The 56545-nt window shown below is 69.8% G+C and carries 54 protein-coding genes (1 of these 54 cut by a window edge); 37 read left to right on the top strand and 17 right to left on the bottom strand.

Translation table 11 applies throughout. The features are described from left to right. The first annotated feature begins 38 nt into the window (after positions 1–38). From WFJ97_RS08700 to WFJ97_RS08680, 5 genes are read left to right on the top strand one after another with little or no spacing between them, the layout of a single operon-like run. Positions 39–1067, top strand: a complete 1029-nt coding sequence (locus WFJ97_RS08700) for an iron-siderophore ABC transporter substrate-binding protein (protein ID WP_247623731.1) — start codon at positions 39–41, stop codon at positions 1065–1067. Between the two features lie 33 nt (positions 1068–1100). Next, a complete protein-coding gene (locus WFJ97_RS08695) occupies positions 1101–2144 on the top strand; it encodes a FecCD family ABC transporter permease (RefSeq protein ID WP_336641181.1) in 1044 nt (347 codons plus the stop codon). Further along, the gene (locus WFJ97_RS08690; protein ID WP_336641180.1) at positions 2141–3259 is read left to right on the top strand and encodes a FecCD family ABC transporter permease; all 1119 of its coding nucleotides are present in this window, start codon (positions 2141–2143) and stop codon (positions 3257–3259) included. The genes WFJ97_RS08695 and WFJ97_RS08690 overlap by 4 nt, the downstream gene beginning before the upstream one ends. Beyond that, positions 3256–4056 (top strand): ABC transporter ATP-binding protein, encoded by an 801-nt coding sequence (locus tag WFJ97_RS08685; RefSeq protein WP_247623728.1) that lies wholly within the window; start codon positions 3256–3258, stop codon positions 4054–4056. The genes WFJ97_RS08690 and WFJ97_RS08685 overlap by 4 nt, the downstream gene beginning before the upstream one ends. Then, positions 4046–5005, top strand: a complete 960-nt coding sequence (locus WFJ97_RS08680) for a siderophore-interacting protein (protein ID WP_336641179.1) — start codon at positions 4046–4048, stop codon at positions 5003–5005. Before WFJ97_RS08685 ends, WFJ97_RS08680 begins: the two co-directional genes overlap by 11 nt. 153 nt (positions 5006–5158) lie before the next feature. On the opposite strand, the gene WFJ97_RS08675 is transcribed toward WFJ97_RS08680, so the two are convergent. Continuing rightward, positions 5159–6001, bottom strand: a complete 843-nt coding sequence (locus tag WFJ97_RS08675) for an alpha/beta fold hydrolase (RefSeq protein WP_336641178.1) — start codon at positions 5999–6001, stop codon at positions 5159–5161. Between the two features lie 94 nt (positions 6002–6095). Between WFJ97_RS08675 and WFJ97_RS08670 the strand changes: the two genes are divergently transcribed. The 3 genes from WFJ97_RS08670 to WFJ97_RS08660 all read left to right on the top strand — a co-directional run bounded on the left by WFJ97_RS08670 (position 6096) and on the right by WFJ97_RS08660 (position 7861). Further along, positions 6096–6659, top strand: a complete 564-nt coding sequence (locus WFJ97_RS08670) for a TetR/AcrR family transcriptional regulator (protein WP_247623725.1) — start codon at positions 6096–6098, stop codon at positions 6657–6659. 118 nt (positions 6660–6777) lie between these two features. Next, on the top strand, positions 6778–7563 hold the full coding sequence (locus WFJ97_RS08665; RefSeq protein WP_336641177.1) for a tryptophan-rich sensory protein: 786 nt from the start codon (positions 6778–6780) through the stop codon (positions 7561–7563). Between the two features lie 25 nt (positions 7564–7588). Next, a complete protein-coding gene (locus WFJ97_RS08660; RefSeq protein ID WP_336641176.1) occupies positions 7589–7861 on the top strand; it encodes a DUF1905 domain-containing protein in 273 nt (90 codons plus the stop codon). 6 nt (positions 7862–7867) lie between these two features. Here WFJ97_RS08660 and WFJ97_RS08655 read toward each other — a convergent pair whose 3' ends face one another. The 7 genes from WFJ97_RS08655 to WFJ97_RS08625 form a co-directional block, all read right to left on the bottom strand. Then, entirely contained in the window at positions 7868–8539 is a 672-nt protein-coding gene (locus tag WFJ97_RS08655; RefSeq protein ID WP_282185384.1) for a response regulator, read from the bottom strand. Then, complete coding sequence (locus WFJ97_RS08650) at positions 8536–11046, bottom strand: ATP-binding protein (RefSeq protein ID WP_336641175.1); 2511 nt, start codon at positions 11044–11046, stop codon at positions 8536–8538. The genes WFJ97_RS08655 and WFJ97_RS08650 overlap by 4 nt, the downstream gene beginning before the upstream one ends. Continuing rightward, complete coding sequence (kdpC, locus tag WFJ97_RS08645; RefSeq protein WP_336641174.1) at positions 11043–11645, bottom strand: potassium-transporting ATPase subunit KdpC; 603 nt, start codon at positions 11643–11645, stop codon at positions 11043–11045. Before kdpC ends, WFJ97_RS08650 begins: the two co-directional genes overlap by 4 nt. A 12-nt stretch (positions 11646–11657) precedes the next feature. Further along, entirely contained in the window at positions 11658–13838 is a 2181-nt protein-coding gene (gene kdpB / locus WFJ97_RS08640; RefSeq protein ID WP_336641173.1) for a potassium-transporting ATPase subunit KdpB, read from the bottom strand. Between the two features lie 2 nt (positions 13839–13840). Beyond that, on the bottom strand, positions 13841–15520 hold the full coding sequence (kdpA, locus tag WFJ97_RS08635; protein WP_336641172.1) for a potassium-transporting ATPase subunit KdpA: 1680 nt from the start codon (positions 15518–15520) through the stop codon (positions 13841–13843). Next, positions 15520–15609 (bottom strand): potassium-transporting ATPase subunit F, encoded by a 90-nt coding sequence (locus WFJ97_RS08630; protein WP_247623718.1) that lies wholly within the window; start codon positions 15607–15609, stop codon positions 15520–15522. Before WFJ97_RS08630 ends, kdpA begins: the two co-directional genes overlap by 1 nt. Before the next feature lie 187 nt (positions 15610–15796). Beyond that, positions 15797–17254 carry an amidase gene (locus WFJ97_RS08625; RefSeq protein WP_336641171.1) on the bottom strand — a complete coding sequence of 486 codons (1458 nt, stop codon included), beginning with the start codon at positions 17252–17254 and terminating at the stop codon, positions 15797–15799. Positions 17255–17371: 117 nt separating this feature from the next. On the opposite strand from WFJ97_RS08625, the gene WFJ97_RS08620 reads away from it, so the two are divergent. The 9 genes from WFJ97_RS08620 (at position 17372) to WFJ97_RS08580 (ending at position 28319) form a co-directional block, all read left to right on the top strand. Then, positions 17372–18967: a peptide ABC transporter substrate-binding protein gene (locus WFJ97_RS08620; RefSeq protein ID WP_336641170.1), complete on the top strand. Its 1596-nt coding sequence runs from the start codon at positions 17372–17374 to the stop codon at positions 18965–18967. Positions 18968–18984: 17 nt separating this feature from the next. Further along, the gene (locus tag WFJ97_RS08615; protein WP_336641169.1) at positions 18985–19911 is read left to right on the top strand and encodes an ABC transporter permease; all 927 of its coding nucleotides are present in this window, start codon (positions 18985–18987) and stop codon (positions 19909–19911) included. Continuing rightward, positions 19904–20800, top strand: coding sequence for an ABC transporter permease (locus WFJ97_RS08610; protein ID WP_336641168.1), 897 nt, complete (start codon positions 19904–19906; stop codon positions 20798–20800). The genes WFJ97_RS08615 and WFJ97_RS08610 overlap by 8 nt, the downstream gene beginning before the upstream one ends. A gap of 112 nt (positions 20801–20912) precedes the next feature. Further along, positions 20913–21470: a GbsR/MarR family transcriptional regulator gene (locus WFJ97_RS08605; RefSeq protein ID WP_336641167.1), complete on the top strand. Its 558-nt coding sequence runs from the start codon at positions 20913–20915 to the stop codon at positions 21468–21470. Next, positions 21463–23091, top strand: coding sequence for an ABC transporter ATP-binding protein (locus WFJ97_RS08600; protein ID WP_336641166.1), 1629 nt, complete (start codon positions 21463–21465; stop codon positions 23089–23091). The genes WFJ97_RS08605 and WFJ97_RS08600 overlap by 8 nt, the downstream gene beginning before the upstream one ends. After that, complete coding sequence (locus tag WFJ97_RS08595) at positions 23088–24521, top strand: M14 family zinc carboxypeptidase (RefSeq protein ID WP_336641165.1); 1434 nt, start codon at positions 23088–23090, stop codon at positions 24519–24521. The genes WFJ97_RS08600 and WFJ97_RS08595 overlap by 4 nt, the downstream gene beginning before the upstream one ends. Next, on the top strand, positions 24518–26047 hold the full coding sequence (locus WFJ97_RS08590; protein ID WP_336641164.1) for a leucyl aminopeptidase: 1530 nt from the start codon (positions 24518–24520) through the stop codon (positions 26045–26047). The genes WFJ97_RS08595 and WFJ97_RS08590 overlap by 4 nt, the downstream gene beginning before the upstream one ends. After that, positions 26044–27072: an ornithine cyclodeaminase gene (locus WFJ97_RS08585; RefSeq protein WP_336641163.1), complete on the top strand. Its 1029-nt coding sequence runs from the start codon at positions 26044–26046 to the stop codon at positions 27070–27072. Before WFJ97_RS08590 ends, WFJ97_RS08585 begins: the two co-directional genes overlap by 4 nt. An 86-nt stretch (positions 27073–27158) precedes the next feature. Then, positions 27159–28319 carry an SLC13 family permease gene (locus tag WFJ97_RS08580; protein ID WP_442928428.1) on the top strand — a complete coding sequence of 387 codons (1161 nt, stop codon included), beginning with the start codon at positions 27159–27161 and terminating at the stop codon, positions 28317–28319. A 114-nt stretch (positions 28320–28433) separates the two neighbouring features. On the opposite strand, the gene WFJ97_RS08575 is transcribed toward WFJ97_RS08580, so the two are convergent. Then, complete coding sequence (locus tag WFJ97_RS08575; RefSeq protein WP_442928427.1) at positions 28434–30545, bottom strand: APC family permease; 2112 nt, start codon at positions 30543–30545, stop codon at positions 28434–28436. Between the two features lie 106 nt (positions 30546–30651). Here WFJ97_RS08575 and WFJ97_RS08570 point away from each other — a divergent pair, with 106 nt between their 5' ends. The 5 genes from WFJ97_RS08570 (at position 30652) to WFJ97_RS08550 (ending at position 34506) form a co-directional block, all read left to right on the top strand. Further along, positions 30652–31350, top strand: a complete 699-nt coding sequence (locus WFJ97_RS08570) for a GTP pyrophosphokinase (RefSeq protein ID WP_247623715.1) — start codon at positions 30652–30654, stop codon at positions 31348–31350. A gap of 74 nt (positions 31351–31424) precedes the next feature. Then, complete coding sequence (locus WFJ97_RS08565) at positions 31425–33056, top strand: molybdopterin-dependent oxidoreductase (RefSeq protein WP_247633145.1); 1632 nt, start codon at positions 31425–31427, stop codon at positions 33054–33056. A gap of 38 nt (positions 33057–33094) precedes the next feature. Further along, entirely contained in the window at positions 33095–33583 is a 489-nt protein-coding gene (locus tag WFJ97_RS08560; RefSeq protein ID WP_247623713.1) for a MogA/MoaB family molybdenum cofactor biosynthesis protein, read from the top strand. After that, entirely contained in the window at positions 33580–34008 is a 429-nt protein-coding gene (locus WFJ97_RS08555; protein WP_247957490.1) for a molybdenum cofactor biosynthesis protein MoaE, read from the top strand. The genes WFJ97_RS08560 and WFJ97_RS08555 overlap by 4 nt, the downstream gene beginning before the upstream one ends. A gap of 30 nt (positions 34009–34038) precedes the next feature. Further along, entirely contained in the window at positions 34039–34506 is a 468-nt protein-coding gene (locus tag WFJ97_RS08550) for a hypothetical protein (RefSeq protein ID WP_336641160.1), read from the top strand. A 90-nt stretch (positions 34507–34596) separates the two neighbouring features. Here WFJ97_RS08550 and WFJ97_RS08545 read toward each other — a convergent pair whose 3' ends face one another. The 5 genes from WFJ97_RS08545 to WFJ97_RS08525 form a co-directional block, all read right to left on the bottom strand. After that, positions 34597–35019, bottom strand: a complete 423-nt coding sequence (locus WFJ97_RS08545; protein ID WP_336641159.1) for a hypothetical protein — start codon at positions 35017–35019, stop codon at positions 34597–34599. 198 nt (positions 35020–35217) lie between these two features. Continuing rightward, on the bottom strand, positions 35218–35451 hold the full coding sequence (locus tag WFJ97_RS08540) for a MoaD/ThiS family protein (protein ID WP_336641158.1): 234 nt from the start codon (positions 35449–35451) through the stop codon (positions 35218–35220). Then, a complete protein-coding gene (moaC, locus tag WFJ97_RS08535) occupies positions 35448–35945 on the bottom strand; it encodes a cyclic pyranopterin monophosphate synthase MoaC (RefSeq protein WP_247623708.1) in 498 nt (165 codons plus the stop codon). The genes WFJ97_RS08540 and moaC overlap by 4 nt, the downstream gene beginning before the upstream one ends. Then, positions 35942–37189 carry a molybdopterin molybdotransferase MoeA gene (locus tag WFJ97_RS08530; RefSeq protein WP_336641157.1) on the bottom strand — a complete coding sequence of 416 codons (1248 nt, stop codon included), beginning with the start codon at positions 37187–37189 and terminating at the stop codon, positions 35942–35944. The genes moaC and WFJ97_RS08530 overlap by 4 nt, the downstream gene beginning before the upstream one ends. Further along, positions 37186–37977, bottom strand: a complete 792-nt coding sequence (locus tag WFJ97_RS08525; protein ID WP_336641156.1) for a HesA/MoeB/ThiF family protein — start codon at positions 37975–37977, stop codon at positions 37186–37188. The genes WFJ97_RS08530 and WFJ97_RS08525 overlap by 4 nt, the downstream gene beginning before the upstream one ends. Positions 37978–38166: 189 nt before the next feature. On the opposite strand from WFJ97_RS08525, the gene WFJ97_RS08520 reads away from it, so the two are divergent. The 5 genes from WFJ97_RS08520 (at position 38167) to moaA (ending at position 42401) form a co-directional block, all read left to right on the top strand. After that, positions 38167–38559 carry a TOBE domain-containing protein gene (locus tag WFJ97_RS08520; protein ID WP_336641155.1) on the top strand — a complete coding sequence of 131 codons (393 nt, stop codon included), beginning with the start codon at positions 38167–38169 and terminating at the stop codon, positions 38557–38559. A gap of 2 nt (positions 38560–38561) precedes the next feature. Further along, positions 38562–39347, top strand: a complete 786-nt coding sequence (gene modA, locus WFJ97_RS08515) for a molybdate ABC transporter substrate-binding protein (protein WP_336641154.1) — start codon at positions 38562–38564, stop codon at positions 39345–39347. Then, on the top strand, positions 39344–40132 hold the full coding sequence (gene modB / locus WFJ97_RS08510) for a molybdate ABC transporter permease subunit (protein ID WP_247633135.1): 789 nt from the start codon (positions 39344–39346) through the stop codon (positions 40130–40132). The genes modA and modB overlap by 4 nt, the downstream gene beginning before the upstream one ends. Next, the gene (locus WFJ97_RS08505) at positions 40129–41187 is read left to right on the top strand and encodes an ABC transporter ATP-binding protein (protein ID WP_336641153.1); all 1059 of its coding nucleotides are present in this window, start codon (positions 40129–40131) and stop codon (positions 41185–41187) included. The genes modB and WFJ97_RS08505 overlap by 4 nt, the downstream gene beginning before the upstream one ends. 131 nt (positions 41188–41318) lie before the next feature. Beyond that, positions 41319–42401, top strand: coding sequence for a GTP 3',8-cyclase MoaA (gene moaA / locus WFJ97_RS08500; protein ID WP_247957498.1), 1083 nt, complete (start codon positions 41319–41321; stop codon positions 42399–42401). Between the two features lie 137 nt (positions 42402–42538). Here the strand turns inward: moaA and WFJ97_RS08495 are convergent, their stop codons facing one another. Beyond that, positions 42539–43753 carry an amidohydrolase gene (locus WFJ97_RS08495; protein ID WP_336641152.1) on the bottom strand — a complete coding sequence of 405 codons (1215 nt, stop codon included), beginning with the start codon at positions 43751–43753 and terminating at the stop codon, positions 42539–42541. 118 nt (positions 43754–43871) lie between these two features. Then, entirely contained in the window at positions 43872–44552 is a 681-nt protein-coding gene (locus tag WFJ97_RS08490; protein WP_247957573.1) for a TetR/AcrR family transcriptional regulator, read from the bottom strand. A gap of 126 nt (positions 44553–44678) precedes the next feature. Here WFJ97_RS08490 and WFJ97_RS08485 point away from each other — a divergent pair, with 126 nt between their 5' ends. The 8 genes from WFJ97_RS08485 to WFJ97_RS08450 all read left to right on the top strand — a co-directional run bounded on the left by WFJ97_RS08485 (position 44679) and on the right by WFJ97_RS08450 (position 55645). Continuing rightward, positions 44679–46346, top strand: coding sequence for an ABC transporter substrate-binding protein (locus WFJ97_RS08485; RefSeq protein WP_247957500.1), 1668 nt, complete (start codon positions 44679–44681; stop codon positions 46344–46346). A 163-nt stretch (positions 46347–46509) separates the two neighbouring features. Next, positions 46510–47334 (top strand): ABC transporter ATP-binding protein, encoded by an 825-nt coding sequence (locus tag WFJ97_RS08480; protein ID WP_247633129.1) that lies wholly within the window; start codon positions 46510–46512, stop codon positions 47332–47334. Then, entirely contained in the window at positions 47331–48137 is an 807-nt protein-coding gene (locus WFJ97_RS08475) for an ABC transporter ATP-binding protein (protein WP_336641151.1), read from the top strand. Before WFJ97_RS08480 ends, WFJ97_RS08475 begins: the two co-directional genes overlap by 4 nt. Further along, positions 48134–49222 (top strand): ABC transporter permease, encoded by a 1089-nt coding sequence (locus WFJ97_RS08470; protein ID WP_247633127.1) that lies wholly within the window; start codon positions 48134–48136, stop codon positions 49220–49222. Before WFJ97_RS08475 ends, WFJ97_RS08470 begins: the two co-directional genes overlap by 4 nt. A gap of 1 nt (position 49223) precedes the next feature. After that, positions 49224–50255 (top strand): ABC transporter permease, encoded by a 1032-nt coding sequence (locus WFJ97_RS08465; RefSeq protein WP_247623695.1) that lies wholly within the window; start codon positions 49224–49226, stop codon positions 50253–50255. Then, positions 50255–52501, top strand: a complete 2247-nt coding sequence (locus WFJ97_RS08460; RefSeq protein ID WP_336641150.1) for a glycoside hydrolase family 3 N-terminal domain-containing protein — start codon at positions 50255–50257, stop codon at positions 52499–52501. Before WFJ97_RS08465 ends, WFJ97_RS08460 begins: the two co-directional genes overlap by 1 nt. A 41-nt stretch (positions 52502–52542) precedes the next feature. Beyond that, positions 52543–53277 (top strand): GntR family transcriptional regulator, encoded by a 735-nt coding sequence (locus WFJ97_RS08455; RefSeq protein ID WP_336641149.1) that lies wholly within the window; start codon positions 52543–52545, stop codon positions 53275–53277. A 223-nt stretch (positions 53278–53500) separates the two neighbouring features. Continuing rightward, the gene (locus tag WFJ97_RS08450) at positions 53501–55645 is read left to right on the top strand and encodes an endonuclease/exonuclease/phosphatase family protein (protein WP_336641148.1); all 2145 of its coding nucleotides are present in this window, start codon (positions 53501–53503) and stop codon (positions 55643–55645) included. Between the two features lie 104 nt (positions 55646–55749). Here the strand turns inward: WFJ97_RS08450 and WFJ97_RS08445 are convergent, their stop codons facing one another. Next, positions 55750–56049 carry a DUF7882 family protein gene (locus WFJ97_RS08445; protein WP_336641147.1) on the bottom strand — a complete coding sequence of 100 codons (300 nt, stop codon included), beginning with the start codon at positions 56047–56049 and terminating at the stop codon, positions 55750–55752. 97 nt (positions 56050–56146) lie between these two features. Between WFJ97_RS08445 and WFJ97_RS08440 the strand changes: the two genes are divergently transcribed. Together WFJ97_RS08440 and WFJ97_RS08435 are read left to right on the top strand one after the other, a co-directional pair. Beyond that, positions 56147–56443: a hypothetical protein gene (locus WFJ97_RS08440; RefSeq protein ID WP_336641146.1), complete on the top strand. Its 297-nt coding sequence runs from the start codon at positions 56147–56149 to the stop codon at positions 56441–56443. 66 nt (positions 56444–56509) lie between these two features. Continuing rightward, positions 56510–56545, top strand: partial view of a MerR family transcriptional regulator gene (locus WFJ97_RS08435; protein ID WP_336641145.1) — the beginning only. 444 nt of this gene lie beyond the right edge of the window; only the first 36 of its 480 coding nucleotides appear in the window; it begins with the start codon at positions 56510–56512; its stop codon lies beyond the right edge, outside the window.

Raw genomic sequence — 56545 nt, 5'->3', positions numbered from 1 at the left:
TCTGCGCCTCACCCCTCCTCAACCCGAAGGGATCTGCTGTGCGCACTTCTCGTCTCCTCGCCGTCGGTGCCGCCGCGGCACTCGCGCTGAGCCTCACGGCCTGCGCGACGTCCGCCTCCGAGAGCGGTTCGGATGCCGGCGCCAACCCGGCCTCCGACGACGCCTTCCCCGTGACGATCGAGCACGTCTACGGCGAGACCACGATCGAGTCCAAGCCCGAGCGCGTGGCGACGGTCGCCTGGGCGAACCACGAGGTGCCGCTGGCGCTCGGCATCGTGCCGGTCGGTTTCAGCAAGGCCAGCTGGGGCGACGACGACGACAACGGCATCCTGCCCTGGGTCGAGGAGAAGCTCGACGAGCTCGGCGGCGAAGAGCCGGTGCTCTTCGACGAGGCCGACGGCATCGACTACGAGGCCGTCGCCGACACGAACCCCGACGTCATCCTCGCCTCGTACTCCGGCCTGACGCAGGAGGAGTACGACACCCTCTCCAAGATCGCTCCGGTCGTCGCCTACCCCGAGATCGCCTGGGGCACCCCGGTCGACGAGATGATCGAGATGAACTCGAAGGCCCTCGGCCTCGAGGAGGAGGGTCAGGCCCTCATCGACGACCTCCACGCCGACGCCGATGCAGCGCTCGAGGAGAACAGCGTCCTCAAGGACAAGAAGGTGCTCTTCGCCTTCTTCGACCCGACCGACCTGAGCCAGATCGGCTACTACACGGCCGTCGACACGCGCCCCGGCTACCTGCACGACGACCTCGGTCTGCCGTTCCCCTCGATCGTCGAGGAGTCCGCCGACAGCAAGGAGTTCTACCTGTCGGTGAGCGCCGAGGACGCCGCGAAGTTCGACGATGTCGACGTGATCGCCACCTACGGCGACGAGTCGCTCATCGCGACCCTGCAGGCCGACCCGCTGCTGTCGAAGATCCCGGCCATCGCCGAGGGACGCATCGCGATCCTCCCCGACGCCACCCCGATCGCGGCATCCGCCAACCCGTCGCCGCTGTCGATCCCGTGGGGTCTCAGCGACTACCTCGCCCTGCTGGCCGCGCCGCTCGCTCAGTAATCGATCAGTCCGCTCGCGCGGAGTGACACCTCAGTGACCGCCACCACCACCATCGCACCGGGCGCCGCAGACCTGCGGCGCCCGGTGCTGGTGCGCACGCTCTGGCTTCTCGCCGGAGTCGTCCTCCTGCTGGTCCTCAGCATCCTCTCGGTGTCGTTCGGCGTGCGCGCCGTGTCGTTCGACGACATCGTCGCCGCGTTCAGCGGCCACAGCGACACGATCGAGCAGGCCGCGATCGTCAAGCGCATCCCGCGCACGGTGCTCGCTCTGCTCGTCGGCGCCGCGCTCGCTCTCTCGGGTGCCACGATGCAGGCCGTCACCCGCAATCCGATCGCCGACCCCGGCATCCTGGGCGTCTCGAACGGCGCATCGCTCGCCGTCGTCATCGGCATCGCCTTCTTCGGACTGGCCAACCCCTACGGGCAGATGGCCTTCGCGATCGTCGGTGCCGCCGCCGCGGCGACCTTCGTCTACACGATCGGGTCGCTCGGCCGCGGCGGCGCGACCCCCCTCAAACTCGCCCTGGCGGGCGCCGCCACCTCGGCCGCGTTCGCCTCGCTCATCAGCGCCATCATGCTGCCGCGGGTCGATCTGCTCCAGACGTTCCAGTCGTGGCAGGTCGGTGGTGTCGGTGGCGCCGAGTGGCCGCGCATCGCCCTCACCGCCCCGGTGCTCCTCGTCGGCGCCCTCACCTGCTTCGCCAGCTCGCGGGGCATGAACTCGCTCGCGCTGGGCGACGACATGGCCAAGGGCCTGGGCGAGCACGTCTTCCGCACCCGGATGCTGTCGGCCCTGGGTGCCGTGATCCTCGCCGGCGCCGCCACCGCCATCGCCGGTCCGATCGGGTTCGTCGGCCTCGTCATCCCCCACGTCTGCCGCATGCTGATCGGCACCGACCATCGCTGGCTGCTGCCGTTCTCGGCGGTCGCCGGTGCCGCGCTGCTGACCGCGAGCGACATCGTCGGCCGCGTGATCTCGCCGTCGTCCGAAGAGATCCAGGTCGGCATCATCACCGCGATCATCGGCGCCCCGTTCTTCATCTGGATCGTCCGCCGTCAGAAGGTGCGTGAGCTGTGACCACGACCGACCGCACGAACTCCTCGGGAAGCACCGGCCCCGCCGCCACTCCCGATCACACGCTCGACCGCCCGGTGCAGACGGCATCCGCCCGCGTCGCCGCCATCGTCGCCGGGCGCCGTGCGCGCCACCGCCGCCACGCCAGCGCGACGATCGTGCTCGGCATCCTCGTGTTCGCGCTGTTCGCCGTCGCGCTCATGGTCGGCAACACCTTCTACACGCCCGACGAGGTCATCCGCGTGATCCTCGGCGAGACCGTGCCCGGGGCCTCGTTCACGGTCGGCGACCTGCGTCTGCCGCGCGCGGTGCTCGCGATCCTCACCGGTTTCGGATTCGGCATCGCAGGCGTGAGCTTCCAGACCCTGCTGCGCAACCCGCTCGCCTCGCCCGACATCATCGGCATCTCGGCGGGGGCGGGCGCGGCGGCCGTGTTCGGCATCATCGTGCTGTCGCTCAACGGCCCGGTCGTCTCCGTCTTCGCGCTGGCGGGAGCCGTGCTCACCGCGCTCGTGATCTACCTGCTCTCGATCAAGGGCGGCTTCGCGGGCACCCGGCTCATCCTGATCGGCATCGGCGTCGCCGCCATGCTGCAGAGCCTCATCTCGTACATGCTCTCGCGCGCCGCGAACTGGGACATCCAGACGGCGATGCAGTGGCTCACCGGTAGCCTCAACAACGCCTCGTGGGAGCGGGTGCTGCCGATGGCGATCGCCGCAGCCGTGATCGTTCCGCTGATGCTGTCGCAGGGGCGGGCGCTGGGTGCCCTGCAGCTCGGCGACGACTCGGCATCCGGCCTCGGCATCCGCGTGAACGTCACCCGCCTGCTGTTCATCCTCGGAGCCGTCACCCTGCTCGCCTTCGCGACCGCCGCGACGGGGCCGATCGCCTTCGTCGCGTTCATGGCCGGTCCGATCGCTGCACGCATCACCGGCCCCGGCGCGAACCTGCTGCTGCCCAGCGCCTTCGTCGGCGCCGTGCTCGTGCTCGGCAGCGACCTGATCGCCCAGTTCCTGCTCGGCACCCGCTACCCGGTCGGCGTCGTCACCGGCGTGCTCGGCGCTCCGTATCTGATCTACCTGCTCATCCGCACCAACCGCTCGGGAGGATCGCTGTGACCGTCTCGCACAGCCTGTCGGCCGAAGGGGTCACCCTCTCCTACGGCGACCGCACCATCATCGACGGCCTCGACCTCACGGTCGCGCCCGGCAAGATCACGACGATCGTCGGGGCGAACGGATGCGGCAAGTCGACGCTCCTGCGCTCGCTGGCGCGCCTGCTCTCGCCGGCCGCCGGCCAGATCGTGCTCGACGGAAAGTCCGTGCATGCGCGACCCACCAAGGAGGTCGCGCGCATCCTCGGACTGCTGCCGCAGTCGCCGGTCGCCCCCGAGGGGATCGCCGTCGCCGACCTCGTCGGGCGCGGGCGGCATCCGCATCAGAAGACGCTCGCCCGCTGGAGCGCCCACGACTACGAGGTCGTCGCCGATGCGCTCGACGCCACCGGGGTGACCGAGCTCGCCGACCGCAGCGTCGACGAACTGTCGGGCGGACAGCGCCAGCGCGTGTGGATCGCGATGGCACTCGCGCAGGAGACCGACATCCTGCTGCTCGATGAGCCCACCACGTTCCTCGACGTCGCCCACCAGGTCGAGGTGCTCGACCTGCTCACCGATCTCAGCGTCGCCCGCGGCACCACGATCGTGATGGTGCTGCACGACCTGAACCTCGCCGCGCGCTACGCCGACGAGCTCGTGGCGATGAAGGAGGGGCGCGTGCACGCGATCGGCGCCCCGGCCGAGGTTGTCACCGCCGAACTCGTCGAAGAGGTCTTCGGCCTCGCCAATCAGATCACCATCGACCCGGTCTCCGGCAAGCCGATGGTCACACCCATCGGGAGGCACCATGTCCGCTGAGACCACCACCACCGAGAAGCCGGCGTACATCCTCGCCCGTGCCGAGGTGCGCCGGGTCGAGCGCGTCTCGCCCAACTTCGTGCGGGTGACCTTCGGCGGCGCGGACCTCGACGAGTTCGGCACGCCGGGCGGGGTGTTCGACGCCCGCATCAAGCTGATCTTCCCGCCGGCATCCGGCATCCTGCCCCCGCTGGAGCGCGACACCCCCGACTGGTGGGCGTCGTTCCTGGCCGTGCCCGAAGACGAGCGCGGAACCATGCGCACGTATTCGATCCGCGACCTGCGGGTCGATCCGGCCTCGGGCGACACCGAGGTCGACATCGACTTCGTGCTGCACCTCGCGCCCGGCCTCACCGGTCCCGCGTCGCGCTGGGCGAGCGCGGCCGAAGCTGGCCAGGAGCTCATCATCATCGGACCGCGTCGCGGCGTGGTCGCGGGCGGCGGTACCGAGTACCGACCCGGCGATGCGCCCTCGGTCGTGCTGGTGGGCGACGAGACCGCGGCCCCCGCGATCGCGCGCATCCTCGAAGACGCCCCGCGCGACCTGCGCGGCACGGCGTTCATCGAGGTGCCGTCGGCGGCCGACGAGCTCGCGATCGACGCTCCCGCCGGGGTCGAGGTGCACTGGTTGGCGCGCGACGCCGACCAGGCCCACGGGCTCCGGGTCATTCCAGCGGTGCTCGCGCACCTCGGAGACGCGGATGCCTCGGACGAGATCGCGGTGAAGGACATCGAGAGCGACGATCTGCTGTGGGAGACGCCGGCGTACTCGGGGCTCGGCGAGGAGATCGCGGCGTCCGACGCCCCCGGCGATCGGTACTTCTGGATCGCCGGCGAGAGCGGTGTGGTCACGACCCTCCGCCGTCACCTCGTGAAGGACCTCGGCATCGACCGCGGCCAGGTGGCGTTCATGGGCTACTGGCGCCGCGGCGTCGCCATGCGCGGCTGAGTTTGCGAGGCCGCCCCACAAGCGCACTGACCGGTGCGAAATGTCGGATATGGCGGTCCAGAACCGACGTTTCGCACCGATCGATGCAGAAGTCCCGCCACCCGGATGGGCGGCGGGACTTTCGCTGGGCCGGACGGATGCCGTGCGGCGGCGTTACTTCGCGAGGAAGTCCTTCAGCGCCGCGTTGACCTCGTCGGCGTGGGTCCAGAGGAGGCCGTGCGGGGCGCCCTCGACCTCGACGTACTCGGCCGCGGGAACCGCCTGGTGGAAGCGGCGGGCGGTGGCGTCGATCGGGAGGATGTTGTCCTTCGTGCCGTGCAGGATCAGCGTGGGCTTCGCGGCGGCGGCCACGGCCTCGACGTCGGCGCGGAAGTCCTCGATCCACGACGAGACGACGGCGTAGGCGGCGACGGGCGCGCTGCCGATCGCGACGTTCCAGCTGCCGGTGACGGCCTCCTGGCTGATGCGCGATCCGAGGTTCTCGTCGAGGTTGTAGAAGTCGTTGTAGAACTGCGTGAACCAGGCGAAGCGGTCACCCTTGGCAGCGGCCTCGATGCCGTCGAAGACGTCCTGCGGCACACCCTCGGGGTTGTCGTCGCGCTGCACGAGGAAGGGCTCGAGCGAGGCGAGGAAGGCGAGCTTCGCGACGCGGTCGGAGCCGTAGCGGCTGACGTAACGGGCGAGCTCTCCGGTGCCCATCGAGAAGCCGACGAGCACGACGTCGCGCAGGTCGAGGGTCTCGAGCACGGTGTTGAGGTCGGCGGCGAAGGTGTCGTAGTCGTAGCCGACGTTGACCTTCGACGATCCGCCGAAGCCGCGGCGGTCGTACGTGATGACGCGGTAGCCCTGGGCGAGGAGTTCGCGGGTCTGGCGCTCCCAGCTGTGGCCGTCGAGCGGGTAGCCGTGGATCAGGACGACGGGCTGACCCGAACCCTGGTCTTCGTAGTAGAGCTCGATCGGGGTGCTGTTCTCGTTCCCGACGGTGATGTAACCCATGATCCTGATCCTTTCGGTTCGGTGAGAACGATCGTTCTCGCCTGATGTGATCAATCTAGAGAACGATCGTTCTCGTGTCAAGTAGACTTCTCCCATGACCGAAGACGAGGCACGCGAACGCATCCTCTCCGCCGCCGAGGAGCTCTACTACCGCAAGGGATACGCGGCCGTCGGCATGGACGAGCTGCGCCAGTCCGCCGGCGTGTCGCTGCGCCGCCTCTACGGTCTCTTCCCCGCGAAGAACGACATCGTCGCGGCGGTGCTCGAGCGCAAGCACGGCGAGTGGGAGTCCGGCCTGACGGCCGCCGTGACGGATGCCGGGGGCGACCCCCGCGCCCGCCTGCTCGCCGTCTACGGGTACCTCGAGGACTGGTTCTGCACCGATGACTTCCGCGGCTGCGCGTTCATCAACGCGTTCGGCGAGCTCGGCGGCACGAATCCCGAGGTCGCCGAGATCGTGCGCTCGCACAAGGCGTCGTTCCAGGAGTACATGTCGGGCCTCGTCGCGAGCACGGGCGCCTCGCCCCTGCTCGCCGCGCAGCTGTCGATCCTTGCCGAGGGTGCGCAGAGCACGGCGGCCATCTCTGGCGACGCGGCGGTCGCGGCCCAGGCGCGGGGTGCCGCCGAGGTGCTGATCGACGCGGCGGTTGCGGCCTGACTCCGGCCGATTCTCGAAGCTCAGCGCGGCCGGCCCAATTCGCTAGCCAGGCTAGACAAGTGCCAGGCGAGAGTCAAGGCCCCTGCGGTGGCGCCGACCCCTCGGTATCGTCCGGGTCATGGAGTCACAGACGAAGGGCATCGCCCGACAGAGCCTGATCATCGCCGCGGCATCCTTCATGCTGATCGCGGCCGCCGTCGGCGCCGGAGCGTTCGGCGGAGCATCCGTCGACGATCTGCAGGACGGCGCGCTCTCGGCGCAGGGGTCGTACCTCGCCCCGGCCGGCCCCGCGTTCTCGATCTGGTCGCTGATCTACATCGGCCTGCTCGCGTACACGGTGTGGCAGGCGCTGCCCGCGCAACGGGCGGATGCTCGGCAACAGGCCGTCGGCGGATGGATCGCCGCATCGATGGTGCTGAACGGTCTCTGGTTGGTGACCGCGCGGTTCCTGACGCTGTGGCTCACGGTGCTCGTGATCGCGCTGCTGGTGGCGGTGCTCGCCCGGGTGATCGTGCTCCTCGGGCGGTTCCCCGCGAAGAACCTCGCCGACCGCATCCTCACTGACGGCGCCAACGGCCTGCACTTCGGCTGGGTCACGATCGCGACCGTGGCGAACACCGCGGCGTGGTTCACCCAGATCGCCCCGGCGGACTGGGCGGATCAGGCGGATGTCTGGGCTGTCGCCGTGCTCGTGGTGGTGGCGGTCATCGGTGCCGCGGCGGCACTCGTGACCGGCCGCATCGCCCCGGCGCTGGCGACGGCATGGGGCCTCGTCTGGCTCGCCATCGGACGCTTCACCGACGCCCCGGAGAGCGTGCCGACCGGCATCGCGGCCCTCGTGGTCGCCGTCGTGCTCGTGCTCGCCGGCGTGATCGGGGTCGTGCGGGGGCGGGCGGCTCGCTGAGACATCACTTCGGTATCGTGTGCGCATGGCCACCGACAAGAAGACATTCACCACGGCGATCGGCGTCGACGTCAAGGGCGAGACGTGGAGTTGCGTCGAGATCCCGGATTCGGCCGAGTTCTTCGGCACGGGGAAGACCGTCAGGGTCGATGCCGTGGTCGACGACCTCATCCTGGAGAACGTCGGTGCGATGGTCACGGGAACCGGCGGTCACATGGTCTCGCTGAGCGCGAAGGTGCGCAAGGCGCTCGGCAAGGACATCGGCGACGAGGTTCAGGTGACCGTCACCCCGCGATAGCGCGGTTCAGACGACGAGGCGGTAGCCCATCCCCGACTCGGTCAGCAGGTGCACGGGCGCGCTGGGCTCCTGCTCGAGCTTCTTGCGCAGCTGCGACATGTACAGCCGCAGGTAGCCGGAGTCGGAGACCTGCTCGCTGCCCCAGATCTCTTTCAGCAGGTCCTGGCGGGTGACGAGGGCTCCCGGATGCCGCGACAGATGCTCGAGCATCCGCCACTCCGTCGGGGTGAGGTGCACGCGCGATCCGCCGCGCGTGACGGTCTTGGTCGCGAGGTCGACGACCACGTCGCCGAACGCCACGGTCGACTCGCCGCCGGCCGGAACCGCGCGCCGCGACAGCGCACGGAGGCGGGCGAGGAGCTCGTCGACCTGGAACGGCTTGGTGACGAAGTCGTCGGCCCCGGCATCCAGCGCCTCGACCTTGTCGGCCGAGCCCGTGCGTCCCGAGACGACGATGATGGGAACGTTCGTCCAGCCGCGCAGGGCCTGGATCACCTCGATGCCGTCGAGTCGCGGCATGCCGAGGTCGAGCATGATGAGATCGGGGTGGGTCTGGGCCGCGGCGGCGACCGCGGCGGCACCGTCGGCCGCGACGACCACCTCGTATCCGTGCGCGGCGAGCGTGATGCGCAGCGCCCGCACCATCTGCGGATCGTCGTCGGCGATGAGGAGCTTCACTCCGTGTCCTCCGTGTCGGCGCCGGCCAGCGGCAGTGAGATGACCATCGTGAGGCCGCCCCCGGGGGTGTCCTCGGGAGTCAGGCTACCGCCCATGCCCTCGGCGAAACCGCGTGACAGGGCGAGTCCGAGACCCAGGCCGGTCGTGTTGTCGGTGTCGCCGAAGCGCTGGAACGGCTGGAAGATGCTGTCGCGCCGCTCCACCGGCACGCCCTCGCCGCGGTCGATGATGCGGATCTCGGCCCGCTCTCCTAGGGCGCTCGTCGACACGAGCACGCGGGTTCCGGCGGGGGAGTGGCGGTGCGCGTTCGCGAGCACGTTCACGATCACGCGCTGCAGCAGCACCGGGTCGGCCTGCAGGGCGGGGAGAGCCGGATCCAGGGCGAGCTCGACGTCGGCCGGCCCGAGACCGAGTTCGTCGACCGCGGCGAGGATGGGGCCGGTGGCATCGAGGCGCGTCGATGAGACCGCGAGCACGCCCGCTTCGACCCGGCTGACGTCGAGCAGGTCGGTGACGAGGGTCGAGAGGGTCGCGAGACTCTCGTCGGCCGTGGCGAGCAGCTCGGCGCGGTCGTCGGGCGAGAGGTCGTGGGCTCCGCGCAGTCCGCCGATCGCCGCGACCGCCGAGGCGAGCGGGCGGCGCAGATCGTGGCTGAGCGCCGAGAGCAGGGCGCTGCGCACCTGGTCGGTCTCGGCCAGTGCGGCGGCCTCCTTCGCCGTCTCGCGCAGCCCGGTGTGCTCGATCGCGGCCGAGAGCTGCGCCACGATCGCATCGAGCAGGCGCCGGGCCGGGGCGTCCAGCGCATCGCCGCTGAGTTCGAGCACGGCGTGCGACGCGCCGACCTCGACCGTCGTGGTGCGACCGTCGGCAAGGGGTTCGCCGTCGCTGGCCAGCACCTCGCCCTCGGCCGTGAGCAGTCGCACGCCGCTCAGCCCGAACGCCTCGCGCGTGCGGCTGACGAGCGCCAGCACGGCGTTGTCCCCGCGCAGCACGTTGCCCGCGACGGCCGCGAGCAGTTCGGCCTCGGCGGTCGCTCGCTTGGCGGTGCGGGCGCGGCGGGCGGCCTGGTCGACGATGATGCTCACGAGGATCGCGATCACGACGTAGAGCGCGAGGGCGAGCACGTGCAGGGGGTGCGCGACGGTGATCGTGAACAGCGGCGCGACGAACAGGAAGTCGAGGGTGATGCCCGACAGCACGGCCGCGAACACGGCGGGACGGATGCCGCCGATCAGGGCCACCACGACCACGAGCAGTTGATACGCGAGCACCTCGGAGGTGATCGACTCGGGGCTGCGGAATGCGAACATGATCCACGACAGCAGCGGCCCGAAGGCGAGCGCGACCGCGAAGCCGAGCAGTTGCCGTCGCCAGCCGAGTGCCCCGCCGGTGATCCGGGGGAGGGCGATGCGTCCGCCGGCGGCGGCGTGCGTGACGATGTGCACGTCGATGTCGCCCGAGCGGCGGATGACCTCGGAGCCGATGCCCGGTCCGGTCAGTGCCGCCATCAGCCGCCCGCGCCGGCTCACGCCGATGACGAGCTGCGTGGCATCCGCTCCCTGCGCGAATTCGACGAGGGCGCCGGGGATGTCGTCGCCGATGATCTGGTGGAAGCTGCCGCCGAGAGATTCGACCAGCGCGCGCTGCGCCGCGAGTGCGCCGGGGGTCTCGTCGCGCAGGCCGTCCTGCGTGGAGATGTGCACCGCGAGCAATTCGCCGCCCGCCGAACGTGCGGCGATGCGGGCACCGCGACGCAGCAGGGTCTCGCCCTCCGGGCCTCCGGTCAACGCCACGACCACGCGCTCGCGCGCCTGCCAGGTGCCCTCGATGCCCTGCTCGGCGCGGTAGCTGCGCAGGGCGCTGTCGACCTCGTCGGCGAGCCACAGCAGGGCCAGTTCGCGCAGCGCCGTGAGGTTGCCCAGCCGGAAGTAGTTCGAGAGAGCGGCGTCGATGCGCTCGGCCGGGTACACCAGACCCGCCGAGAGGCGGTCGCGGAGGGTCTGCGGGGCCAGGTCGACGACCTCGATCTCGTCCGCGGCCCGCACCACGGCATCCGGGATCGTCTCCTGCTGCGCGATGCCGGTGATCTTCTCGACCACCGCGTTGAGCGATTCGATGTGCTGCACGTTCACGGTCGTGACGACGTCGATCCCGGCATCCCGGATCGCCTCGACGTCCTGCCAGCGTTTCGGATGCCGCGAACCCGGAACGTTCGTGTGCGCGAGCTCGTCGACCAGGGCGATCTCGGGCCGGCGGGCGATCACGGCGTCGACGTCGAGCTCGGTGAGCGCGACGCCCCGGTGCTCGGTGGTGCGCCGCGGCACTTCGGGCAGACCGATCGTCTGGGCGAGGGTCGCGGCACGGCCGTGGGTCTCGACGACCGCGATCACGACATCGCGGCCGTCGTCGAGCAGGCGTCGCCCCTCGGCGAGCATCTCGAAGGTCTTGCCGACGCCGGGGGCCGCGCCGAGGAGAACGCGGAGACGGCCCCGCCGCTCTCGTGTCATTCGCCCTCCCGCTCATCGAGCGCGAGATTGAGTTCGGCGACGTTGATGCGCTCTTCGCCGAGGAATCCCAGATCCCGCCCTTGAATCCTAGACTCCACGAGCTGGCGCACCGTGCCTTCGTCGAGGTCGCGCGCTGCCGCCACCCGCGGCACCTGCAGCAGGGCGTACGCGACGCTGATGTGCGGGTCGAGTCCCGAGCCGGATGCCGTCACCGCGTCGGCCGGCACCTCGGCGGGGCTCACGCCCTCGCGCTCGGCGATGGTGGCTGTGCGCTCCTCGATCGCGGCGATCAGGTCGGCGTTCTCGGGGCCGAGGTTGCTGCCGCTGGAGGCCGCGCCGTCGTAGCCGTCGCCGGCAGCGGAGGGGCGGGACTGGAAGTACTCGGGGAGGGCGTCGCCGTCGGCATCCGTAAAGGACTGGCCGATCAGCGCGCTCCCCTTGTCGTCGGCGAGGGGTGAGCCGTTCGCCTGCGCGGGCAGGATCAGCTGGCCGATGCCGGTGACGACGAGCGTGTAACCGACGCCGAGCACGAGGGTGAGGACGAGCATCGCGCGGACGGCGACGCCCGCGGTGCGGACGGTGGTGCGGGTGGACGACATGAGGGGGGCCTTTCAGAAGCCGGGGAGGAGGCTGACGACGAGGTCGATCAGCTTGATGCCGATGAACGGGGCGATCACGCCGCCGAGCCCGTAGACGAGCAGGTTGCGCTGCAGGATCTGCGAGGCGCTCGCGGGGCGGTACTTCACGCCGCGCAGCGCCAGCGGGATGAGGAACACGATCACGATCGCGTTGAAGATGATCGCGCTGGTCACGGCGGATGCCGGGGAGTGCAGTTGCATGACGTTGAGCACCGCGAGGCCGGGGAAGACGCCCATGAACATCGCCGGGATGATGGCGAAGTACTTGGCGATGTCGTTCGCGAGCGAGAACGTGGTGAGGGCGCCGCGTGTGATGAGCAGCTGCTTGCCGATGCGCACGATGTCGATGAGCTTGGTCGGGTCGGAGTCGAGGTCGACCATGTTGCCGGCCTCCTTCGCTGCCGACGTGCCCGTGTTCATCGCCACGCCGACGTCGGCCTGCGCGAGCGCCGGAGCGTCGTTCGTGCCGTCGCCGGTCATCGCGACGAGACGACCGCCCTCCTGCTCGCGCCGGATGAGGGCGAGCTTGTCTTCGGGGGTCGCTTCGGCGAGGAAGTCGTCGACCCCGGCCTCGGCGGCGATCGCCTTCGCGGTGAGCGGGTTGTCGCCCGTGATCATGACGGTGCGGATGCCCATGCTGCGCAGCTCGTCGAACCGCTCGCGCAGGCCGTCCTTGACGATGTCCTTCAGGTGCACGACGCCGAGGATTTCCTCCTTGCCGGTCCCTGGGCCTGTCGACGGGCCCTTCACCGCGACGACGAGGGGCGTTCCGCCGCTGGAGGCGACGGCATCCGTCAGCTCGTCCAGGAGCGGGGTCCCTGAGCCTGTCGAAGGGCCCCCACTCAGCCACGCCCGCACCGCGGAGCCGGCGCCCTTGCGGATCTGCGTGCCGTCGGCGAGGTCGAGGCCGCTCATGCGCGTCTGCGCCGTGAACGGCACGACGACGGCATCCGTCTGCTCGTCGATGCGGATGCCGCGGCTCGCCGCCAGATCGACGATCGACGCGCCCTCGGGCGTGGGGTCGGCGAGCGAGGCGAGAGCGGCGACGCGCAGCAGCTCGTCGGCGTCGACCCCGGGCAGCGGCAGCACCTCGTGGGCGCGGCGGTTGCCGTAGGTGATCGTTCCGGTCTTGTCGAGGAGGAGCGTGGTGACGTCTCCGGCGGCTTCGACCGCGCGGCCCGACATCGCGAGCACGTTGCGCTGCACGAGGCGGTCCATTCCGGCGATGCCGATGGCCGAGAGCAGCGCGCCGATCGTCGTCGGGATGAGGCACACGAGCAGGGCGATGAGCACCGGGATGCTGACCGGCGACGCCGCGTACGACGCGATCGGATTGAGGGCGAGCACGACGATCACGAACACGATCGACAGGCTCGCGAGCAGGATGTTCAGCGCGATCTCGTTCGGAGTGCGCTGACGGCTCGCACCCTCGACGAGTGCGATCATGCGGTCGACGAACGTCTCGCCCGGCTGGGAGGTGATGCGCACGACGATCCGGTCGGACAGCACGCGCGTACCGCCGGTGACGGCGCTGCGATCGCCGCCCGACTCGCGGATCACCGGGGCGCTCTCGCCCGTGATCGCCGACTCGTCGACGGTCGCGATGCCCGCGACGATGTCGCCGTCGCCCGGGATGAGCTCGCCCGCCTCGACGACCACGAGGTCGCCACGCTGCAGTTCGGCCGACGAGACGCTCTCGGTCGCCGTCTCCGCGTCGAGAAGTCGGGTCCCTGAGCCTGTCGAAGGGCCCCCCGCGAGAACCCGTCGCGCCATGGTGCTCGTGCGGGTCTTGCGCAGGCTCGCGGCCTGCGCCTTGCCGCGGCCCTCGGCGACCGACTCGGCGACGTTCGCGAAGAGCACGGTGAGCCACAGCCACACGGCGATCCCGGCGGTGAACGGCGCGGGCACGGGGGTGCCGCCCGACTCTCCGGGGCCGCCGAGGAACGGCTCGGCGATCGCGAGCACGGTCGTGAACGCGGCGCCGACCCAGACGATCAGCATCACGGGGTTGCGCACGAGGGCGGCGGGATTGAGCTTGCGCAGCGCACCGGGCAGGGCGGCGGCGAGCTGCGGCCAGCCGAACGTGCGCGGCTTCTTGTCGGCGGACGGGGCGGATGCCGCGGCATCCGCTTCTCGAGTGGTGATGAGTGTCATGGTCAGACGAGTCCTTCGGCGAGCGGGCCCAGGGTGAGCACCGGGAAGTAGGTGAGCGCGGTGACGATGACCGTCACGGCGAGGAGCAGGCCGACGAACTGCGGCCGGTGGGTGGGCAGGGTGCCGACGGTCTCGGGCACCTTCTCCTGCGCGGCGAAGGAACCTGCCAGGGCGAGCACGAGAACGATCGGCAGGAAGCGCCCGAGCAGCATCGCCACGCCGAGCGCGGTGTTCAACCACGGGGTGTTGGCGGTGAGACCGGCGAACGCCGAGCCGTTGTTGTTCGCCGCCGACGTGAACGCGTAGAGCACCTCGCTCATGCCGTGCACACCGGGGTTCAGGATGCTGGTGGCCTCGACGTCCGCCCGGATGCCGGGGATCGCGAAGCTCAGCGCCGTGCCGAGGAGCACGAGGGTCGGCGTGACGAGGATGTACAGGCTCGCGAGCTTGATCTCCTTCGGGCCGATGCGCTTGCCGAGGTATTCGGGCGTGCGGCCCACGAGCAGCCCGCCGACGAAGACGGCGAGGATCGCGAGGACGAGCATTCCGTAGAGACCCGATCCGACGCCACCGGGGGCGACCTCGCCGAGCATCATGTTGAGCATCGGCATCATGCCGCCGAGCGCCGTGTACGAGTCGTGCATCGAGTTGACCGCACCGGTGGAGGTGAGGGTGCTCGCGCTGCCGAACAGGGCCGAACCCAGGATGCCGAAGCGCACCTCCTTGCCCTCCATCGCGGCTCCGGCGAGCTCGGGGGCGGTGCCGCGGCCGGCGAGTTCGAGGGCCGAGAGCGCGAACGTCGAGACGAGGAAGATCGTGCCCATCACGGCGGCGATCGCGTAGCCCTGGCGGTGGTCGCCCACCATGCGGCCGAACGTGCGGGGGAGCGCGAACGGGATCGCGAGGATCAGCAGGATCTGCAGCAGGTTGGTGAACCCGGTGGGGTTCTCGAAGGGGTGCGCGGAGTTGGCGTTGAAGAAGCCGCCGCCGTTCGTGCCGAGCAGCTTGATGGCCTCCTGCGAGGCGACGGGTCCGCCCGGAATCGTCTGCGGGTTCCCCGCGACCGTGGTGATGTCGGTGAAGCCGGCGAAGTTCTGCACGACACCGCCCGCGAGCAGGGCGAGCGCCGCGAGGATCGAGATCGGCAGCAGCAGGCGTCCGAGTCCGCGGATCAGGTCGACCCAGAAGTTGCCGATCGTGGTCGAGCCGCGGCGGGCGATGCCGCGGATCAGCGCGACCGCGACCGCGAGGCCCACCGCCGCCGACACGAAGTTCTGCACCGTGAGACCTGCGAGCTGCACGGTGTAGCCCATGGTCTGCTCGGGCGAGTACGACTGCCAGTTGGTGTTGGCCACGAACGACGCCGCGGTGTTGAACGCGAGGCCCTCGGGCACGGCGGGCAGGCCGAGCGACTCGGGCAGGAACGCCTGCAGTCGCTGCAGTCCGTAGACGAGCAGCAGACCCACGAGCGAGAACGCCAGCACGCTGCGGGCGTAGGCCCGCCAGGTCTGCTCGGATGCCGGGTCGACGCCGATCACGCGGTACACGCCGCGCTCGACGCGGGCGTCGCGCGGGCTCGTGAAGACGTGGGCGATGTAGTCGCCGAGCGGGCGGTAGAGCAGCACGAGGGCGACGATGAGGACGGCGGCCTGCAGCGCGCCGAACCAGATCTCGGCGCCCATCAGATGCGCTCCGCCGCGACGAGGGCGATCACGAGGTAGACGACGGCCGCGGCGGCGAGGGCCGCGGCGATGATCTCGAAGACGATCACAGCTTCTCCACCCCCTTCGCGGCGAACGAGACGAGGGCGAACAGCGCGAGAGTCAGCGCGAGGTAGAGGATGTCGAGCACGTCACCGATACAACTCCGCTCGCGCAGGTCTTCACCGGTTCCTCACGGTTCCCCTACGTGCCTCGCGCGGATGCATGCGGTTTGCTGACGGCATCCGCTCGGGGTGCTCAGAGCACGGGACGCCGGCGATGATGACCGGTGAGCTCCTCGAACGCCTGCGCGGCGAGCAGCAGGTCGACGTCGCGACCGGGTGCCGCCACCAGCTGCACCCCGACCGGCAGTCCGTCGGGGGTGAAGCCCGCCGGCACCGACACCGCCGGGCAGCCGGTCGCCGAGATGATCGTCGAGGCGCGCATCCACTCGAGGTAGTTCTTGAGCCGCACGCCGCCGGCCTCACGGGGGAACTCGAGCCGGGCGTCGAACGGGGCGACCTGTGCCGAGGTCAGCACGAGCAGATCGTGCGTCGTGAAATACGACTCGACCGCGGAGGCCAGACGGCATCGCGCCTCGTCGGCGGAGAGCAGATCGTCGACCGTGAGGGCGAGGCCGAGTTCGGTGTTCCAGACGACGGCGTCCTTGATCTCGTCGCGATGCTCGCGCACCAGCGTGCGGTAGTCGGCGGCGAAGTCGTACGCCCGGGTCACGCGGAAGACCTCGTCGGCATCGCGCAGGTCGGGGATGACGTCGTCGACCTGCGCGCCGGCGCCCGCGAAGACGCCCACGGTGGAGCGGACGACCGCGTCAACCTCGGGGTTGACGGGGAGGAGTCCGTCGAGGTCGCTCGAGAAACCGATGCGGAGCCCCGCCAGGCCGGCACCCGCGACATGGCGCTCGGGGTGGGTGAACTCCGGACGCTCGAAGACCGAGCCGGACTCGGGTATCGACAGCGGCGCCCCCGCCGCCGGGCCGCTGGCAACCGACATCAGGAGTGCGATATCGCCGACGGTCCGCGCCATGAATCCGGGCTGGGCGAGCCACTCCCAGGGGTTCGCGGGCAGCGCATGCGGGATGCGCCCGTTGGTCGGGCGCATCCCGACGATGTTGGTGAACGACCCCGGTGTCCGCAGCGACCCTCCCATGTCGGATCCGTCTCCGGATGCCTGGATGCCGGCGGCGATCGCGGCTGCGGCTCCTCCCGACGATCCACCCGCCGAGCGGGTCGTGTCCCACGGGTTGACCGTCGTGCCGAAGACCTCGTTGAACGTGTGCGAGCCGGCCGTGAACTCCGGCACGTTGGACTTCCCGCTGGTGATCACTCCGGCAGCCCGCATTCGCCGGATGATCAGGGCGTCCTGGGTCGGGACGTTGTCGAGGAGCAGCGCCGAGCCTCGGGTGGTCGGCAGTCCGGCCACGTCGGTGGACTCCTTGTGCGTCATCGGCACACCGTGCAGGGCGCCGAGGGGCTCTCCTGCCGCCCTGCGGGCATCCGCGCGCTCTGCGCGATCGGCGGCGCGATCGTCATCCCGGGTGACGATCGCATTGAGCGCCGGATTCACGGCATCCCTTCGGGCGAGATGGTCGGCGAGCGCCTCGCGCGCCGAGATCTCGCCCGAGGCGATGCGCGCAGCCAGCTCACGCGTGCTCAGCCAGGTCAGTTCCGATTCGTAGGCGACGTGCGAGCTCACGAGCGCTCCTCATGTTTCGTGGAAGTATCGCTTCTGTTCCGGCTTTCGAACATACTGTACGTTTAGAAAATCGTAAACGTAAGGTGAACGGACCCCCACTACTCGAGGAGGAGTTTTATGAAAGGTCTGTGGAAAGCCGCAATCGCGACGACAGCGGTGTTCGCCGTCGCACTCACGGGATGCTCGAGCGGCGGATCGGATGACACCGCCGATTCCTCGCGCGAACTCGTCATCGGATCCGCCGATCCGGTGCCCGATCTCAACCCCGGCCGCCAGAGCAACGTCTACGGCCTCATGATGTCGATCTTCAGCCCGCTCACGTTCATCGATGCCGGCGGCGAGCTCAGCTATGTCGCCGCCGAGTCGGTCGAGAGCGACGACAAGACAACCTGGACGATCACACTTCGCGATGGCTGGACGTTCCACGACGGCACGCCGGTCACCGCTCAGGACTACGTCGACAGCTGGAACGCGGTCGCCCTCGGGACGAACGCGTTCGCGAACTCGGGTCAGCTCGCGTCCATCGAGGGCTACGCAGACCTCAATCCCGCGGAGGGCGAGCCGATCGCCGACAGCATGTCGGGTCTCGAAGTGGTCGACGATCACGTCTTCACGGTGTCGCTGAGCCAGCCCGACAGCCAGTTCCCCGTGCAGCTGTCTCAGGCTCAGACGGCCTTCTACCCGATGCCTCAGAGCGCCTTCGACGATCTGGCGGCCTACGGGAAGAAGCCGATCGGCAACGGTCCGCTCGCGCTCACGACCGAATGGGTCGAGGGTGAACCGCTCGTCGCCGAACGCTTCGACGACTACGAGGGCACGGAGCCGACGGTCGACAAGATCACCTGGGTGCCCTACAGCGATCGTCTGACGGCGTACACCGATGCGCTGGCGGGCAATCTCGACCTCACGGCGCTCCCGGCCACCCGGTCTCTTCAGGTGTCCGGCGACTTCGACGAGAAGAACATCTACAGCTTCTCGGCCCCCGGGATGAACTACCTCGGCATCCCTTACTGGGACGAGCGCTACTCCGACGTCCGTGTACGCCAGGCGATCTCGATGGCGATCGATCGAGAGGCCATCAACGAGGCGATCTACGGCGGGCTCAACACGCCGGCCACGGCCTGGACACCGGCGGTCATGCCCGGCAACCCCGACGGCGTGTGCGGCGAGTACTGCGAGTACGACCCGGATGCCGCCGCCGCGCTGCTCGAGGAGGCCGGCGGATTCGAGGGTGAACTCACGATCCATTTCCCCGGTGGGGCAGGTCACGAGGACCTCTTCAACGCGATCGCGAACTCCCTGCGGCAGAACCTCGGTATCGAAGCCGTCGCGCGGCCCTCGGTCGGATGGGCGGAGTTCGGCGAGGCCAGGAACACCCAGGCGCTCGACGGGCCCTTCTTCTCCCGTTGGGGCGCCCTCTACCCGAGCCAGCAGTCGACCCTGCGGGCGATGTTCTCGAGCGCTCCGGTGTGCAACAACTGCGGCGGCGCTCTCGATCCCGAGGTGGATGCCGCGCTGAAGCAGGCGGATCTGACCGGCGGCGAGGACGGCACGGCGTATGCGCAGGTGCAGGAGCTCCTCGCCGAGGACTTCCCGATCGTGCCGCTGTTCGACGAGTCGTACAACTACGTCACGTCTGATCGCGTTCAGAAGGTGACCGCGTCGGGCGTGGGCGAGCCCATTCTCACCGCGATCGTCCTCGCCGACGACTGAATCACCGGGCCCCGCATATGTGGAGATTTCTCAGCCGGCGACTGCTGGAGCTCGTCATCGTCTTCTTCGGCGTCACGTTCGTCATCTACTGCGCGGTGTTCCTGCTGCCCGGTGATCCGATCGAGGCGCTGGGCGGCGAGCGCCCCCTCCCCGAGAGCGTGCAGCAGCAGCTGCGCGAGCAGTACGGTCTGGATCAGCCGATCTGGCAGCAGTATCTGAACTACCTCGGAGGGCTGTTCCAGGGAGATCTCGGCACGACCTTCACCGGCCAGTCGGTGAGCGAGCAGATGGCGAGCCGCTGGCCGACGACCATCACTCTCGCCCTCACCGCGTGGGGGCTGACGGTCCTGATCAGCGTCGTCCTGGGGCTGGTCGCCGGGCTGCGTCAGGGGTCGGCGATCGACAAGTCGGTGCTGCTGGGCACCATCATCGCCGAATCGGTCCCGGTGTTCGTCATGGGCATCACCGCCCAGTACGTGTTCGGCATCATGCTCAAGTGGACACCCATCGCCGGAGTCGGCGATGGGTGGCCACGAGCATTCATCCTGCCCGCGCTGATCATCGCCATCTACGGATTGGCGGGGGTGTCGCGCCTCATGCGCGGCAGCGTGATCGACACGATGCAATCGGACTTCGTCCGCACGCTCCGTGCCAAGGGCCTCTCGCGTCGGGACATCGTCGGGCTGCACGTCACCCGCAATGCCGCAGCACCCGTGGTCAACGTGCTGGCGATCCAACTGGGCTCGTTGCTGGGCGGGACGGTGGTCATCGAGGCGATCTTCAACATCAACGGCGTCGGCCAGTTGCTCTACAAGGCCATTCAGGATCAGCAGGGCACGGTCGTCGTCGGCGTCGCCACCACGCTCGTCCTCATCTTCCTGGTCACCAATGTCGTCGTCGACGTCATCTCCTCGCTCCTCGACCCCAGGATCCGCAATGACTGAGCCTGCGACCGTCGCCATCGACGGCAACTTCGACCGCGCGACCACACGCGGACTCTGGGCGACGCTGCGCGGACGCGTGCAGTTCTGGGTGAGTGTGGCTCTCCTCGGCTGCCTCGCGATCATCGCCGTCGCACCGGGGTTCCTCTCCGGACTCTTCGGTCAGAGCGATCCCCGGGCGTGCGATCTGCTCGCGTCCAACCGTCCTCCCGGGCCGGGGCATCCGTTCGGCACCGACGTGCAGGGATGCGACGTCATGGCCAACGTGCTCTTCGGCACACGCACGTCGCTCTTCATCGGCCTGACGACCACCGCGATCTGCCTCATCGTGGCCGTCGTCCTGGGAACGCTCGCCGGGTACCGCGGAGGCTGGGTCGACTCGCTCATCGCCCGCGGCGCCGACGTCGTCCTGGGCTTCCCGTTCCTCCTCGGCGCGATCATCGTGCTCAACACGGCGCCCGACCGCACGCCTCTGCTGCTCTCTGCCGTGCTGGCCTTCTTCTCGTGGCCGACGTTCGCGAGACTGATCCGCAGTTCGGTCAAGGAGGTGCGCGAGCGCGAGTTCGTCCAGGCGGCGCACGCGCTGGGCTTCTCGCAGTTGCGCGTGGTGCTGTCGCACGTCCTGCCGAACTCCCTCGCCCCCACCCTGGCGATCGCCGCGACGATGGTCGGTGGGGTCATCGGGGCCGAAGCCACGCTGACATTCCTCGGCGTCGGCCTGGTGCCGCCGTCGATCTCCTGGGGGGTGCAGCTGTCGACCGCGCAGTCGTACTTCCAGCTCGCTCCGCACACGGTGGTGTTCCCCAGCATCTTCCTGACCGTCACGGTGATCAGCCTCATCATGCTCGGCGACGCGCTCAGGGATGCCCTCGACCCGCGGGGACGATCATGAGCGGCGATGGACGGGCACCGACGTGCCGCATCGTTAGCCTGTGGGAATCACGCGGACGACGCCGGACGTCGCCGCAGACATGGACCGATGAAGACGAAAGGGGCGTCTCGAGATGGCGCTGGATGCACTGAGCGACGAGATGATCGATTTCATCGATCGGTTCACGGATGCGTGGGAGCTGATGCGGGGTAAGCGGATGAACGGGCGCGTGCTCGGGCTTCTGATCATCACGGACGAGCCCTCGCTGACGTCGGCCGATCTGGTGAGGCTCCTGGACGCCAGCCCGGGCAGCATCTCGACGTCGACACGCGCGCTCATGGACTCCGGGTACATCACCCGACTGTCGGTGTCGCACAGTCGTGTCGCCCGCTTCCGCGCGGAAGAAGATGTGTGGGGTGCGTTCCTCAGCCGCGAGAAGGTCGGCCTGCAGCGGATGGGAGAGGTGCTGCGCACCGCGATGTCGACCTCCGCGGGTTCCGAGCCCGCCCCTGCGCGCAGGCTGCGCAACGGCAGTCGCTACATGGCCTGGGTCGACCAGTTCCACCACAACCTGCTCGACCAGTGGCGTGCCTATCGCGACCAGGACGAGGACACGCCGCCCCCGGCCGCATTGCCCGCGGAGATGATCGCCGCGATCGAACGCGACAGCGAACGGAGAGACCGTGAGTGATCCCCTTCTGAGCATCACCGACCTCACGGTCGACTTCGGCACTCGCCGAGGAGGCTCGGTGCGAGCCGTCAACGGCGTCTCCTTCGATATCGGCCGAGGCGAGATCGTCGCGGTGGTCGGCGAGTCCGGGTCGGGGAAGTCCGTGACGGCGATGAGCGTGCTGGGTCTGCTGCCCCGCACGGCCGAGGTGACCGGGCGGATCTCCTTCGACGGCGACGACCTCCTCCAGCTCGACGAGCGCGCACTCCAGAGGATCCGCGGACGACGGATCGCCATGATCTTCCAGGACCCGTTCAGCGCCCTCGATCCGGTCTTCACCGTCGGATTCCAGATCCGCGAGACGCTGCGCCGGCATTTCCCCGATCTTTCCGCCCGCGAGCGCAGGACTCGCGCGATCGAACTGCTCGCGTCGGTCGAGGTGCGTGATCCGGAGCGGCGGGCACGGTCGTACCCGCACCAGCTCTCCGGCGGGCAGGCGCAGCGCGTGGTCATCGCCATGGCGTTGGCGTGCGATCCCGAGCTGCTCATCGCCGACGAGCCGACGACGGCACTCGACGTCACGGTGCAGCGGGAGATCCTCGACCTCCTCCTGCGCATCCGTGAACGTGAGGGAACGGCCGTGCTGCTCATCACCCACGACATGGGTGTCGTCGCCGACGTGGCCGACCGCGTCGTGGTGATGCGACACGGCCAGGTCGAGGAGACGCAGACGGTCGCCCGGATCTTCGCGCGCCCGGAGGCGGCGTACACGCGGCAGCTCCTTCAGGCGGTGCCTCGACTGGACGTGGCGGAACGCGAGTCCATCGCCGACGGCGTGCCCATCCTCGAGGTCGATGATCTGAGCGTCGAGTACCGACGGGGCATCCGTTCCGTCACCGCGGTCGAGCACGCGTCGCTGAGCATCGCGCGCGGCGAGATCGTGGCGCTGGTCGGGGAGTCAGGATCGGGCAAGTCCACGATCGGTAAGGCCATCACCGGGCTCGCCCCGGTGACCGAGGGGCGGATCGTGATCGACGGCGTCGATGCCGTGCGCGCGCCGCGCCGCGAGGCCATCGAGCTGAAGAAGAAGATCGGCATCGTCTTCCAGAATCCGCAGGGCGCGCTGGACCCGCGGTGGACCATGGCGGAGTCGATCGGCGAACCGCTCCGCGTGCACGGCCGCATGCGGGGGAAGGTGCTGAAGACCCGCACCGACGAGCTCCTCGACGCGGTGGGCCTCTCCCGGTCGTGGGCCACGAGGTATCCGCACGAACTCTCGGGCGGACAGCGACAGCGCGTCGCGATCGCCCGCGCCCTGGCCCTCGACCCACTCCTGCTGATCGCCGATGAGCCGACCTCCGCCCTCGACGTCTCGGTGCAGTCCACCGTGCTCGATCTCTTTCGCCGGTTGCAGCACGAGCTCCGCTTCGCCTGCCTGTTCGTCAGCCACGATCTCGCGGTCGTCGACAGCCTCGCCGATCGGATTGTGGTGATGAGCAATGCCCGCATCGTCGAGCAGGGCGAACGGCGTGAGGTCCTGTCGAATCCGCGGGAGGACTACACCCGACGGCTTCTCGACGCAGCGCCCGTGCCGGACCCGAAACACCAGCAGAGACGACGAAGAGAAAGAGGACGGGTATGACGACGGAAGCGATGGCGGCCACGATCTCCGACGACGAGATCGTGATGCGGGCATCCTCCCTGCCGGAGCTGGACGGATACCCCACGGTCGACGAACTGCTGGAGCGCGTCGAAGCGCTGCGCGAGGAGTTCCCCGACCTGGTCACGAAGAGGCGCGTGGGCACCTCCCGTCTGGGCGAGCCCATCATGCAGTACACCGTCGACGGCGGGACGGATGCCGACGATCGGCGCACGCGGTGTCTGGTGGTCGGCGGCATCCATCCGAACGAGCCGATCGGCTCGCACACCGTCATCCGTCTGATCGACGACCTTCTGCGCGACGGATCACTCCGGGAGCGCCTGCACGCGGTGTGGCACGTCATCCCCTGCATCGATCCCGACGGCATGCGGTTGAACGAGGGGTGGTTCGACGAGCCCTTCGACGGCGAGACCTACTTTCGCCACTTCTATCGTCCGCCGGGGCACGAGCAGGTGGAGTGGACGTTCCCGATCGACTACAAGAAGAAGTACTTCGATGCCACGCTCCCCGAGACACGGGCTCTGCAGCGCGCCATCGACGAGGTGCGGCCCGACCTCTACATCCCCCTGCACAATTCCGAGACGGGCGGCGCCTACTACTACCTCTCTCCGGACGCACGCGACCTGGCGCCGCTGCTGCATCGCCTTCCCGCCGAACTCGGGATCCCCCTGCACCTCGGCGAGCCCGAAGCCTCGCATTTCACCGAGCTGGCGCCGGCCGTCTTCGCCGCCGGGACGTCGGAGGACGTCTACGAATGGCGCGTCCAGAACGACCTCGACCCTGCGCCGCCCGGAGGGGCCGGTCAGTCCTCGACCAGCTATGCGAGCCGCTACGGCACACTCTCGCTGATCGCCGAACTCCCCATCTGGCGGACGTTCGGCGCCGATGACACGCAGCCGTCCGGCACGAACTACGCGGACCTTCTGCGTGAGGCGGGGGAGGCGCTCGTGGAGACGGGGACGCACCTCTGCGCGGTGCTCGACAGCATCCGGTCGTCGCTCACCATCGACTCGCCGTTCCTGCGCAGTGCGGAGGCGTTCGTGCCCGGCATGACGCGCGCAGGACAGCACATGATCGACCGTGCCGAGGACCCCGCGAACGATCGGGTCGCGATCGTGGCCGAGCGGCCGATGTCGGTCGTGTGGATGTACCGTCTGCGTTTCGGCGGAGCACTGCTCCGCGCGCTGCGGGCCGAGGTCGCCGCCGGGTCGGCGCCCGCGACGGTCCGGCGGGCAGCCGCGGATCTGGAGCGATCGTGGAACGGGTGGCTGGCTCGGCGTGATTCCGACGAGCGTCCCGAGGGCATTCCCGTCACCGACGTCGTCGGGGTGCAGTACGGAGCCGTGCTCGGCCTCGTCGCGCATCATGCGCATCGCGTTCGCACTCGCGCCCGTCTGGAAGACGCATCATGACACTCATCGGTACCACGCTCCCCACACTGCAGATCCTGTCCGGAGAAGCCGCCTCGGCCGACGTCGATGTGCTCGTCGTCGGTGTGGGCACGCGCGACGGTGCTCTCGCAGTCGCAGCGCCCGCGCTGCCGGACGAGATCTCGTCCACGCTCACGACCGCCGCAGCGGCGGTCGGGCACAAGGGAGCGGTGGGCGCGGTCGCGCGTGTACCGTCGCCGGCCTCGATCGCTTCGACATCCGTCGTGCTCGTCGGCCTCGGCGACCTCGCCGGCGCCGGTTCGGACGACGTCGCGGCCCGTGACGAGGTGCTGCGGCGTGCGGCGGGCTCGGCGCTGCGATCCCTCGAATCCGCGCAGCGTATCGGGATCGCGCTTCCCGTCAACGATCCCGCGAGTGCGGAAGCCGTGGCGCTGGGGGCGCTGCTGGGCGCGTATCGCCATACCGCGCATCGCGCCGAGCGCAGCGCGACGATCGCCGGGCGGACCATCGCGATCGCGGTCGGAGGAGACGCGCGATCGGCACTCGATCGCGCCACGATCCTCGCTCGCGCCGTCGCCGCCACACGCGATCTCGTGAACGAGCCCCCGTCCCACCTGTTCCCCGCGTCGTTCGCCGATGCCATCGTGGAGCGCGCGCAGCGCCAGGGTGATTCCGTCGTCGTCGACGTCATCGACGACGACGAGCTGCGCGAACGAGGATTCGGGGGGTTGATCGGCGTCGGAGCCGGGTCGGTGCGGGGGCCGCGGCTGGTCAAGGTCTCCTATGACCCGGCTGGCGCGACCCGCCACCTCGCGCTCGTCGGCAAGGGGATCACGTTCGACTCCGGGGGCATCTCGATCAAGCCCGCGGCGAACATGGAGAAGATGAAGTCCGACATGGCCGGCGCTGCGGCGGCGGCTCAGGCGCTCTTCGCGATCGCGGAGCTCGAGCTGCCCGTGCGGGTGACGGCATGGCTGGCGCTGGCCGAGAACATGCCGTCGGGGTCGGCGGTGCGCCCGAGCGACGTCGTCAGCATCTACGGCGGCAAGACCGTCGAGGTCATCAACACCGACGCCGAGGGGCGACTGGTTCTCGCCGATGCTCTGGTGGCTGCGCAGGAGGAGAGGCCGGATCTGCTTCTCGATCTCGCGACCCTCACCGGCGCCCAGGTGACCGCGCTCGGGTATCGGACCTCGGGCGTCATGGGCGTGCCGAGTGCACGCGACGCCGTCGTTCGCGCAGCCGATGCGACAGGCGAACCGATGTGGGCCATGCCCATCCCCGAGGAGGTATTGGCTGCTTACGAGTCGACCACGGCCGACCTCAAGAACGTCGGCAAGCCCGCCGCCGGCATGCTCGGTGCGGCGGCCTTCCTCCGGGAGTTCGTCGAGGACGGAGTCGCGTGGGCGCATCTCGACATCGCCGGCCCCGCCTACAACTCCGATTCGGCCTACGGGTACATGCCGCTGGGCGGGACCGGTGTGCCGGTGCGGACCCTCGTGGAGGTCGCCCGCGCCCTGGCTGACGATTCTGAGGTGACCGCATGACCGCGTTCGTCGGAGTGGGTGACATGGTCGAGTGGATCTCGCGCCGCGGAGCCGAGACGATCATGACCGAGATGGCCGACACGATCGAGGCGGACTTCCGCCGGTGGGAGTCATTCGACAAGAGCGAGCGCGTCGCCAATCACACGCCCTTCGGCGTGATCGAGCTCATGCCGATCAGCGACCCCGACGTCTACGCGTTCAAGTACGTCAACGGTCACCCGTTCAACCCGGGCCGCGGGTACCAGACGGTGACCGCGTTCGGTGTGCTCGCCGATGTGCACAACGGTTACCCGGTGTTCCTCGCCGAGATGACCATGCTCACGGCGCTGCGCACGGCGGCGACGTCGGCGATGGTCGCCCGCAAGCTCGCGCGCCCCGATTCGTCGACGATGGCGATGATCGGGGCGGGCAGCCAGGCCGAGTTCCAGGCTCTCGCGTTCCGCGGGGTCCTGGGGGTGTCACGCCTGCGGATCTACGACGTCGACCCTGCGGCGTCGGCGAAGTTCGTGCGCAACCTCGCCCCGCGCGGCTTCGACATCACGGTGTGCGCCTCGGCGTCGGAGGCCGCCGCCGGCGCCGACATCGTCACGACGTGCACGGCCGACAAGGCGGTCGCGCAGGTGCTGACGGATGCCGATGTCGCCCCGGGCATGCACATCAACACGATCGGTGGGGACTGCCCGGGCAAGACCGAGCTCGACCCGCGGATCCTCGAGCGGGGTCCGGTGTTCGTGGAGTACACGCCGCAGACGCGTGTCGAGGGCGAGATCCAGAACGTCGCCGCGGACTTCCCGGTGACGGAGTTCTGGCAGGTGTTGAACGGGATGGCTGCGGGGCGCACCTCGCCGGAGCAGGTGACGATCTTCGACTCGGTGGGTTTCGCGATCGAGGACTTCTCGGCCCTGCGTCACCTGCGCGCCGACCTCGCGGGCACGGGGCTCGACACCGAGATCGACCTCGTCGCCGCACCCGAGGACCCGAAGGACCTCTTCGGCTTCGTGACCTCGCCTGTCCCCGTCGCCTGACCGGCGGCCGCTTCGAGGAGAGCTCAGTCTCGCTCCCGCCGGAGTCGGCGACGGGGTAACGGGCCTATGCTCACGAGGTGGGAAACATCGTCACCCGGCTGGCTGCCGGAACGTGGGTCGTCATCGGGCTCGTCGCGGTCGCGGTCGTGTGCGTGCTCACCGGCATCCTGCCGGGGGCGGATGCCGGGGCGCTCGGCGAGAGGATCGCGCCCGTGCTCGGGTTCGTGGTCGCGATCACGATCGTCGCCGAGCTCGCCCGCGACGCCGCCGTGTTCGACGTGGTCGCCCAGCGCCTCGCCCGCTGGGGTCGCGGCCGGGTTCTGTTGCTCTGGGGGCTCGTGATCGCGCTCGCCGTCGTGAGCACGGTGTTCCTCTCGCTCGACACGACCGCCGTGATCGTCACGCCCGTGGTGGTGGTGCTGGCGCAGAGCATCGGGGTGCCGCCGATCCCCTTCGCGTTGGCGACCGTGTGGCTCGCGAACACCGCATCGCTGGCGCTGCCGGTGTCGAACCTCACCAACCTGCTCGCGGCGTCGCAGATGGGCGGTCCGGGGGCGTTCTTCGCGCTGAGCTGGGCGCCCACGCTCGTCGGCATCCTGACCCCGGTGGCGATCCTCACCCTCGTGCATCGGCGCACTCTGTTCTCGGCCTACGAGGTGCCGCCGCCGCGCCGCTCGGCCGATCCCGTGCTCTTCTGGTCGGCCACCGGCATCCTGGTCGTGCTCATGCCGTTGCTCGCCCTCACGCACGACGTGTGGATTCCGGCATCCGTCGCCGCCCTCGCGCTGATCGTGCTGTTCGCCGTGCGCCGGCGCCGCGCGCTGCGGCTCGGTCTCGTACCCTGGCAGGCGCTCGCGCTCGCGGGGGCCCTGTTCGTGATCGTCGAGACGCTCCACGCCCGCGGCATCCTGGACTTCCTGACGACCCCGATAGCCGGCGACGGTCCTGGCGACCTCTTCCGTCTCGCCGCTCTCGGCGCGGTCAGCGCCAACGCGATCAACAACCTGCCGGCGTACCTCGTGCTCGAGCCCGCGGCCGGCGACCCCGTCGCGCTCATGGCACTGCTGATCGGGGTGAACCTCGGCCCCCTCATCACGCCGTGGGCATCGCTCGCGACCCTGCTGTGGCACCACCGGATCACCGCTCTCGGCGTCGAGATCCGCTGGGGCCGGTTCATGATGTGGGGCGCGATCGCGGCGATCCCGACCGTCGCGGTGGCGGTACTCGCGCTGCTGCTGGTGGCCTGACGGGCGCCGATGGGCGGAGAACTCCCTGTGGGGCGGATGTTCGCGTCGGATTCTTCCGCCCAACGGTGAGAACTCCGCCCAACGCCGAGAGCTCCGCCTCTGAAGAGACGCGACCTACTCCTGCGGCGGGCCCTCCGGCCGGTGCGCGCGACGGCCCGAGACGACCACCGGGGCGACCGGGCGACCGGCTCGCTCCTGCCCGGGCAGGGGACGCGAGCGGCGGCCGTAGATCAGTTCCGACGAGTCGAGCAGCCACGGCACCAGCGTGATCGAGACGCCGTGCACGAGCATCAGCTGGTTCGCCAGGCGGCGGGCGCGGCGGTTGTGCAGGAACGATTCCCACCAGTGGCCCACGATGTACTGCGGCAGATACACGGTCACCACCGATGAGCCGTGCTTCTCGCGGTATTGCTTGATGAACTGCGTCACGGGTTGCGCGAACGAGCGGTACGGCGACTCCACGATCACGAGCGGGATCGGCACGAGATGGTCGGCCCACTGTCGCTGCAGTTCGGCGGCGTCGTCGGATGCCACGGCCACGTGCACCGCGATCGTCTTGCCGTGCTTCGCCGCGACCGCGTAGTCGATCGCCTTCATCACCGGCTTCTGCAGCCTGTTGACGAGCACGATGGCGACGTCGCCGGATGCCCCGAACCGCGTCGTGTCGTCGATCGCGATCTCGTGGTCGACGTCGCGGTAGTACCGCTTCACGCCGAGCATGAGGAACGCGAGGATCGGGATGGCGAAGAACACCAGGTAGGCGCCGTGCGTGAACTTCGTGATCGTGACGATGAGGAGCACCAGCACGGTGAGCGTCGCGCCGGCCGAGTTGATGACCAGGCCCACGCGGGCGGATCGGCGATCGGATGCCGCGCCCCCGTCGTGAGACGCCGCACCGTGCCCGCGCAGCACGCGCCGCCAGTGCCGCACCATGCCGATCTGGCCGAGCGAGAACGACACGAACACGCCGATGATGTACAGCTGGATCAGCGTCGTCAGCTTCGCCTGGAACACCACGAGCACGACGATCGCGGCGATGCCCAGCAGGATCATGCCGTTCGAGAACACCAGGCGGTCGCCGCGGGTGTTGAGCGACTTCGGGGCGTAGCCGTCGCGGGCGAGCACGGCGCCCAGCAGCGGGAATCCGTTGAACGCGGTGTTGGCCGCGAGCAGCAGCACGCACGCGGTGGCGGCCTGCACGACGAAGAACAGGATGCTCCCACCGCCGAACGTCGCGGAAGCGATCTGCGCCATGAGGCTGGGTTGCGGGTTCGTGCAGTCGAAGCCGATGAGATCGCAGGGGTTCTCGGCGTAGTGCACGCCGGTGATGAGCGCGAGGGCGGTGAGGCCCGAGAACAGGCAGATCGCGATCGTGCCCATGAGCACCAGGGTGGACTGCGCGTTGCGCACCTTCGGCGCGCGGAAGGCGGGCACTCCGTTCGACACGGCCTCGACGCCGGTGAGGGCGGAGCATCCGCTCGAGAAGGCGCGCAGGATCAGCAGGATGACCGCGGCCTGGCTGAGGTTCTCGGCCTGCACCGAGAAGTCGGCACTGGAGGCGACCGGCGCATCGCCGAGGAACGTGCGCACCAGTCCGGTCACGATCATCAACCCGACCGAGCCGATGAAGACGTAGGTGGGGATCGCGAAGACGAGGGATGCCTCGCGCACTCCGCGCAGGTTCACGATGATGATGAGGATCACGAACCCGACCGCCAGCTCCACGCGGAACGGGTCGAGGCCGGGCAGCGCTGAGATGATGTTGTCGACACCGGAGGCGACCGACACCGCGACCGTCAGCACGTAGTCGACGAGCAGGGCGGCCGCCACGATCACGCCGGGGATCTCGCCCAGGTTCTTCGAGGCGACCTCGTAGTCGCCGCCGCCCGAGGGATACGCCTTGATGAGCTGGCGGTAACTGAGCACGACCACGATCAGCAGCACCACGACCGCCACCGCGACGAGCGGGGTGAAGGAGAGGAACGTGAGCCCGCCGATCAGCAGGATCATCACGAGTTCCTGCGGGGCGTAGGCGACCGAGCTGAGGGCATCCGACGCGAAGATCGGCAGGGCCATGCGCTTCGGCAGCAACTGGTCGTCGACCTGGGCGCTCGTCAGGGGTTCGCCGATGAGGATGCGCTTGACCGCCGGCGCATCGCCGCCCTCTCTGAATTCTTCCGACACGTCCGGCGACACTACTCCTGCCGAACGGCATCCTGACGGCATCCTCACGGAATCCCTACGGCCCGGGCGGGCGCCCTCACGAAATCCTCACGCGGCGGACGGACGGATGCACAGCCGTTTCCGATCACGGGTGGATAACGTCGAGATCATGACCACCCTCCCCGTCGATGAGATCTCGATCCAGGAGACCAAGGCCCTGCGGGACCAGTTCCAGCGGTTCCTGCGCGAGTACGAGTTCGGCATGCGCGAGGTCGAGACGAAGATCTCGATCCTGCGCGACGAGTTCACCCACGACCACGCGTACAACCCGATCGAGCACGTCAAGAGCCGGCTGAAGTCTCCCGACAGCATCGTCGAGAAGCTTGCGCGCAAGGGCATCGACGAGCCCGACTTCGAGCTCATCCGCTCCGAGATCACCGACATCGCGGGCGTCCGCGTCACGTGCAGCTTCGTCGCCGACGTCTACCGGCTGTTCGATCTGCTCACCGCGCAGGACGACATCACCGTGCGGGTCGTGAAGGACTACATCGCCACCCCCAAGCCCAACGGCTACAAGAGCCTGCACGCGATCATCGAGGTGCCGGTGTTCCTCTCGACCGGTGCGCTGTCGGTGCCGGTCGAGGTGCAGTTCCGCACGATCGCAATGGACTTCTGGGCCAGCCTCGAGCACAAGATCTACTACAAGTTCTCGAACCAGGTGCCCTCGCATCTCGTCGACAGCCTGAGCGATGCGGCCGAGGCCGCCGCCGAACTCGACACCCGGATGGAGCGGCTGCACCGCGAGGCGCACGGGGTGCCGAAGCGCCAGCTCGCCCCGCCTCCCCCGCCGCGCATCGTCGAGGTGTAGCCTCGGCGCCATCCGATCGGTCGTCCGCTCCGAAGAACCGGGGAGCACCGTCACCGGTGGACGAGGAGGGCATCATGGCCGATCGGCGTAGTGGAAAGCGGTTCATCGCGTGGGCGGCGCTGGCCGGCCTGATCAGCGGCGCGGTGTTCCTCGCCGTCGCCGAGCTGTTCGCCCTGCTCGTCGCCCGCGCGGCGAGCCCGGTGCTGGCCGTCGGCGGGTTCGTCATCGACATCGTGCCGCAGCCGTTCAAGGAGTTCGCGATCGCGACCTTCGGCGAGTACGACAAGATCGCCCTGCTCGCCGGTCTCGGACTGGCGGTGGTCATCGCCTCGGCGATCGCCGGCATCCTGCAGCTCGTGCGCGCCCCGCTCGGCGTGATCGCACTCGGCATCGCCGGAGTGCTGTCGACCGCGGCGATCGTGACGCGCGCCGGGGTGACGCCCCTGGCCTTTCTGCCTCCCGTGCTCGGCACGGTCGCGGGCGCCGTCATCCTCGTGCTGCTGATCCGCCGCCTGCGCCGCTGGCGCGAGGCCGCCCTCGCCCCGGCCGCAGCGAAGAAGCCCGCCGTCGACCCCTCGACGCCCCCGATCACCAAGCCGTCTCCCACCGACCTCGCCCCCGCCGACACGAAGGTCGGCGTCAGCCGTCGCGGATTCTTCGGCCTCGCCGCGATCGCCGGCATCTCGGCCGTCGTCGTCGGGGTGGCATCACGCGCGGTGAGCATGACGGTCTCGTCGGTGGAGAGCATCCGCAAGGCGTTGAAGCTCCCCACCCCCAACAGCACCGTCACCATCCCCGACGGCGCCGAGCTCGACGTGCCGGGGATCAGTCCGCTCTTCACCCCGAACGAGGACTTCTACCGGGTCGACACGGCGCTCACCGTTCCGACCATCGACCCCGACACCTGGCGCCTCGTGATCGACGGAATGGTCGACGAGCGGGTCGAGATGAGCTTCCAGGATCTGCTCGACATGGGGCTTGACGAGTACGTCATCACCCTGACCTGCGTGTCGAACGAGGTCGGCGGCGAACTCGTCGGCAACGCGAAATGGCTCGGCGTGCCGATCCGCGACGTGCTCGCCAAGGCCGGAGTGAAGTCAGGCGCCGACATGGTTCTCTCGCGCAGCGTCGACGGCTACACCGCCAGCACGCCGTTGGCGTCGCTGACCGACGACAACCTCGATGCGATCCTCGCGGTGGCGATGAACGGCGAGCCGCTGCCGCTCGAGCACGGGTTCCCGGTGCGCATGGTCGTGCCGGGTCTCTACGGCTACGTCTCGGCGACGAAGTGGCTCACCGAGCTCAAGGTCACCACCTTCGCCGATGACGAGGCCTACTGGACTCCGCGCGGGTACAGCGCCGAGGCGCCGATCAAATTCTCGTCGCGCGTCGACACCCCGAAGCTCGGCGAGGCGGTCGAGGCCGGACGCATTCCGATCGCCGGGGTCGCCTGGGCGCAGTCGGTGGGCATCGACCGGGTCGAGGTCAGCATCGACAACGGCGAATGGACCCCGGTGACGCTGTCGAAGGCCATCAACGACGACACCTGGGTGCAGTGGTTCATGGAATGGGACGCGACCCCGGGCACCCACTACGTGGCGGTGCGGGCGATCAACAAGAACGGCGACACGCAGATCGAGGAGCGCGCGCCGATCGCGCCGAACGGCTCGTCGGGCTGGCAGCGCTCGCTCGTGCGGGTCAACTGATCGGTGCGGGTGGCCCCGGCGCGTCCTAGGGTGGACGCATGACCTCGCCCTCCGCCTGTGTGATCACCGTGTCCGACCGATCGTTCGCGGGAGAGCGCGAGGATCGCGGCGGCCCCATCGCCGTCGGGCTGCTCCGAGAAGCGGGATGGCACTGCCCGGATGCCGAGATCGTCGCCGATGGCGCCGACTCCGTCTCCGACGCTCTGCGACGCGCGTTGGCCCGCGGTGCGAAGCTGATCGTCACGACCGGCGGCACAGGGATCGCTCCGCGCGACGAGACGCCCGAGGGCACCCGCCCCGTGATCACGCGCGAGCTTCCCGGGCTCGCCGAGGAGCTGCGTCGTCACGGTCTCGCCGACACCCCGAAGTCGGTGCTCTCGCGGGGCCTCGCCGGCGTCGTCGACCCGTTCGGCGCGCTCGTGGTGAACCTGCCCGGATCCACGAACGCCGTCTCGTCCGGCATCCCGATCGTGCTCACGGTCGCCGCGCACATCGTCGACCAGCTCGCCGGCGGGGACCACGGATGAACGACGTCCGCATCGCCGCGATCGTCGAGCACCCGCTCGACCTCGACGCGCACCTCGCCGCGGTCGACGACCCGCGCCTCGGCGCGGTGACGACCTTCGTCGGGCGCGTGCGCGACAACGACCCGGATGCCGACACCCCGGTGATCGGACTCGAGTACAGCGCCCATCCCGACGCCACCGTCACCCTGCGGCGGATCGCCGCGGAGGCCGAGGGCGGGGCCGGCGCACTCGTCGCGGTCAGCCACCGCATCGGTCAGCTGGCCGTGGGGGACGCCGCCGTCGTGATCGCGGTGGCATCCGCGCACCGGGCCGAGGCCTTCGCCGTATGCCGCGAGATCATCGAGGCGATCAAGCGCGACCTTCCGGTGTGGAAGCGCCAGCACGAGTCCGACGGCACCTCGTCGTGGAAGGGTATCGGCGGCTGACCTCCACCAGCCCTCGTGAGGATGGACATCATGAAGACCCGCGTTTTCGCCAGCGTCGCTCTGCTGGCCACACTTCCGCTCGCCGGGTGCGTCGGCACGACGGCTGAGACTGCAGACGAGTCCGACGCTTCCCAGAGAGAGGCGTCCTGCCAGATCGTCGTCGACGAGCTCCCGGAGTACACCGCCCAGCTCGCTGAGAGTGCAGATGGCCTCACCACCTACGGCCCGTCCACGATGCTCTCGTTCCACACCGGGGCCGATGAGAAGCTGGCCGCCGTTGCGGCGAAGCTCGATGACACCGAGGTGAAAGACGCCGTTCTCGCCGTGCGTGACGCCGCTGCACGGTTCATCCCGATCTGGGAGAGAGCTCACGAGGATCCCGACACGTGGGCGGATGGAACTCTGACCGCCGACATCGCAGCCGCCGATGAGGCCACCACCACTGCACTCGCTGAACTCGGCGACATCTGCCCTGGTGTGAACGACGTCACCCCTTAGCGATCGGGTGACACCCCGGACCGGATTCTGATTCGGATTCCGTCCAGGTGAGTTCCGTTCTCGCCATCGAATCTCGAGAAGCGGCGAGGGTTACGGACAGGTGACCGTGAAAGATACGGTTCCGTCGCGCTGCTCGAATCCCCGAAAGTCGTACTCTCCGATCGACGTCTTCTGGGGATCGCGAGGAAGAACCGACACCCTTCCGGTTGCCGCGACCGTGGAGTAGTTCGTGCCGCCGTCTGCTGCGGGGGCAGACTCGACCACCCCGTCGGCGAGAACTTGGACGGCGTAATCTCCCTTGATCGCCCACGCGCCGACGTGGGCCGAATCGCCTTCTCCTGCATTGAAGGACACCCCGAGGGTGTCCTCTGGAGACTTGCCGGCAATCACGATCATCCCGTCCTCCGGGCACGACCGCAGACCATCGGGGATCTCGCCCGTCACGGTGTGTCTCTCGCCGTCCACCTCGAACTCGATGGCGACGGTCGGAATGCTGGGGTCGTCCCAGGGCACGGTCGCAGGTGCGGTCGCGGAGGCCGTCGGAGAGCTGGAGGAGGTCTGTGCAGGACTTCTGAGTGAGGTGGAGCAGCCAGTGACGGCCACGACACTCACCGCGCCTGTCACAGCGAGAAAAAGATATCGCGTTGTTCTCTGCGTGATCGGTCGCACGTTCACAAGCTACACGCCCGCATCGCCACGCGAGAGTATCGATCAGCCGCCCGCGAAGGGTGGGAGCACGTCGATGAGCTCGACCCCGTCGAGAGAGCGATCTTCATCGCTGCGCACGCCGTCGACCATCACGGCGCAGCGCGGCAGGATGTCGGCGAGTGCCGGGTGGTCGGCGACGACCGCGGCCCGGAGACCGGCCAACGTGGGCTCGGTGCGCTCCTCGGCATCCGTCCCCGCGGCTTCGGCGGCGGCGGCGAAGTAGCGCACGCGGGTCATGCGGATGCCTCGCCGGGATCGGACTCGCCGGGTCGTACCCAGTCGCCCGAGCGCCCGCCCGACTTGGCGGTGATGCGCACGTCTTCGATCACGACCGAGCGGTCGAGTCCCTTGACCATGTCGACGACCGCGAGCGCCGTGACCGAGACGGCGGTGAGCGCCTCCATCTCGACGCCGGTGCGGTCGGCGGTGCCGACGGTGGCCTCGATCTGCACGCCGTCGTCGACGATCTCGAGGTCGACGCTCGCCCGGTGCACGCCGATCACGTGGGCGAGGGGCAGCAGGGATGCCGTCGACTTCGCAGCCTGGATACCGGCGATGCGAGCGACGGCGATGACGTCGCCCTTCGGGGTGGTGCCGTCACGCAGAGCGGCGACCACGTCGGTGCTGCAGCGCACGAATCCCCGAGCGGTGGCGGTGCGGACGGTCGGCTGCTTGAGAGTGACGTCGACCATGTGCGCGTGACCGGCGGCATCCAGGTGGGTGAAGCTCATTCCACCAGCATGACATCGATCCGATCGCCGACGGCGACGGCTTCCACCTCGGCCGGGACGATCGCGAACGCCTGCGCCCGTGCGAGTCCTCCCGCCAGGTGCGAGCCGGAGCCTCCTGCGGTCGCGGGACGCACGGTGCCGGCGACGAGGTCGACGACGGCCGGAAGATACTGGCGCCGGCCCGGAGGCGTGGTCCACGCGGCATCCGCGGTCAGTGATGCGAGCGGCCGGTGGATCGCGGCCCGGCCCTGCATCGCCAGCAGCGCCGGGCGCACGAACACCTCGAACGACACCGCGACGCTCACCGGGTTGCCGGGCAGGCCGAAGACGAGCGTGCCGGAATCGAGCACGCCGAACGCCTGCGGCTTGCCGGGCTGCATCGACACGCTCGCGAACTCGACCTCGCCGCCGCCGTCGAATGCCCCGCGCACGGGCTCGTAGGCTCCGGCGCTCACGCCGCCCGTGAACACGATCACGTCGGCGCCGAGGGCGACCGCGTCGGCCGTGACCGCGCGCACGGCATCCGCCTCGTCGGCCACGCGGGCGACCAGCACCACCTCGGCATCCGCCCCAGCGACCAACTGTTCGAGGAGCGGGCCGTTCGAATCGGGGATGCGCCCCCGCACGACGGCATCGCCGGGGGCGAGCAGCTCGCTGCCGGTCGACACGACCGCCACGCGCGGCGCGCGGCGCACGGCGACCTCGGCGATCCCGGCGGCGACGGCCGCGGCGATCTGGAACGCACCGAGCCGTTCCCCGGCGCGCACGACGGGGTCGCCGGCGGAGAGGTCGGCTCCCCGGCGTCGCACGAATACGCCCGCCTTCGCCGGCGCGCGCAGCACCCGCACCTCGCTGAGAGAGTCGGCGAGGCCGCCCGCGGTGTCTTCGAAGGGGACGATCGCGTCGGCGTCGGTCGGCGCCGGCGAACCGGTCATGATGCGGGCAGCCTCGCCGGGGGCGAGCGCCGGGTCGTCCGAGACCCCGGCAGGCAGATCGGCGACGACGCGCAGGGTGACGGGGGCATCGGCGGATGCCGTCGCGACATCCGCGTACCGCACGGCGAAGCCGTCCATCGCGGAGTTGTCGAAGAGCGGGATGTCGTGCGCGGCGGTCGCATCGGCGGCGAGGGTGCGGGCGGAGGCGTCGCGGATCGCGCGGGTCTCGGACGGCAACGGACGCACCGCGTCGAGCACGCGCGCGAGCTGCTCCTCGACCGTGCGGCGGCCCCCGGGTGCGGCGCTCACGCCGTGACCTCCGTCGCGACGCGGGCCGGGCCCGCGGGGCGGATCGCGACCTCGTGCTGCCGCGCCGAGAGCGCGTCGATCACGGCCAGGCGACCGAGCAGGGGGTCGCCGGCACCCGTGACGAGCTTCACGACCTCGCCCGCCAGCATCCCGCCGACCTGCACGCACAGCGCGCCGAGCACGCCGACCTGCGCGCAGCTGGGCGGTTCGCCCTCGGTGCCGATCGGGAAGAGGTCGGCCAGCACGACGGCATCCGATGCGGGTGGATCCGACCAGAACACCGTCACCTGCGCGTGCCATTCCTGCACGGCGCCCCAGACGAGGGGAACGCCCAGGACTTCGGATGCCGCGGCGACGGCTCGCCGCGTCTCGAAGGAGTCGCTCGTGTCGACGACGATGTCGGCGCCGGCGAGCAGCCTCTCGGCGTTGTCGGGGGAGAGGCGCTCGGAGCTCTGCACGACGGAGGTCTGCGGGGCGAGGGCCGTGATCGCGCGCGCCGCAGAGGCGGTCTTCGGGGTGCCGATGTCGTCGACGCGATGGGCGAGCTGGCGCTGCAGGTTCGTGAGTTCGACCACGTCGTCGTCGATCACGGTGAGGGTGCCGATGCCGGCCGCGGCCAGCGCGAGCAGGGCGGGCGAGCCGAGGCCGCCGGCGCCGACGACCGCGACGTGCGCGGCGTTGAGGCGACGCTGGCCCTCTTCGCCGATACCGCCGAGCACGGCGTGACGCGCGGTGCGCACGAGCTCGGTCGGGTCGAGGGCCGGTGCGGGGGCGACGAGCGGGTCCATGGGTTCAGGGTATGCCGTGCGCTCGCCGTTCCGGAGGCCCGTGAGGGGTCAAGACACGCCGCGACACGTGGCCCGCATCCGGCGTGTTGTGACCCCTCACGGAGAGATCGGTTGCGGGTGAAAGATCCATCCTCCGTTTGTGCGGATGCCTGGGTTCGAAATCTCCGCATGTGCGGTAGATTCGAACCCATGCAGACGTATCGGATCGCGCGCGCCGCGCAGCTGCTCGGGGTCAGCGACGACACGGTGCGCCGCTGGATCGACCAGGGGCTTCTGCCCGTGACCGACTCCACGCCCGCCGAGATCCCCGGCGATGCCCTCGCCGCCCGCGCGCTCGAGCTCGCCGACGAGGCGACCGCGCAGAGCGACTCCCTCTCGAGCGCCCGCAATCGCTTCGTCGGCATCGTCACGCGCGTGCAGATCGAGGGGCTGATGGCGCAGATCGACATCCAGGCCGGGCCCCACCGGGTGGTGTCGCTCATGTCGGCCGAGGCCGCGCGTGACCTGCAGCTCGAGATCGGCTCGCTCGCCACCGCCTCCGTCAAAGCGACCCAGGTCGTCATCGAGATCCCGAAGGGGTGACCATGCACCGCTCCCTGCGCCGCTCCACCGCCGTCGGCATCGCCGCGCTCGCACTCGCGCTCGCCGGGTGCGCGAACGCCGCGCCGTCGGCGCCCGCCCCATCGTCGACGGATGCCGCGGCCGACACGCTCGACGGTGAGGTCTCCGTCTACGCCGCGGCCTCGCTGGCGGGCGCGTTCGACGAGATCGCCACGGCGTTCACGGCCGAGCACCCCGACGTGACCGTGGTGCCGGTGTACGACGGCTCCTCCACCCTCGTGACGCAGATCCTCGAAGGCGCCCCGGCCGACGTGTTCGCCTCGGCCGACGAGGCCAACCTGGACAAGGCCGGAGATGCCGCCGTCGATCCGGAGCTGTTCGCCTCGAACACCCTCGTGATCGCCGTTCCCGCCGGCAATCCGAAGGGCATCGCCGACCTCGCCGATCTCGCCGACGTGACGACGGTGCTGTGCGCGGCCGAGGTGCCGTGCGGTGCGGCATCCACGAAGCTCCTCGATGCGGCCGGCGTCACGATCGAGGCCGCGAGCCTCGAGCAGAACGTCACCGCGGTGCTCACGAAGGTCGAGACCGGCGAGGCCGACGCCGGCCTCGTCTACGCCACCGATGTGATCGGCCGTGACGACGTCGAGGGCGTCGTGCCCGAGAACGCCGACGACGTCGTGAACCACTATCCGATCGCCGCCCTCGCGGATGCCCCGAACCCGAATGCCGCGCAGGCCTTCGTCACCTTCGTGCTGTCGGATGCCGGACAGGCCATCCTCGCGGAGTTCGGATTCGGGAAGCCGTGAGCGCCGCCCGCGTGCCGGGGTACGCCCCGCGCGCACTCGCGATCCCCGCGACGATCGGGCTCGTCTTCCTGCTGCTGCCGCTGATCGCGTTGATCTCGCGGGTCGAGTGGGCGACGTTCCTCGACGACGTGACCTCGGATGCCGCGCGCTCCGCACTCGTTCTCTCGCTCGGCACCGGACTCGTCGCCACGCTGCTCTGCATCGTCGTCGGTGTGCCGCTCGCCCTGCTCATCGCGCGCTCCGGCCCCCGCGTCGCGGCGGTGCTGCGCGCCGTGGTGACCGTGCCGCTCGTGCTGCCGCCCATGGTCGGCGGTGTCGCGCTCCTCTACCTCTTCGGGCGCGCGGGGTGGCTCGGCGGGCTCGGGCTGTCGTTCAGCACTCCCGCGGTCGTGCTGGCGCAGTCGTTCGTCGCGCTGCCGTTCCTCGTGCTCGCCGTCGAGGGAGCCGTGCGCGCCGCCGGGGTCGATCACGAACGCACGGCCGCCGCCCTCGGTGCCGGACGCTGGACGATCCTGCGCCGGATCACCCTCCCCCTCGCGGCTCCCGGCATCGTCGCGGGCGTCGTGCTGTGCTTCGCGCGGGCGATCGGCGAGTTCGGGGCGACCGCACTCTTCGCGGGCAACCGGCCGGGCGTCACGCAGACCATGCCGCTCGCGATCTACACCGCGTTCAACGGTGCGGGCGTCTCGCAGGGCGCGGCGGTGGCCCTCGCGCTGCTGCTGCTCGCGACCGCGATCGCGGTGCTCCTGCTCGTGCGGGGCTGGCGACCGGGGGCGGCGCGATGACGGCTATGCGGGCGCATGTGGTCGTCGAGCGCGAGCACTTCGCGGTCGACGTCGCCCTCGCCGTGGCCGCCGGTGAGACGGTCGCGGTGATGGGCCCGAGCGGCGCGGGAAAGTCGACGCTGCTGCAGGCGCTCGCCGGGCTCGTGCCACTCGGCGGCGGCGAGATCTCCGTCGGCGAGCGGGTCGTCGACCGCACCGCCGCGCCCCGCGTGCAGGTCGCGCCCATGCACCGCGGAATCGTGCTGCTCGGACAGGACGCCCGCCTCTTCCCGCACCTCTCCGTGCGCGAGAACGTCGCCTTCGGCCCGCGGTCGGCCGGCGTCGCGGCTCGCCAGGCCCGGGCATCCGCCGATGCCTGGCTGGAACGCGTCGGCCTCCCCGGCGCCGGCGATCGGATGCCGCACGAGCTGTCGGGCGGCGAGAGCCAGCGCGTCGCCGTCGCCCGCGCGCTCGCCGCCTCGCCGCAGGCCGTGCTGCTCGACGAGCCGCTCGTCGCCCTCGACCCCGACACGGCGGCCGGCATCCGCCGAATGCTGCGCGAGCAGCTCGCCGGCGTCACGACCGTCGCCGTCACCCACGATGCCGCCGATGCGGTGGCGCTCGCCGACCGGTTGCTCGTCATCGAGGCGGGGCGGGTCACGCAGAGCGGACCGGTGCGTGAGGTGCTGGGCGAGCCGGCGTCGGACTTCGTCGCCAGCATCGGCGGGGTGAATCGCCTGGTCGGCGTCGCGGACGGCGGGGACTGGGTGGCCGGCGGGGTGCGACTCGCGAGTGCGGATGCCGCGTCGCGGGCGCTCGCCGCGGTCGAGGGGGCCGCGTTGGCCGCGGTGTTCCGCCCGGAGGATGCGCGCCTGGTCGGGGAACAGGCGGATGCGCGCGGGGATGCCTGGGCCACCACCATCGCGGATCTGGAGCAGACCCTCTCCGGAGTGCGGGCGCGGACCGGCCTCGGGGTCGTCGACGTGCCGCTGGCGGATGCCGGGGGGCTGGCGGTCGGGAGCACGGTGCGGGTGAGCGTCGATCCGGCTGCCGTGCGGTTCGTGGCCGTCGACTGAGTCGGCGGCGGCATCCGTTCGGCCGGGCCGGCCGCCGGGCCCTGGCAATCCCCCGTCGATCGCCGACGCACCCGCCCTGACCGGTATTCCAGCGGCTATTCTCGGAGGATGACGGGGATCGAGGGGGAGCGATGACGGCCGTACCGGTCGTGATCGGCCGCCGAGCGCCCGCTGCCGAGTCCCGTGAGCGGGCGGCGGTCGACCCGCGCGGACTCGTCGACACCCACGGCCGCGTGCACCGCGACCTGCGCATCTCCCTCACCGACCGCTGCTCGCTGCGCTGCACCTACTGCATGCCCGAGCAGGGCAACGAGTGGCTCGCACGCACCAGCATCCTCTCGACCGACGAGATCGTCGAAGTCGCCGAGGTGGCCGCCGCCCTCGGCATCCGCACGTTCCGTCTCACCGGTGGCGAGCCGCTCCTGCGGCCCGACATCGTCGACGTCGTGCGGCGCATCTCGCGCATCCAGGGGGAGGACGGCCCGGTCGAGGTCGCGATGACGACCAACGGGATCAGCCTGGCCCAGAAGCTCCCCGCACTCATCGACGCGGGTCTCACGCGCCTGAACATCAGCATCGACACGATCGACCGCCAGCGTTTCGCCGACCTCACCCGGCGCGACCGGCTCGACGACGTGTTCGAGGGCATCGCGGCGGCCGCGGCATCCGAACTGCGACCGCTCAAGCTCAACGCCGTCGCCATGCGCGGCGTCAACGACGACCAGCTCGCCGACCTCGTGGCGTTCGCGATGGGCGTCGGCGCGCAGCTGCGCTTCATCGAGCAGATGCCGCTCGACGCGGGGCACACCTGGGATCGCGCGACGATGGTCACGCGCGAGGAGATCCTCGAAGCCCTCGGGGAGCGGTGGTCGCTCGAGCCCGTTCCCGGACGCGGGGGAGCGCCCGCCGAGAAATGGCGCATCGACGGAGGACCCCACGAGGTGGGCGTCATCGCCTCGGTCACCGCCCCGTTCTGCGGTGCCTGCGACCGCCTGCGGCTCACCGCCGACGGGCAGCTGCGCAACTGCCTCTTCTCGAACGACGAGTACGACCTCACCACGCTGCTTCGGGGCGAAGCATCCGTTCCCGGACAGCGCGACGACCGGATCGCCGACCTGCTGCGGTCCTGCATCCTCGGAAAGCTGCCGGGCCATGCGATCGACGACCCATCGTTCCTGCAGCCCGCCCGGGGGATGAACGCGATCGGCGGCTGAGCGGGCGGTTCTCCGCGGAGCTATGCGCCGGCGGGTGGTCCTAACTCAGGAAGAACGCGCCGAAACGCGCCGAGAACGGGCTGGAAGGGGCAATCCGACCTGTTCTTCCTGAGTTAGTGCACGGGCCCGCCGCCGCCTCAGCCCAGGAACTCCCGCGCGGCGGCCGACATCGCGGTGACCCCGACCTCGATCGTCGGGTGGATGACCGGCGCGAAGTACGGCGAGTGGTTGGTGGGGATGTCCTTGTCGAGCGTGCCGCCGGCCATCGCCGCCGCGAACGTCGCCGGGTCGACGCCGCCCCAGAACCAGAACACGAGGGGCGCGCCGGTGTCGCGGGCGAACCAGGAGACGTCCTCGCTGCCGGTGAACATGCCGGGATCGACGACGGATGCCTCCCCGAGAACACTCTGCAGCGCTCGCGTGACGCGGGCCGTGGCATCCGCATCGTTGATCGTGGGTGGCAGGGTGTGGTCGGTGCGGATCTCGGGCTCGCGCTCGGCTCCGGATGCCGCGGCCTCGGCGCGCACGATGCGCTCGACGCTCGCGAGCACGCGGTCGCGCATCTCGTCGTTCGGGTATCGCAGGCTGAGCTCGAGCTTCGCCTCGGCGGGGATGATGTTGTTCTTGAGTCCGGCGTGGATCGAGCCCACGGTCACGACGGCCACATCGCGCGGGTCGACCTCGCGCGAGGCGATGGTCTGCAGGCGCATGACGGTGGCCGCGGCCATCACGATCGGGTCGATCGTGGAGTGCGGGCGAGAGCCGTGCCCGCCGCGTCCGTGCAGGGTGACGGTGAGGCCGTCGGATGCCGCCATCTGCGTGCCGGGGCGCACCCCGATCGTGCCGGCGGGCAGCGGGGTGACGTGCTGGCCGAGCACGATGTCGGGCTTCGGGGCGATGTCGAGCAGCCCGTCGTCGAGCATCGCGCGGGAGCCGGCGCCATATTCCTCGGCGGGCTGGACGAGCACGACGAGCGTGCCCGACCACTCGGCGCGATCGGCGACGAGCTTCTCGACGGCACCGATCATCGCGGTCACGTGCATGTCGTGGCCGCAGGCGTGCATGACGGGCACGGTGTTGCCGGCGGGGTCGATGCCGGTCGCGGTGCTCGCGTAGGCGAGGCCGGTCTGCTCGCCCACGGGCAGTGCGTCCATGTCGGCGCGCACCCACACGACCGGGCCGTCGCCGTTGGTCAGGATGCCGACCACGCCCGTCACCCCGACGCCCTCGTGCACCTCGAGTCCGAGGTCGCGCAGGTGGCCGGCGGCGATGCCGGCGGTGCGGGTCTCCTGGAAGGAGAGTTCGGGGTGCTGGTGCAGGTCGACGTAGAGCGCTTCGAGATCGATCGTCATGGCCCGAGCCTATCCGGCGGGGAGCGGGTCGCGCCTGGTGCACCGATCGGTGCAGAACGTCGGGATTGAGCCTCCAGAACCGGCGTTTCGCACCGATCAGTGCACGGGGTCGCCCGGGTCAGGCGCCCGCGACGTAGGTCTCGAGGGCAGGGCCGGGGCGCAGTACCGCGGTGACGATCGCCTGGATGGCGAAGGCGCTGGTCTCGCCCAGCTCGATGAGGTCGGGGTGCAGCAGCCACTGCAGTTGCAGGCCGTCCATGACGGCGAGGATGCTGGCGGATGCCGCGGCGATCGTGTCGGGTGCGGTGACGCCCTCCTGCGCGCAGAGCTCGTGGAACGCGGCGGTCACCTCGCGGCGGAGGGTCGTGTAGCGCTCCTCGAAGTACTCGCGTCCGGGGTGGTGGTCGGTGACGGACTCCGACGAGAGCACGGTGTACGCCTGCACGATGCCGGGGCGCAGCTCGTTGGCGAACGCGGTGCGCACGAGGTGCAGGAACAGCTCGGGCCCGTCGGGGATGTGCTTCTCGGCGAGGTCGGCCACGTCGGCCTGGTCGCGATAGGCGAGCACTTCGAGCAGCAGCTTCTGCTTCGACCCGAAGTGGTGGAGCACACCGGCGTGGGTCATGCCCACCTGTTCGGCGACATCGGCGAGGGTGCCGTTGGTTGATCCCTTGTTGCCGAAGATCTCGACGGCGGCCTGGAGGATCAGCTCGCGCTTGGCGCGGGTCGCCGGGCGCACCCGCGACTTCTCGCTGCTCTCGTTCACGGGACCCCCGTCGTTCGTGTTCAGGCTTGCCATCTTACTCACCAGTAGGTAACCTCACGAAAGCTTACTTTCTCGCCAGTAAGCAAATCACGACGCCGTCGATCGACCGACCGCTCGACGGCAACGCAGCACAATGACCCGTGCCCCCAAGGAGAAGCAATGAAGCTCAGAAGGTCCTTGATCGCCCTCGCGGCGGTCACCGCGCTCGGCACCACCGCGCTCGCCGGATGCTCGTCCGGTGGATCATCGGATGCCGGTGACGGCGCCGGCTCCGCCGCCCTCACGATCGCCAAGCCCGACGGCGCGATCACCACCGAGTCGAACAACCCCTACGTCGGCGACTCCGCCGCCTCGAAGTACGGATACGGCAAGGTCATCTTCGAGACCCTCGGGCTCGTCAACCAGACCGGCGACCGCGGCGTCACCCCGTGGCTCGCCGAGAGCATCGAGTGGAACGACGACTACACGCAGCTCACGGTCGTGCCGCGCGAGGGCGTCACCTGGAGCGACGGCGAACCCTTCACCGCCGACGACATCGTCTTCACCTACGAGCTCGTCTCGACCCCCGCGCTCGACACCGCCGGCCTGAAGTTCGAGGGGGCGACCGTCGACGGCGACGCCGTGACCCTCACCTTCGGAGAGTCGAAGTACGTCAACCAGGCGCGCGTGCTGCACGTGCCGATCGTGCCGAAGCACATCTGGGAGAACCTCGACGAGCCGGCCACCGACCCGGTCACGGGCGACGACCTCGTGGGCACCGGCCCCTACGTCCTCTCGAACTGGTCGACCGAGTCGGTCACCCTCGAGGCCCGCGACGACTACTGGGGCGGCGACCTCGCCGTGCCCGAGCTGCACTACGTCTCGTACGGCGACAACACCGCGCTGACCACCGCCCTCGCGCAGGGCGAGGCGGACTGGGCGCAGGCCTTCATCCCGCAGATCGAGGAGCAGTTCCTCTCGGCCGACCCCGAGCACAACAAGTTCTTCGTCGCCCCGACCACGGGATCGGCGACGCTGTTCATGAACCTGCAGGAGAAGCCGTTCGACGACCCCGCGTTCCGTCAGGCGCTCGCCTGGGTGATCGACCGCGACGCCTACGTCGACATCGCCCGCGAGGGCGCGAGCGAGCCGGTGTGGTCGGTGACCGGTCTGTCGTCGATCCTCGAGGACGAGATCCAGCCCGAGTTCGCGGGCCAGAACTACGAGGTGGATGCCGAGAAGGCGCGCGACCTGTTGGAGGGCGCCGGATACACGTGGAAGGACGACGCGCTCGTCGACCCCGACGGCACGCCCGTCTCGTTCACGCTCTCGGTGCCCTCGGGCTGGAGCGACTGGAACACCGCGCAGGAGCTCATCGCCGAAGACGTCAAGGAGTCCATCGGCGCCGAGGTCAAGATCGACATGCCCGACTGGGGCGGCTGGGCCGACCCGCGCGACAACGGCACGTTCTCGGCGATCATCCACTGGCTCGAGGACAGCGGCACGGCCTACGGCCTGTACACCTCGACCATGGATCCGCGCTGGATCTCCCCGGAGGGCATCGCCGGCTTCAACTTCGGCCGGTTCGAGGACCCCGCCGCGACCGAGGCGCTGAACACCTACGCGAACGCCTCGTCCGACGAGGAGCGCACCGCATCGCTCGACACGCTGCAGAAGATCTTCGTCGAGCAGGTGCCGGCGATCCCGCTCGGTGCGCACCCGCTGCTGGGCGAGTACAACACGCGCAACTACGTCGGCTGGCCGTCGGAGGAGGACCCCTACGCCTCGGGTGACCCGACGCAGCAGAACATCGTGCAGATCCTCACGAAGCTGAAGCCCGCCGAGTAGCCCTTCGTCGAGGAGGCCGGGCTTCGACAGGCTCAGCCACCCATGGGGTCATCGACCACCCACTGGGTCCCTGAGCCTGTCGAAGGGCCCCGGTCTCCTCTTCGGAACTGGGTCCCTGAGCCTGTCGAAGGGCCCCCACGCCGCACCCCACGAAGGAACCCCCATGCCAGACCCCCTCCTCACCGTGCGCGACTTCTCGGTCGTGTACGACGTCGATCCGCCCGTCGCGGCGGTCAAGAACGTCACCCTCGAACTGCAGCGCGGCGAGATCCTCGGTCTCGCCGGCGAGAGCGGATGCGGCAAGACCACGCTCGCGTACGGCGTACAGCGTCTCCTGCGGGCGCCGGCCGTGATCACCGGTGGCGACGTCACATTCCACGACGCCTCCGGTGTGGATGTCGACATCAACTCGCTCGATGTCGACGCGATGCAGCGCTTCCGCTGGGACAAGGTGTCGATGGTGTTCCAGGGCGCCATGAACGCCCTGAACCCGGTGGCGACGATCGGGTCGCAGCTCGAGGACGTGTTCGAGATCCACCGCCCCGACATGAACCGCCGCCAGCGCCGGGCCGAGGCCGAGGAACTGCTCGAGATCGTGAAGGTCGGGCGGCAGCGGGTGCGCTCGTTCCCGCACGAGCTGTCGGGCGGCATGCGCCAGCGCGTGATGATCGCGATGGCGCTCGCGCTGCGCCCCCAGCTGATGGTGATGGACGAGCCGACCACCGCACTCGACGTTCTGGTGCAGCGCGAGATCCTCAAGCAGATCTCGCAGCTGCGGCACGAGTTCGGCTTCTCGGTGATCTTCATCACCCACGATCTGCCGCTGCTGCTCGAGATCAGCGACCGGATCGCGATCATGCGCGAGGGGGAGATCATCGAGCTCGCCACCGCCGAGCAGATCTGGCGGCAGCCGCAGCAGGAGTACACGCGCACGCTGCTGTCGTCGTTCCCCCGGCTCACCGGGGAGAGAGGGGTGCTGGTGCGATGACCACCCTCGAGTTCCAGAACATCACCAAGACCTACACGGTGCGCGGCGCCGGGCAGATCACCGCTCTCGACGACGTGAGCTTCACCCTCGACTCGGGGCGCACGCTCGGCCTCGTCGGTCAGTCGGGCAGCGGAAAGTCGACGATCGCGAAGATCCTCACGCAGCTCGAGACCCCCACGAGCGGTCGGGTGCTGCTCGACGGCGCACCCGTGCCGCGACGCGGCACGGGCCTGCGGCGATACCGCCAGCAGTTGCGCATGGTCTTCCAGGATCCGTTCGCCTCGCTCAACCCGTACCACTCGATCCGCTACCACCTCGAGCGGCCGATCCGCCTCGACGACGTCGTGCCGAAGAAGGACACCGAAGACGAGGTGCGGCGACTGCTCGCGCGCGTCCGTCTCGATGCGGATGCCGTGATCGATCGCCGCCCCCACGAGCTGTCGGGCGGCCAGCGCCAGCGCGTCGCGATCGCCCGCGCGCTGGCCTCGCGTCCGTCGATCCTGGTGGCAGACGAACCGGTGTCGATGCTCGACGTCTCGATCCGCCTCGGCGTGCTCACCCTGCTCGCCGACCTTCAGCGCGAAGAGGGGCTCGGCGTGCTCTACATCACGCACGACCTCGCCACCGCTCGCCACTTCAGCGACGAGATCATGGTGCTCAACCAGGGGCGCGTGGTCGAGTACGGCACCGCCGACGACGTCATCCTGAACCCGCAGGACCCGTACACGCGCGAGTTGCGCGCGGCATCCCCCGATCCCGAGAAGCACTTCGCCTCGGCATCCGCGAACGGAGGCGCGCTGTGAGCACCGCATTCCCCCAGCTCGACGACAACGACCTCATCCAGCAGGACGCGCTCGAGGTCGGCACGACCGCGACGACGGCCGAGCGCGGGCGACGCCCGGTCGCCTGGCGCTTCTTCCTCGGGCGCGCGGGCTTCTACCTGTTCACCCTCTGGGCCGCGATCACGATCAACTTCTTCCTGCCGCGCTTCATGAAGGGCGACGCGGTCAGCTCGTACCTCGCGCGCAACCGCAACGTCAGCCCGGAGGCGGCGGAGTCGCTGCGCATCCTTCTCGGCATCGACAGCGACAAGTCGATCTGGCAGCAGTACATCGAGTACTGGGGGATGCTGTTCCGCGGCGACCTCGGCATCTCGACGCTGCACGGGCTGCGGCCGGTGGGCGAGGTGCTCGCCGCCGCCCTGCCGTGGACGCTGGGCCTGGTGGGCCTCGCAACGATCATCTCGTTCCTCATCGGCACCGTCGGTGGCGCGATCGTCGGCTGGAAGCGGGGGAGCAGGCTCGACGCGCTCATCCCGATCACGACCTTCTTCAACACGATCCCGTACTTCTGGCTGGGGCTCATCGCGATCGCGATCTTCTCGTCGACGCTGAAGTGGTTCCCGTCGTCACACGCCTACGACAAGGGCCAGTCTCCCGAGTGGAGCCTCGACTTCATCGGCCAGGTGATCATGCACGGCACGCTGCCCGCGATGACGATCATCATCGCGTCGCTCGGCGGATGGATGCTCGGCATGCGCAACATGATGCTGACCGTTCTCGACGAGGACTACATCACCGTCGCGCAGGCGAAGGGCATGCCGAACCGGCGCGTGCTCTGGGCGTATGCCGCGCGCAACGCGGTGCTGCCGCAGATCCAGAGCTTCGCACTCTCGATCGGCTTCATCGTCGGCGGCACGATCGTCATGGAGATGGTCTTCAGCTACCCCGGCCTCGGCAAGCTGCTGCTCGACGCCACCAACGCCAAGGACTTCGCGCTCATGCAGGGCGTCTTCCTGGTGATCACGCTCTCGGTGCTCGCGGCCAACATCCTCGCCGATGTCGTCTACGCGTACCTCGACCCGCGCACCCGCCAGACGGAGGCCTGAGATGACCGATACACGCAAGACCTTCTGGTCGCAGCTCGCGCAGGCGTTCGCGATGTTCCGCAACCGCAAGTCGATCGCGGGGCTCATCATCCTCGGCATCTTCGTGCTGATCGCGATCCTCGCCGACTGGATCGCGCCCTACGGCCCGACCCAGAAGGACCGCTCGGCGCTGCGCCAACCGCCGTCGTTCGAGCACTGGCTCGGCACGACGCACATGGGCGAGGACGTGCTCAGCCAGATCATCTTCGGCACCCGCGGCGTCATCGTGGTCGGCTTCCTGTCGGCCGCGATCGCCACGGTCATCGCGATCACGATCGGCGTCATCGCCGGCTACGTGCGCGGCTGGAAGAGCGAGTCGCTGTCGGCGCTGACGAACGTGTTCCTGGTGATCCCCGGCATCCCGCTGATCATCATCATCGCCTCGCAGTTCGACAACCCGCCGATCATCCTCATCGCCGCAGTGCTCGGCCTCACCGGCTGGGCGTGGGGTGCGCGCGTGCTGCGCGCGCAGACCATGTCGCTGCGCAACCGCGACTTCATCCAGGCGGCGCGCGCCAACGGCGAGCCCCTGCGCCGGATCATCACGGTCGAGATGCTGCCGAACCTCATGGCGCTCATCGCGTCGAGCTTCGTCGGCACCGTGACCGCCGCGATCCTGGGCCTGACGACGCTCGCGTTCATCGGGGTGATCCCGGTGAACAACCTCAACTGGGGAACGATTCTGTTCTGGGCCCAGCAGAACGGCGCGTTCCCGCGCCTGTGGTGGTGGTACGTGCCCGCCGGGCTCTGCATCGCGATCATCGGCGTCGCTCTGTCGCTCATCAACTTCGGCATCGACGAGTACGTCAACCCGCGCCTGCGCTCGGCGGGCGAGCGGGCGCGCGCGATGAAGAAGAAGGGGCTCGACGTGAACGACGCCGTCACGGCGGTGCGCAGCATCCCGATGGCGAACACGGATGCTCCGCCCAGCTCGACCCGAGACGATACGACCACGCAGAACTCCTCGACCATCTTGACCCGGAACGCGAAGTGATGACCTCTCCCACCCTCACCACGGCTCTGCCGTACCAGGACCCCGCCCTCTCGATCGACGAGCGCGTCGCCGACCTCCTCGGGCGCATGACGCTCGAGGAGAAGGTCGGGCAGATGCTGCAGCTCGACGCGCGCGACGATCTCGACGACCACGTCCTGCGCCGTCACGCCGGGTCGATCCTGCACACGTCGCCCGAGCGCATCCTGCGCGCGAACGACCTGACCGCCCAGACCCGCCTGCGCATCCCGCTGCTGGTCGCCGAGGACTGCATCCACGGCCACTCGTTCTGGCCGGGAGCGACGATCTACCCGACCCAGCTCGGCATGGCCGCCTCGTGGGATGCCGAGCTCGTCGAGCGCGTGGCCCGCGCCACCGCCGAGGAGGTCGCGGTCACCGGCATCCACTGGACCTTCTCCCCCGTCCTGTGCATCGCCCGCGACCTGCGCTGGGGCCGCGTCGACGAGTCGTTCGGCGAGGACCCGTTCCTCATCGGCGAGCTCGCCTCGGCGATGGTGCGCGGCTACCAGGGCGACGGTCTCGACGACCCGACCGCGGTGCTCGCGACCGCCAAGCACTTCGCCGGCTACTCCGAGACGCAGGGCGGGCGCGATGCCAGCGAGGCCGACATCTCGCGCCGCAAGCTGCGCTCGTGGTTCCTGCCGCCGTTCGAGCGGGTCGCCCGCGAGGGCTGCCGGGTGTTCATGCTCGGATACCAGACGATGGACGGCATCCCGATCACCACCAACGACTGGCTGCTCACCGACGTGCTGCGCGGCGAGTGGGGGTACACCGGCACCCTGGTCACCGACTGGGACAACGTCGGGCGGATGGTGTGGGAACAGCACGTGCAGCCCGACTACGCGCACGCCTCGGCCGCCGCGACGCGCGCCGGCAACGACATGATCATGACGACGCCGCGCTTCTTCGAGGGCGCGCTCGAGGCCGTCGAGCGCGGGTTGCTGCCGGCGGATGCCTTCGACGCCGCCGCCGCGCGCATCCTCACCCTCAAGTTCGAGCTGGGGCTGTTCGAGGACCCGCGTCTGCCGCGCGACGGCCTCGACGAGATCGTCGGCAGCGCCGCGCACGCCGAGTTGAACCTCGAGATCGCGCGCCGGTCGATCGTGCTGCTCGAGAACGACGGCGTGCTGCCGTTGGATGCCGCGGCGCCGACGAAGGTCGCGGTCGTGGGTCCGCTCGCCGACGACGCGCAGACGCAGCTCGGCGATTGGGCCGGAGGGTCGGGCCAGGCCGGATGGCTCGACGGTCAGCCGCGCGAGATGATCACGACCGTGCTCGACGGGCTCTCGGGCGTCGGAGGCTGGGAGGTCTCGCACGCGCGCGGGGCCGACATCCTCACCCTCGAGGACGACCCGCAGGGAGCGCTGTTCCCCGACGGGCAGCCGCGCCCGCGCATCGTGAAGCCGTGCGCCCCCGATGAGGCGCTGATCGCCGAGGCCGTCGCCGCCGCAGAGGCCGCCGATGTCGTGGTCGCCGTCGTCGGAGACCGCATCGAACTCGTCGGCGAAGGCCGTTCGACCGCCACGCTCGAACTCATCGGCGGGCAGAACGCCCTGCTCGACGCGGTGATCGCGACCGGCACGCCCGTGGTGGTGGTGCTGATGGCGTCGAAGCCACTCGTGCTGCCGGCATCCGTCTCGCAGGCCGCCGCCGTGATCTGGGCCGCGAGCCCGGGCATGCAGGGCGGGCGCGCGATCGCCGAGATCATCGCGGGCGAGGTCGAGCCGTCGGGCCGTCTGCCGATCTCGTTTGCCCGGCACGTCGGCCAGCAGCCGACGTACTACAACCAGATCCGCGGGCAGCACGGCGATCGCTACGCCGACCTCACGCAGGCGCCGGCCTGGGGCTTCGGCGAGGGGCTGTCGTACACGACGGTCGCGTATTCGGACCTCGCGCTGGAGCGTTCGTCGCTCGGCCTCGGCGACATCGTCGTCGGGCACGTGACGGTGACGAACACGGGTTCGCGGCCGGTTCGCGAGACGGTGCAGGTCTACGTGCGGGATGCCGTGACGAGCGTCAGCTGGACCGATCGCGAACTCAAGACGTTCCGCCAGGTCGACCTCGCGCCGGGGGAGTCGGCGCGGGTGCGGGTCGAGATGCCGGTCGCCGACTGCACGATCGTGGATGCCGCGGGCCTGCGGGTCGTGGAGCCGGGGGAGTTCGCCCTGCTGGTCGGCCCCTCGTCGCGCGAGGAGAAGCTGCTCGGGGCAGGGTTCACGGTGGAGTGACCGTCCGGCGGTGGTACGAGCACGGCGGATAACCTAGCGTCGTGCATCGATATCGCGAGATCGCCCGCGACCTCACGATCCGGATCGCCGAGGGCGCATTCGACGCCACCGGGATGCTGCCCTCGGAGGCTCATCTCGCGGCCGACTACGAGGTCTCGCGCGGCACCGTGCGCAACGCGCTCGTGCTCATGGCGCGGCAGGGCGCGATCGCCCCGCGACGCGGTTCGGGCTGGCTGGTGCGCACGACGGCGCAGAGCCAGCGGTTCTCGGAGATGCGGTCGTTCGCGCAGTGGGCATCGAGCCGCGGCATGGAACCCGGCGGACACGTGCTCACGCAGCAGCGCCGCCCGGCGACGGCGACCGAGGTGCGCCGGTTCCGGGGAGGTCGCGGCATCGGCGAGGTGCTCGAGGTCGTTCGTCTGCGGTCTCTGAACGGGCGCGTCGTCATGCTCGAGCGCACCGCCTATCCGTCGTGGATCGCCCCGATCGTCGAGGAGCTGTCGCCCGATGAGCCGTCCGTGGTCGGTGCGCTGGAATCGCGCGGCGTGCGCATGGTCTCGGGCGAGCAGTCGATCGACGCGATCGCGGCTCCGAGCGAAGACGCCCGCCTTCTGGGCGTGAGACGTTCGAGCCCGCTCCTGCGCGTGAACCGCGTCAGCTACTCCGCCGACGGTCGGGCGATCGAGGCGGGCGACGACCGCTACCTCCCGGATGTCATGTCGTTCCAGATGCAGGCGTCGCTGCAGGGATACTCGCTCACGCGCGAGCTGGGCTGAGCGGCTCGACCTCGGCCCACGGCATCCGTGGTGCCGGGCTGTACAACTGTGCATCGTGGGCTCCCGGATTCGGAGCGGATGCCGCAGCCGTCGCCGTTCGGACGAATCGCGTTCATCGACCGGTCATCTTCCGGCTGTTCTGTCGCTGCAGGAGGCGATCACGACCTCCGATGGGCGTCCCGTCGGGGACGCCGACACTGTTCCCGGAAGGATCACGTCAGACATGTCCTCGTCACCTCCCCCCGTGGTGCGCCGTCGTCGGAGCGCGTCCCTGCTCGCCGCACTCGCCGCAGCCGGGGCGCTCCTCGTGTCGCCGCTGCTCGCCGCGTCGCCCGCAACCGCCGCCGCGGCATCCGAGATCACCCTCGAAAGCTCCGACGTCGCCGTCGGGGATACCTTCTCGGTCACCTACTCGACCGATCGCCCGACGGCCACGAACTGGCTGGCGATCTACCCCGAGTCCCGGCCCGAGCCCTGCGACGCGTGCGGCATGGCCTGGGCGTACGCGCCCGGCGCGACCGGCACGGTGCAGCTGCCCACGAACGACCGTGCGGGCAACCCGCTGGCCGCAGGGAACTACCGCGTCGAGTACCTCTACAACGACGGCTACTCCCGCGTCAGCGAGCCGGCGACGTTCACCATCGCGGCAGAGCCGGGCACCGGAGAGCCCGGTGAGGGCCCGGAGGTCGACCCGACGAAGCCGATCGACCTGTCGGTCGTGCAGCTCAACGTCTGGGGCAAGACCACCGACGCGACGATGCTCGCCGAGATCGGCGCCGACCTGATCTTCGTCGAGGAGGCGCAGAGCGCGGCAGCAGCCGTCGCCCGCGACCTCGGCTTCGACTACCACTCCACGGGCGGCAGCGCGGGTGTCATATCGCGCTATCCGATCGTCGACGTGGGCGTCGTCACGACGCCCGGCACCCAGGGCGGATGGACCAAGGCGATCGTGCAGGTGGGCGACACCCAGATCGCCGCGTACGGAGGCCACCTCGAGTACCGCTACTACGCCACCTACCTTCCCCGCGGATACGCGGGCGACGTGCTCGGCTCCGGGTTCCCGACCGAGTGGCGCGGGTGGAACAAGCTGAGCGGTCCCGTGACCGACGTGCCGCAGATCCTCGCGGCGAACGAGGCATCCGGGCGACCGGCATCCGCTGCGGCCCTCACCGCCGACATGGCGAACGAGCGCGAGGCCGGACGCCTCACCATCATGGGCGCCGACATGAACGAGCCCTCGGTACTCGACTGGACCGAGACCACCGCGAACCTCTACGACCACAACGGGGTCGTCGCCCCGTGGCAGACCTCCCGCATCCTGCGCGACGGCGGTCTCGTCGACGCGTACCGCGCCGTGTACCCCGACCCCGTGTCCCACCCGGGCTTCACGTGGCCGGCCGACACCCCCAACGTCAGCGTCTCGCAGCTCGCGTGGGCGCCCGAGGCCGACGAGCGCGACCGGATCGACTACATCTTCTTCGCGCCGGACGACCGCCTCACCCTGACGGGCACGCGCATCGTCGGACCGAAGGGCGACATCGTGCGCGGCGCCCGCGCCCTGCCCGTCTCGGACGAGGAGATCTTCACCCCGCAGACGCTGTGGACCAGCGACCACAAGGGCCTGCAGTCCGACTTCGTGATCTGCGGCGAAGCCTGCCAGGCGGCGGAGCCCGAGCTCGGCGAGCTCGTCGTCGGTACGCCGTCGATCACCGGAACGGCGACGGTCGGCGCCGAGGTCACCGCGGTGACCGGCGAGTGGACCGAGGGCACCGCCTTCTCGTTCCAGTGGCTGGCGGATGGCGAGGCCATCGCGGGCGCGACCTCGGCCACCTTCTCGATCCCGGCGGACTTCGCAGGTCGTGCGCTCTCCGTGCGCGTCGGCGGGACGCTCGAGGGATACGTCCCGGCCGAGGTGACGAGTGCTGCGGTCACCGTGACCGCTGCGGAGGAGCCCGGTTCGGATGCTCCAGCGGTGGTGCTCGGATCGTCGAGCGTGGTCGCGGGCGGAAGCCTGAAGGTCAGCGGTGCCGGCTTCGCGGCGGGCGCTCAGCTGAAGCTCGAGCTGCGCTCCACGCCGGTCGCCCTCGGTACGGTGACCGCTTCGGACGCGGGAGCCTTCTCGACGACCGTCACGATCCCGGCATCCGTTCCGGCCGGAGCGCACACGCTCGTCGTGATCCTGCCGGACGGCACCGAGGTGACCGCCGCCGTCACCGTGACCGCGGCGCCGAGTGCGGGTGCGGATGCCGGTGGCGATGCGCTTGCCCAGACCGGTGGAGAGATCCTGATGCCGGCGGTGTGGGCCGCGGTTCTGGCGCTGCTGGTCGGCGCGGGGCTGATGGTGCGCCGCCGGATGCGTCAGTCGTAACGGCATCCGTCCCTGGCGCTGAGCCACCCCTCTCAGTGCGAGCCACCCCCTTCCGCGCCGTGCGGAAGGGGGTGGCTCGTTCGTGAAGGGGTGGTTCGGCGGGGTCAGTCCTCGAGCTGGTCGAGGACCAGTTCTCCTCGCGAGTTGAGCGACTCCATCAGGCGCTCGATGCGACGGCCGTCGATCGGCGGCAGCGTAGCCTCATCGAACGCGAAGACCAGAGGGATGCTCGGATGCATCCAGATGGTCAACCGGCCGGCCGGGTTCTTCGCCTCCGGAAGCCACGTCATCATGAAGCTCTCCTGGCGACGCAACTTCGTGCCGATCACGATCTTCAGATGCGCCAGCGTCCGATCATCGATCTCGACCGGAGGGCGGGCGCTGTTGTACTCCAGGGTTCCCATGGAGCAACCATACGTCCTCGCCGGTCGTCTCTTGCAGGTCATCCGTGCGCGCACAACCCCGGTCGCGCTCGGGTCGGCGCGGGCGTATCGTCCCCGGATGGACGGCATGCGAACGATGGAGAGAACAGAGATCCTGATCGACGGCGTCAGCGCGTACCTCGCCCAGGAACAAGACCTCGACGTGCTCCTGCGGCAGATCGAGACGGCCGCGAGCGGACCCGCGGCGTTCGTCGAGTTCGTCGTCGTGGGGAATCGGCGGGTGAAGGTTCTCATCACCCCGAGCTCCCGCGTCGTGATCTCCACCGAGACGGTGCAGCACGACGCCCGTGACACGGGGAACGACGCCTTTCCCTACGGGGGTCTTTACGACTTCGACCCTGAGCCGCTCGGCTGACTCTGGCCCGAGCGATCGGGACAGAATTGCTTGACCTAGAGTGCTCTAGGTTTCGAGACTGGGTGGATGACCATGATCGCGCCCGCGTCAGACTCTCCCCAC

The sequence above is a fragment of the Microbacterium sp. USHLN272 genome (assembly GCF_037149655.1).
Classification (GTDB): Bacteria; Actinomycetota; Actinomycetes; order Actinomycetales; family Microbacteriaceae; genus Microbacterium; species Microbacterium galbinum.
The sequence above is the reverse complement of the archived record's forward strand: the minus strand, read 5'-3'. Positions and strand labels throughout refer to the sequence as shown.

What these genes read in the sequence shown, in the direction of transcription:
- WFJ97_RS08475 (WP_336641151.1), top strand. Translation starts at nt 47,331, where the DNA reads ATGACCACCCTCGAGTTCCAGAACATCACCAAGACCTACACGGTGCGC.
- WFJ97_RS08550 (WP_336641160.1), top strand. Translation starts at nt 34,039, where the DNA reads ATGAAGACCCGCGTTTTCGCCAGCGTCGCTCTGCTGGCCACACTTCCG.
- WFJ97_RS08675 (WP_336641178.1), bottom strand. Translation starts at nt 6,001, where the DNA reads ATGGGTTACATCACCGTCGGGAACGAGAACAGCACCCCGATCGAGCTC.
- WFJ97_RS08615 (WP_336641169.1), top strand. Translation starts at nt 18,985, where the DNA reads ATGTGGAGATTTCTCAGCCGGCGACTGCTGGAGCTCGTCATCGTCTTC.
- kdpC (WP_336641174.1), bottom strand. Translation starts at nt 11,645, where the DNA reads ATGTCGTCCACCCGCACCACCGTCCGCACCGCGGGCGTCGCCGTCCGC.
- modA (WP_336641154.1), top strand. Translation starts at nt 38,562, where the DNA reads ATGCACCGCTCCCTGCGCCGCTCCACCGCCGTCGGCATCGCCGCGCTC.
- WFJ97_RS08660 (WP_336641176.1), top strand. Translation starts at nt 7,589, where the DNA reads ATGGCCACCGACAAGAAGACATTCACCACGGCGATCGGCGTCGACGTC.
- WFJ97_RS08440 (WP_336641146.1), top strand. Translation starts at nt 56,147, where the DNA reads ATGGACGGCATGCGAACGATGGAGAGAACAGAGATCCTGATCGACGGC.
- WFJ97_RS08560 (WP_247623713.1), top strand. Translation starts at nt 33,095, where the DNA reads ATGACCTCGCCCTCCGCCTGTGTGATCACCGTGTCCGACCGATCGTTC.
- WFJ97_RS08620 (WP_336641170.1), top strand. Translation starts at nt 17,372, where the DNA reads ATGAAAGGTCTGTGGAAAGCCGCAATCGCGACGACAGCGGTGTTCGCC.
- moaA (WP_247957498.1), top strand. Translation starts at nt 41,319, where the DNA reads ATGACGGCCGTACCGGTCGTGATCGGCCGCCGAGCGCCCGCTGCCGAG.
- WFJ97_RS08650 (WP_336641175.1), bottom strand. Translation starts at nt 11,046, where the DNA reads ATGACACGAGAGCGGCGGGGCCGTCTCCGCGTTCTCCTCGGCGCGGCC.
- moaC (WP_247623708.1), bottom strand. Translation starts at nt 35,945, where the DNA reads ATGAGCTTCACCCACCTGGATGCCGCCGGTCACGCGCACATGGTCGAC.
- WFJ97_RS08670 (WP_247623725.1), top strand. Translation starts at nt 6,096, where the DNA reads ATGACCGAAGACGAGGCACGCGAACGCATCCTCTCCGCCGCCGAGGAG.
- WFJ97_RS08555 (WP_247957490.1), top strand. Translation starts at nt 33,580, where the DNA reads ATGAACGACGTCCGCATCGCCGCGATCGTCGAGCACCCGCTCGACCTC.
- WFJ97_RS08460 (WP_336641150.1), top strand. Translation starts at nt 50,255, where the DNA reads ATGACCTCTCCCACCCTCACCACGGCTCTGCCGTACCAGGACCCCGCC.
- WFJ97_RS08540 (WP_336641158.1), bottom strand. Translation starts at nt 35,451, where the DNA reads ATGACCCGCGTGCGCTACTTCGCCGCCGCCGCCGAAGCCGCGGGGACG.
- WFJ97_RS08665 (WP_336641177.1), top strand. Translation starts at nt 6,778, where the DNA reads ATGGAGTCACAGACGAAGGGCATCGCCCGACAGAGCCTGATCATCGCC.
- WFJ97_RS08480 (WP_247633129.1), top strand. Translation starts at nt 46,510, where the DNA reads ATGCCAGACCCCCTCCTCACCGTGCGCGACTTCTCGGTCGTGTACGAC.
- WFJ97_RS08465 (WP_247623695.1), top strand. Translation starts at nt 49,224, where the DNA reads ATGACCGATACACGCAAGACCTTCTGGTCGCAGCTCGCGCAGGCGTTC.
- WFJ97_RS08450 (WP_336641148.1), top strand. Translation starts at nt 53,501, where the DNA reads ATGTCCTCGTCACCTCCCCCCGTGGTGCGCCGTCGTCGGAGCGCGTCC.
- WFJ97_RS08445 (WP_336641147.1), bottom strand. Translation starts at nt 56,049, where the DNA reads ATGGGAACCCTGGAGTACAACAGCGCCCGCCCTCCGGTCGAGATCGAT.
- WFJ97_RS08610 (WP_336641168.1), top strand. Translation starts at nt 19,904, where the DNA reads ATGACTGAGCCTGCGACCGTCGCCATCGACGGCAACTTCGACCGCGCG.
- WFJ97_RS08595 (WP_336641165.1), top strand. Translation starts at nt 23,088, where the DNA reads ATGACGACGGAAGCGATGGCGGCCACGATCTCCGACGACGAGATCGTG.
- kdpB (WP_336641173.1), bottom strand. Translation starts at nt 13,838, where the DNA reads ATGACACTCATCACCACTCGAGAAGCGGATGCCGCGGCATCCGCCCCG.
- WFJ97_RS08520 (WP_336641155.1), top strand. Translation starts at nt 38,167, where the DNA reads ATGCAGACGTATCGGATCGCGCGCGCCGCGCAGCTGCTCGGGGTCAGC.
- WFJ97_RS08570 (WP_247623715.1), top strand. Translation starts at nt 30,652, where the DNA reads ATGACCACCCTCCCCGTCGATGAGATCTCGATCCAGGAGACCAAGGCC.
- WFJ97_RS08505 (WP_336641153.1), top strand. Translation starts at nt 40,129, where the DNA reads ATGACGGCTATGCGGGCGCATGTGGTCGTCGAGCGCGAGCACTTCGCG.
- WFJ97_RS08585 (WP_336641163.1), top strand. Translation starts at nt 26,044, where the DNA reads ATGACCGCGTTCGTCGGAGTGGGTGACATGGTCGAGTGGATCTCGCGC.
- WFJ97_RS08490 (WP_247957573.1), bottom strand. Translation starts at nt 44,552, where the DNA reads ATGGCAAGCCTGAACACGAACGACGGGGGTCCCGTGAACGAGAGCAGC.
- WFJ97_RS08605 (WP_336641167.1), top strand. Translation starts at nt 20,913, where the DNA reads ATGGCGCTGGATGCACTGAGCGACGAGATGATCGATTTCATCGATCGG.
- WFJ97_RS08495 (WP_336641152.1), bottom strand. Translation starts at nt 43,753, where the DNA reads ATGACGATCGATCTCGAAGCGCTCTACGTCGACCTGCACCAGCACCCC.
- WFJ97_RS08680 (WP_336641179.1), top strand. Translation starts at nt 4,046, where the DNA reads ATGTCCGCTGAGACCACCACCACCGAGAAGCCGGCGTACATCCTCGCC.
- WFJ97_RS08565 (WP_247633145.1), top strand. Translation starts at nt 31,425, where the DNA reads ATGGCCGATCGGCGTAGTGGAAAGCGGTTCATCGCGTGGGCGGCGCTG.
- kdpA (WP_336641172.1), bottom strand. Translation starts at nt 15,520, where the DNA reads ATGGGCGCCGAGATCTGGTTCGGCGCGCTGCAGGCCGCCGTCCTCATC.
- WFJ97_RS08485 (WP_247957500.1), top strand. Translation starts at nt 44,679, where the DNA reads ATGAAGCTCAGAAGGTCCTTGATCGCCCTCGCGGCGGTCACCGCGCTC.
- WFJ97_RS08575 (WP_442928427.1), bottom strand. Translation starts at nt 30,545, where the DNA reads ATGCCGTCAGGATGCCGTTCGGCAGGAGTAGTGTCGCCGGACGTGTCG.
- WFJ97_RS08525 (WP_336641156.1), bottom strand. Translation starts at nt 37,977, where the DNA reads ATGGACCCGCTCGTCGCCCCCGCACCGGCCCTCGACCCGACCGAGCTC.
- WFJ97_RS08590 (WP_336641164.1), top strand. Translation starts at nt 24,518, where the DNA reads ATGACACTCATCGGTACCACGCTCCCCACACTGCAGATCCTGTCCGGA.